Raw genomic sequence first — 57369 nt, 5'->3', positions numbered from 1 at the left:
TGCCGGCCAGAACGTCATTCAGGTGTTCGACCGCGCCGAGGCCTCAATCGAAGAGTTCGACCGTCAAAACGACCGCCTCTTTATTAGTGGCTGGCGCTCGCAGTTCCTGTCGGGCCTGATGATGCCGCTTATGAGCTTGGTGGGCAACATGGGCTACGTGGGCGTGGTCGTGGTGGGTGCACAGCTCGCGCTGACCGGCAATGCCACGCCCGGCGACATCCAGAGCTTTATCCAGTACGTTCGCAACTTTACGCAACCCGTGCAGCAGCTGGGCAACGTGAGCAACACGATGCAGTCTATGGCCGCTGCCACCGAGCGCGTCTTTGAGTTCCTGGCCGCGCCCGAGGAGGAGCAGAAGGCCGACGCGCAGATTCCCGAAAAGCGCCCTGGCCATGTGGAGTTTGACCACGTCAAGTTTGGCTACACGCCCGACAAGACCATCATCCACGACTTTAGCTGCGAGGCACAGCCCGGCCAGACCATCGCCATCGTCGGTCCCACCGGCGCCGGCAAGACCACGCTCATTAAGCTGCTACAGCGCTTCTACGACGTGGACGGCGGCTCGCTGCGCGTCGATGGCGTCGACGTACGCGATTGGGACCGCGCGGCACTGCGCGGCGAGTTTGCCATGGTGCTGCAGGATACGTGGCTGTTTAACGGCACCATCCGCGAGAACATCCGCTACGGACGCCCCGATGCAAGCGATGCCGAGGTCGAGGCCGCTGCACGCGCTGCACGCTGCGACCACTTTATCCATACGCTCGCCGGCGGTTACAACTTTATGATCAACGAGGAAGGCACCAACCTTTCGCAGGGCCAACGCCAGCTCGTGACCATTGCCCGCGCCATTTTGGCCGACCGCCCGGCGCTGATTTTGGACGAGGCGACATCCAACGTCGATACCCGCACCGAGGAGCTTATTCAGCGCGCCACGGATGCGCTGATGCAGGGCCGTACCAGCTTTGTTATCGCACACCGCCTGTCCACGATCCGCAACGCCGACGTGATCTTGGTAATTCGCGACGGCGACATCGTCGAGAAGGGCACGCACGACGAGCTGCTCGCCCAGGGCGGCTTCTACGCCGACCTGTACAACTCGCAGTTCGACGAAGCGGCGTAAATTCTGCCGCAGGGAACGAATAACACCCGAGAACGGGGGCGCAGGACAACCTGCGCTCCCGTTTTTTGTTCTGCGACCCTCAAACCGCCTCCCCTGGGACCAAATCGACGGCCTCTTCCAAGCCGCGTGGCATCATTCCATTCCAGGGCCAGCCAACGTTTGCCCAGATAAAACCTGCCAAAATAAACCTGTCCCTTTTTGGCAGGTTTTGGGGTGACGAGGGCTTGCACTTTAGCGTGCGACAGCGGATAATGCCGAGCATTCGACAATACACACTTTGTCTTATTTGATTGAGGAGGCCCCGTATGGCCATGGAATTCAAGCGCAGGCTGCCGATCCCCATGGAAATCCGCGAGGAAATGCCGCTTTCCGCCGATCTTACCGCCAAAAAACAGGCATTCGACGCCGAGGTCGCTAAGGTCTTTACCGGCGAGGACGCGCGCAAGGTGCTCATCATCGGCCCGTGCTCTGCCGACCGCGAGGACTCGGTGCTTGAGTACATGAGCCGACTGGCCAAGGTCGCCGAAGAGGTCAAGGACAAACTCATCATCATTCCGCGCGTCTATACCAACAAGCCGCGCACCAAGGGCACCGGCTACAAGGGCCTGCTGCACAACCCCGATCCCGAGGCGCCCGATGACCTGCTCGAGGGCGTTAAAGCCATCCGCCATATGCACCTGCGCGTCATCGAGGAGACCGGTTTCTTTACCGCCGATGAGATGCTCTACCCGTCCAACTACCAGTACCTCGTCGACCTGCTGAGCTACGTCGCCGTGGGCGCGCGCTCGGTCGAGAACCAGGAGCATCGTCTGGTGTCGAGCGGCATTTCGGTGCCTGTGGGCATGAAGAACCCCACCGCCGGTTCCACCACCGTCATGCTCAACTCCATCTACGCCGCCCAGGCACATCAAAGCTTCATCTTCCGCAACTGGGAGGTCGAGTGCGACGGCAATCCGCTCGCGCACGCCGTCATGCGTGGCTACATTGGTCTCGACGGTCGTACCTACCCCAATTACCACTACGAGCATCTGGAGCGTCTGGCTGAGCGCTATACCGAGCATGCCGGCTACGCTAACCCGGCAGCGGTCATCGACTGCAACCACGACAACTCGGGCAAGCGCCCGCTGGAGCAGCACCGCATCTGCAAGGAGGTGCTCGACAGCTGCCGCCGCAACGAGTCCATCTCCAAGCTGGTCAAGGGCTTTATGATCGAATCCTACCTGGAGGACGGCAACCAGTCTGTCGACGGCGGCGTCTTTGGCAAGTCCATCACCGACCCGTGCCTGGGCTGGGAAAAGACCGACTACCTCATCCACGAGATCGCAGAGCGGGTGTAGGTTACGGCGTTTTACCAAACGCCGTAACCGGCCGACGCTGCAAACCCGTACACGCGAGCAATCTGCCTTTCAGCTTCGACGGCATGACCAAAAGGTCAATGCCGCCTCGCTTCAAGGCACATTGCTCGCGTGTACGGGTTTTCGCTGACGTTTTTCTACCAGCGTCGTTGCCAAAGCTAGCACTTGGGGACGCTCCTTTTGGGGTGGTCGTTGGGGACGCTCTTGTTTGACTAGTCGTTTAAGAACGTCCCCAACGACTACCCGGGGGAGTTGCCTTCCCTCGCGGCGGTCTTCTAGCAGAAAAACCAAGTGAGTAGGCTTTTTGCAGGAAGCCAAGCACGCCCCAAAACGCCACAGCTCTGACCTGCGGTTTTATTGAGCATTTGTCGCGATGTGCTCGTCAGGTTCAAAAAAGTCTACTCACTTGTATCTGAGACGCACCAGGTTGGAAAAAACCGCCGCGAAAGGGCCCCTGGCCCCTTCGCGGCGGTCATACGCCTCTGATTTTGCGACGATTTTGCCCGCTTGTTACTCGCTGTAGCGGGTGGCTATGGCAGCTCGCACCATTCCGGTGCTCATGAGGTAGGTCACCAGGAAGTAGCCACCGTATGCTGCCAGGAAGATCGCGCAGGTGAGGCCCACAGTGCCGCCGATGCTCATATTTCCGAATATGCTCACCAGCTCGATAATCACCTTAAGTGCCACAAAGGAGTGCGCCAGACCCACTGCCAGCGGGAACAGGAAGAATACCGCCTGCTGCGCCATCACCGAATGGCGAATCTGGCGGTCGTCGCAGCCGATCTGTGCCAGCACACGATAGCTGCGGCTGCCGTCGGCCACGTTGGAGAGTTGCTGGATCGACAGAATCGCCGCGCATGCAACGACCAATACAAAGCCGATGTAGATGGCTAGGTAGCTAATAAGACCGTTCATTTGCGCTGCCTGCGTGTACATCTCGGAGCGTGTGATGAAGGTTCCCCAAAACCCCGGCTCCTTGCCGTCAACGAGCAGATTGTCGAGCAGAGTGTATTTAATGCTCTCGTCTGCCTCGGTCGTATCCATCCCCTGTTTGTAGTTAACGAGCAGGCTACTGGAATACGGCTGCAGATTAAGTTGGGACAACAGTTCGTCGGCAACGACGACGGTACCCGGATTACTGCCCATCGCCGAGTTGGCGATGGCCGCCGTATCTTCGTCCGACTTATCGGTTGCGGGTTTGAGCGTATGCCCGCCCAAGGTAAGGGCATGGCCGCCAGCCATATACTTGGTGTACAGGTCGACCAGCTCGCCGCCCATATCACACGTGAGCAGATATTGGTCGCGGCCAATGCTCACCGGCTCCTCGCCCATCATCTGGCGCAGTTTGTTGTACTGGCTCGCCGGCGTCACAAACAGACCCATCGTATCGGCATTGCTACCCCCGAACGCCTTGGGAAGCTTTTCGCCCATGGTCTTGCACATCTCACTTGGGGTCACCGAAGGATTCGAGCCGCCAACCGGGTAACTCAGATACGAATCGATCTGTACATGCTCACCGGCAACATCGGCGATATCGACCTTCTTGCCGGTCTCGTCGTTGTTGTCCGCCGACTCGCCCTTGCCGTGCCATGCGGGGTACAAATCGACCGTTGTATCGGCCAGCACCATGCGATCGGCTTCATCAGACGGATTGACGTACTCTTTGTAGTAGTCGAGCGTATCGGGCGTGTAATAGACATACGTCTGCGACATATCGGCCGGCGTATAGCGCTCCAGATTCTCGTTCATCACATTGGCAATCGACATACCGCACGTCACCGAGGTGATGGCCAAAAACAGGAGCATCGCGATGACGCCCATCGAAAAGCACACCGTGTTGACCTTGGCCGCAAGCTGGCGCACGATAAACATGTTGAGGCCGCGCCAATACACGCCGCGCAGGCTCTGCAGCAGCTTGATAAGCATGCCCGAGAGTCCCCAAAACAGGGCAAAGGTACCCACGGTAACCATAGCGGTCGTAATGCCAAACTGGTTCATGGCCTCTTGCAGCTTGCTGTCCGTCGCGGTTAGCGGGAACCCATCACGTAGCAGACGGTAATAGGCCACGCCCACAAGCACCACGCCCACGGCAAAGATGGCAATCGCGATCCAGGGGTTGCGTGTCTTGATGCTCTCGTTGCGACGCTCGGCACCCATAAGCTCGATGAGTTTGGTACGACGCACGGCGCGAAGGTTCAGCAGTAGCGTGAGCACAAACATTACGAGCATGCAGGCAAGGGTCAGGTTGAACGCATGCACCGAGAAAAAGAAGTGGAAATTGGCGATCTGTGTCTTAAAGAGCGAGGCCGTAAAGAACGTCATGAGCTGGGAGAGTCCCACACCCAGCACAATGCCGGCGACAAAGGCCACAACCGATACTATCACGGTCTCGAGCGCCATGATCGTGGCGACGCGCCCGCGCCCCATACCGAGCACCTGGTACAGGCCAAACTCCTTCTTGCGGCGTTTCATGATGAAGTTATTGGCATACACCATCAAAAAGGCCATGACACCGGCCAAAAAGTACGTCAGGTAGCCGAGCATGCTGCCCATAACCTGCGCCAAGCCCTCTTCATCGATTCCGGCGATGTCGACCTGCATCGAGATGGTATTAAAGGCATAGAAGACCGTGACGCCCAGGGTGAGCGTCAAAAGGTAGACGAGGTAGTCGCGGCCGGCGCGGCGGACGTTGCCCCAAGCGAGTTTACAGAGCATCGGAGCCCTCACCGCCCATCATGGCAACGACCTCCATAATGCGGTCGAAGAACTCGCGGCGGCCGGTGTCTCCGCGGCGCAGCTCGGTGAAGATCTTGCCGTCGCGAATAAACAGCACACGGCTCGTGTAGCTGGCGGCAAAGCTGTCGTGCGTGACCATGAGCACGGTGGCGCGCAGGCGGCGGTTAAGGGCCTCCAGGCTCTCGAGCAGCAGGCGAGCGCTCTTGGAATCGAGGGCGCCGGTGGGCTCGTCGGCCATGATCATGGTGGGGTCGGTGACGAGCGCGCGAGCCGCGGCAACGCGCTGCTGCTGACCGCCGGACATCTGGTAGGGATACTTGTCGAGCACCTGACTGATGGACAGGCGCGCTGCCACATCCTGCACGCGGGTCGAGATCTCTGCCGAGTTTGTGCGGGCGATGGTGAGCGGCAGGGCGATGTTCTCGCGTGCCGTGAGCGTATCGAGCAGGTTGGAGTCCTGGAAGATAAAACCAAGCTCCTCGCGGCGGAACTGCGAAAGCTTAGCCTGCTTCATGCGCGTCACGTCCTGGCCGTTGATGCGGATCGCGCCGCTTGTGGCACTATCGATGGTCGACACGCAGTTGAGCAACGTCGACTTACCCGAGCCCGAAGCGCCCATGATGCCAACGAATTCGCCGCGGTTGACGGTAAAGCTGACGTCGTTGAGCGCGCGGGTCACGTTGCCCAGCGCTCCGTATACCTTTTCGAGATGCACGACTTCCAGTACCGGGGTCGCCATGTGCGTGGTTTGCATACCGAGTCCTTTCTTGCGATTAGTCTACGGCATCTATAGTCGCAAGAAGCCGAGTCGGCTACCATCGATATCGCTTACGCTTGCCTTACCGTTGCGTAAGGTAGGGGTAGTCTTTTTGGGACGGGGCTTTTTTAGCTACCCTATCCGTAGCCTTCGAAGCATGAGGCCGCATTTGACATAGGGCAGCTAAAAAAGCCCCGTCCCAAAAAGACTACCCAAATGAGCTGCCTTGTCATGTGTCGATGTTGAGAGAGGACTCCTGTTGAAGACTGTTCATGTTGCCGCTGGGATCATTCGCAAGGAAGGATCCGATGAGCTGCTTGCCGTGCAGCGCGGCTACGGCGACATGCAGGGACTTTGGGAGTTCCCCGGTGGCAAGCTCATGCGCGGCGAGACGCCCGAGGACGCCGTACGCCGCGAGCTCATGGAAGAGCTGCAGGTAAAAGTCACCAACCTGCGCGATTTCTATACCGTTGAGTACGACTACCCCGATTTTCATCTCTCCATGGAGTGCTACTACTGCTCGCTCGCCGATGACTCCGATGAGCCCCAGAAGCACGACCGCCAGCTCGATATCCGCTGGATTCCGCGCACCTCGCTTGCCACCGTTGAGTGGATGCCCGCCGACAAAGGGCTTATCGATGCTCTGATTGAGTTGAAGGAAGATCGGCTTGAGGCCAACGGCGCCGCCGATGACGCCACGCCCAACACGGCCGACAAACCCGCCACCAAGCCCAAGCGCGCACCTAAGCGCCGCAGCAAAAAGCGTCCCAAGCCAGGTCTGCTCGACGGCATCGATACCTCGGACCTCTCCGCTGACGAGCGCGAACTGGTGCGCCGTCGCGCCGCTATAAAAAAGTCCATGAAGGGCAACAAGCGCGCCAACACCAAACCCGAGCTGCTCGTTCGCCAGCGCCTGCGGGCAGCGGGCCTTACGGGATACCGTCTGGAATGGAAGGTACCCGGCAAGCCCGACATCGCCTTTCCCGGGCGCAAGATCGCCATTTTCGTCAACGGCTGCTTTTGGCATCGCTGCCCTAAGTGCAATCCGAGCCAGCCCAAGCGCAATGTTGAGTTTTGGGAGGCAAAGTTTCGCCGCAACGTCGAGCGCGACCGAGCCGCCATCGATGCGCTTACCCAAATGGGCTGGACGCCCATCACCGTCTGGGAATGTGAGCTCAAGAAAGACCGCATCGACGCCACCATGGAAAAGGTCATCGAACAGGTACGCGCCGCCGCACCGCAGCGCTAACAGCGATCATTCACACGCTCCGCACGTCCGCGCCACATCCGAGCCGCAAACCTTAGAAAGCCCTTAAGCTCAAAACCTTTCAAGAGTGTTATTCGATACCTTTGACCTGCAGTTTCACTGTTATAACAAACCTGATTAAGCCTTTCTTTAGTGCTTCTTTGCAGCAGCCGCGGCATAATACTGCCAACGAACGGGACCTAGCAGCACACCCCGTGCGCAACCTTTTGGTGGACATCGAGGAGGCCGCATAAGCATGCATTCTTCCAATGACGCAGCACAGCAGCCATCCCTAAAACATGCAGACCTTTTCTCCTTCCCCCCGACACAGAGAAACGGCCTCCTCGACTCCCCCACCACAAAAGCCAAACGCTCAACCGATCAGAATCTCAACTTGCGAATATCCTTCGATAAGCTCCAAGCATCCCTAAACAAGTCATTCCCCAACCAAGCCCGGGCATACTAGTCCCCCATCAACAAAGCGTCCCTAGCGCCCCACCCCTTCATCCCCAACGCCACAAGGGCGATCGAGCAGGGCCGTCCGGAAACGGAAAAGGGCCTATCTCTCAGAACATTCCGCAGGACGGAGGAAGCCCCGTAGCGCGTGCGCGCAGCGGGGCTTCCGACATGTCCGAGGACGTTCTGAGAGATAGGCCCTTTTCCGTTTCCGGACGGCCCGGTGGGATCAGAGTACCCTTGCTGTTACTCTGCTTTGCCCACAGAGTTGAGGTTGGTCATGCGGATCTTAACCAGCTCGGTGATCTCACGCATGCCCTCCTTGGCCGGCTTCTTGGGATCGAAGCAGGCGGGGTTCTCGGCCATGTAGGCCATGAAGCCCTTGGTGTAGGCCTGACGCAGCTCGGTAGCGTAGTTAACCTTGCAGATGCCGTTCTTCACAGCCTCGGCAACCTGCTCATCGGGCACACCGGAAGTGCCGTGCAGAACCAGCGGCACGTCGACGGCGTCGCGGATGGCCTTGACCACGGACTGCTCGATGTGCGGATCGCTCGTGTACACGCCGTGGCTGGTGCCAACGCCAATGGCCAGCGAGGTGCAGCCGGTGCGCTCGACGAACTCCTTGGCCTCGGCAGGATCGGTGTAGGGGCTCTCGCCCTCAACCGCGGGACCGTCGTCCTCCTTGCCGCCAACCTTGCCGAGCTCGGCCTCGACGGGCACGCCCATGGCGCGGCCAGCGTCGGCGACGGACTTGGTCAGGGCAATGTTGTCCTCAAAGGACTCGTGCGAGCCGTCGATCATGACGGAGGTGTAGCCCGTGCGGAAAGCCTGCATGCAGCGGTCATAGCCATCGCCGTGATCGAGGTGCAGAGCGACGGGCACGGAAGCGCGCTCGGCAGCGGCCTTCACCATGCCGTAGAAGTAGTCCAGACCAGCGGTCTTGATGGTGCCCGGGGTGGTCTGCATGATGACGGGGGACTTGGTCTCCTCGGCAGCGGCCAGAACGGCCATAACAAACTCGAGGTTCTCGACGTTGAACGCGCCGACGGCGTAGTGGCCGGCCTGAGCGTCCTTGAGCATCTTTTCGGTGGTAACAAGTGCCATGAGCGTTTGCTCCTCTCCCTCGCCCGCATCTGGACATCGGGCGTAGTTGTTCACAAGGCGTTTTACCTTGCGTTTTACTGCGCTCATTGTATGAAATTCAGCGGCTTTGCACGTGCGAGATATTGAGTCCGTGCAGGCCAATACAGTCGTTTTTGAAAAGTAAACGGAAGGAATCGGAACCGAGTGGGCGTGTTCGATATTGAATTTTGAGCGTTTAGCGTCTTTCTTTTATAGAAAAGATAAGTAATCGAAAGGTGTTTTCTTACTCAAAAAGAAAATGAACGAAAATAGAGTCAACACAATTCCTGCAAATATAGCCGAGAATGGAGCAAACATGGCCCAAGCTACCAACCGTGCTTTTGCTGACGAGCGCCGTACCGCCATTATGGAAATACTCGAGCATAACGCCTCGGTGCAGGTAGCAGAAATCGCCCAGACCTTTGGTGTGTCCTCCGTCACCGCCCGCGCCGACCTGGACGCGCTCGCCGAAGCAGGCAAGCTGCGTCGCACACATGGTGGTGCCGTATCGCTCCACAAACGCCTGACCGTCTCCACGCAAGATCGCCGCATCAATGTCAACGTCGCCGCCAAGCAGGCCATCGCGCAAAGCGCCATCGAGCTCGTTAATGACGGCGACACGCTGCTCGTCGACTCGGGCACCACGGCGCTCGAATTCGTCCGGCTCCTCGATCAGCGCGACGGCATCACCGTTATCACGGCCGACATTACCATCGCCGATTATATTGACGAGAGCATGCCCTCGGTCGATGTCGTCATGCTGGGCGGGGCACTGCGCAAAGGTCATCGCCATCTGTACGGCCCACTTACCATGCAGGCGCTCCAAATGGTCCACGCCGACCTTGCCGTCATGTGTCCTGGCGCTTTTGTTCCCGGCTGCGGCTTTACGACCGACTTTCCGCAGATGGCCGAGACCAAAGCGGCTATGGTCGGTGCCGCCCGTCAAAGCGTCGCCCTCATGGACGCCAGTAAGGTCAACGGACGCGGCATGTACCGTTTTGCTGAGCTTGCCGACGTCGACATCATCGTGATGGACAGCGACCCCGACGCCGCCGTCGCCACCTCAATCGCCGAGGCCGCCGACAGCGCACGTCCAGCCCTCATCATCGCCGGCGCTTAAACAAAAACCACCACAAAGGGCCTGTCCCTTTGTGGTGGTTTTGCCCGTTAAAAGCGAAATATCGCTACTTGGAAAGCTCGTCGGCGAGGGCCTCGATCTGGGCGCGCGATGTGTCGTTGAGCGATCCCAGCACGGTCACCTTGTTCTGCGCCAGGGTGATGTCCTTCATGCCCTCGAGCTCCTTGGTCATAACCTTGGCAGCGGTGGGCGCCCAGGAACCGGCCTCGACGAGCGCCACGGTGCGGTTCTGGTAGGCATGCTCGGCAAGCGTGTGGATAAAGGTGCTCATGAACGGGAAGATCTCGCCCTGATAGGTGATAGAGGCGAGCACCAGGCGGTCATAGCGGAACGCATCCTCAACGGCCTCGGCCATGTCGTCGCGAGCCAGGTCAAAGACGGAAACCTTCTGGCCGCGAGCCTCGAGCGCTGCGGCGAGCTCCTCGACAGCGGCCTTCAGATGGCCGTAGACACTCGCATAGGCAATCGTGATGCCCTCGTCCTCGGGCTGATAGCTCGACCAGGTGTTGTAGGTGTCGAGGTAATAGCCCAGATTCTCGGTAAGGACAGGACCGTGGAGCGGGCAGATGATCTGAATATCCAGATCGGCAGCCTTTTTGAGCACGGCCTGCACAAACTTGCCGAACTTACCGACGATGCCAAAGTAGTAGCGGCGAGCCTCGCAAGCCCAGCCCTCGGGATCCTCGATGTCGTTGGCGCCAAACTTGCCAAAGCCGTCGGCGCTAAAGAGCACCTTGTCGGTGGCCTCATAGGAGAAGAGCACCTCGGGCCAGTGAACATTGGGGGCACCGACAAACGTCAGGCTGTGGCCGCCCAGGTCGAGCACATCGCCCTCTTTGACAACCATTTTGCGCTCGGGGAAGTCGGTGCCAAAGTAGTTGACCATCATGCGGAAAGCACCCATGCTGGCCACAATCTGCGCCTGGGGATAGCGCTCCATAAAGGCGGCGATACCGGCGGAGTGATCAGGCTCCATATGATGGATGACCAGGTAGTCGGGCGTACGGCCATCGAGCGCGGCCTCGAGGTTGCCGAGCCACTCGTCGACAAAACCACCGTCGACCGAATCGGCGACAGCGATTTTATCGCCCAAGATAACGTAGCTGTTGTATGCCATACCGTTCTCGGACACATCGTACTGGCCCTCGAACAAGTCAATGTCGTGGTCGTCGACGCCAATGTAGCGGATATCCTTGGTGATCTCCATCAGACAAAGCCTCCTAGATAGACAAAATAACCTGTCTATAATAGCACTTGGCAGCATTCCAACTGTTATCTGCCGGCATCCTTACCGATTGTTATTGAAATACGATAAATCGTCGTTTACCTGCGCAAACTATGAGCGTGGCATCGCCGTGCTATGTCGAATAATGAGCTGGCCGGGAATACGGATAGCAACGGTTTTGCCCGCCGTACCCGCCTCGGGAACCGCGTGCTCAAACACCTCGCGTCCACGCTGATGTAAATCGAATCGAACGGTCGTGAGCTCGTTATGCGCGACAAAGTCGTCGAGCGAATCGTCGACGCCCACCACGCTTACGTCCTCGGGCACGCGCAGGCCGCTATCACGCAGCGCGGCAATCGCGCCATTTGCCATCTGATCGTTTGCCGCATAAATCGCCGTCATGGTGCGATCGTGCTCGGCCAGGTACCTGCCGGCCTCGTAGCCGCTGTTGGCAGACCAGTCGCCCTCGAGCGGCGCCTGCGGCTTAATGTGCTTATGCTCGAGCGCATCCTGCCAGCCGGCGCGACGAAATTGCTCGTCGACCGAGAACGACGGGCCGCCAATATAGCGAATTTGCTCGTGCCCCAGCTCAAACAGATGATCCATAAGCAAGAGCGAGCAGCCGTAATGGTCGGAGTCGACCGTGGTCACCCGCGGGTGCGCGTACATGGTAACAATAACCGTGCCAATGCCCGGCAGCGGATCAAACGTCTCAAAATCGGGCGCCATACGACTCATGCCGATGATAATGCCGTCCACCGGCAGCGCAGCCATACGACGCGTGGCCTCGGCAAGCGAAAACTCCTCGGTCTTGGACATCTCGACCAGTGTGATGGCGCAATTATGCTCGCGAGCAGCGCTGGCGATGCCGTCGATCATTGAGAGGTTGCCAAACTTGGTGATATCGTTGACGCACAGACCGACCGAATGGTAACGGCCGTCGCGCAGCGAGCGACCGGCATAACTCGGACGAAAACCGAGCTCTTGCATAGCGGCCTGCACGCGCTGGCGCGTCTGCTCGTTAACGTTGGGCAAGCCGTTGGCGACGCGCGAAACCGTCTGCTGCGAAACACCGGCAGCGCGGGCGACGTCGGCCATGGAGACCGGACGCGTACCTGTATCGTTGGACGAGTGCCTTGCCACAGAATCACCTTCACCCTTGCGAGATCTGAATAGCGTGCATGCCGGCCCGGGCAGAAATACACCCCGCGCCGAGGCCCGCTATCGTCGGACGCATGTTAACGTACTCTACTTTTTCTATCTGCATCTCTTCTGCTTTATAAGTCCATACGGCGGTACCGTTCACGGCTGTAATTCTACCGACTACCGGATTCTCAAAAAGTGACAAGCGATCTGTTATGAGTACGTTAACATAGCCCGTAACGTGCGGCATCGTGAACACTTGGTTCATGCTGCTTCAAGTTGTTAACGTACTCATAGCGACGCAAAACTCACCCGTGCGCGCCAAGGAAAGGACTCCCATGACCACCCCCGACGAAAAGACACTCACCATGCTCACCAGACTGTTTGAGGAGGAGTTTGGCCCCATCGGCGACCGCCAGGTGCTCTACGTGCACGCACCCGGCCGTTCTGAGATCAGCGGCAATCACACCGATCACGAGGGCGGCCATGTTATCGCCGGCTCGCTCGATGTCGCCGTTGACGGTATCGCCGTGGCAACCGACTCCAACAAGATCCGCGTCGCCGACGAGGGCTATCCTACCTTTGAGATCACGCTCGACACGCTGGATATTCAGGAGTCCGAGAAGGGCACGTCCGCGAGCCTCGTCCGCGGTATGGCCCACGAAATCGCCGCTCTGGGCGTTGAGCCCCAGGGCTTCGACTTCGCCTTCACCTGCTCCGTTCCCTCGGGCGGCGGTCTTTCGAGCTCCGCTGCTGTCGAGGCGGCGTACGGTCGTGCCATGGAGGCGCTCTGGGGCGCACCCGCCATCGAGCCCGTCGCGCTCGCCCAGATGAGCCAGCGCACCGAGAACAACTATTACGGCAAGCCCTGCGGTCTTATGGACCAGGCCGCCGTGTGCCTGGGCGGCCTTGCCTACATGGACTTTGAGGACCAGGCTCAGCCTAAAACCCAGAAGCTCGAACTCAACTTTGAGGATCACGGCTATGCGCTCGTGCTCGTTAAGGTTGGCGCCGACCATGTGGCAGCTACCGACGACTACGCCGCCGTTCCGCGCGAGATGCAGGACGTCGCCGCCGAGTTTGGCAAGACGCGCCTGTGCGAGGTAAACGTGGCGGATTTTGACGCCAAGCTCCCTGAGCTACGCGCCAAGCTGGGCGACCGTGCCTGCCTGCGCGCCGTTCACTACTGGTACGAGAACGGCCTGGTCGATAAGCGCTGGGCAGCCCTTAGCGCCGGCGACATCGACCAGTTCCTGGTCCTGACGCGCGAGTCCGGTGCCAGCTCCGCCATGTACCTGCAGAATGTCGTCGCCAAACTGGGCTCCGAGCAACCTTCCATGTATGCCTTGGCGCTGGCCGAGCATGTGCTCGACGGCCGCGGCGCCGTCCGCATCCACGGTGGCGGCTTTGGTGGCACCATCCAGGCCTTCGTGCCGCTCGACCTGGTCGGCACCTTCATCACCAAGATGAACGGCTGGCTGGGCGAGGGCTCTGCCCGCCACTACGCAATTTCTGACAAGGGGGCTTACGCAGCATGGCTGTAATGACTGATGTGCGCGAGGCCGCGCAGGGCCTGATTGAGTATGCCATCCATCGATCCATGATCGGACAGGATGACCGCATCTGGGCCTACAACACCATTCTCGAGTGCATCGGCGCCACGGGTCCCGCGCTCGACATGGCTTGGGCGATGCAGAACGAGAAGCTCTCGCTCTTGCACCCCGATACGCTCCCCAATTTTGACCTGGAGGGCACGCTTGCCGCGCTTTCCGAGGACGCCGTTGCCAACGGCGCTGCCGAGGACACGGCGTCGGGCCGCGACCGCATCGCCATGCGCATCATGGGCGCGCTCATGCCGAGGCCTTCGGTTGTAAACGAGGAGTTCAACGGACGCATGGGCGTCAACGAGCCCCGCGCCGCGACCGACTGGTTCTATGGTCTGTGCTGTGACGCCGGTTACGTGCGCCGCGCCGCCATCGCGCGCAATATCAAATGGAGCACCCCCACCAACTGGGGCGACCTGGAAATCACCATTAACCTGTCGAAGCCCGAGAAGGACCCGCGCGACATTGCCGCGGCCGGCGCCGCAAAGAACACGGGCGAGAAGTATCCCGCCTGTCAACTGTGCATCGAGAACGAGGGCTACCCTGGACGCTCCGCCGCAGCCGACGGCGGCGCCCATCCCGCTCGCCAGAACCTGCGCGTTATCCCCATCCAGCTCGACGGCGAGCGCTGGGGCTTCCAGTACAGCCCGTACGCGTACTTTAACGAGCACTGCATCGCTATGAGCGCCGAGCATCGCCCGATGCACGTCGACCGTAAGGGACTGACCTGCCTGCTCGATTTTGTGGACCTGTTCCCGCACTACTTTATTGGCTCCAACGCCGACCTGCCCATCGTGGGCGGCTCGATTCTGTCGCACGACCACTTCCAGGGCGGCGCGCACGAGTTCCCCATGATGCATGCCGCCGAGGTCTCGCAGTTTAACGTGCCCGGCTTTGACCAGGTCAGCGGCACCGTGTTGCAGTGGCCGCTTTCGGTGCTGAGACTGCGCTCGCACGACCGCGCCCAGCTGCTCGACGCCGCCGAGAAGATTATCCTCGCCTGGCGCGAGTGGACCGATGAGTCTGTGGGCGTCATCGCGCACACAGCCGACGGCGTGGCGCATAACACTGTGACGCCCGTCATCCGCCGCGTCGACTCTCGCGGCAATGCCGGCGGCGAGATCTACGAGGCCTACCTGGCGCTTCGCTGCAACATCACAACCGACGAGCATCCGCTGGGCGTATTTCACCCGCATGCCGAGTACCACCATATTAAGAAGGAGAACATCGGCTTGATCGAGGTCATGGGCCTGGCCATTTTGCCGCCGCGCTTGGTTCCCGAGCTCGGCGCTGTCCGCGAGCACTTGCTGGCAGCCAAGGCCGATGTCAGTTACGACCTTGCCGGCGCGCTCGAGGGCGACGACCTTTGCCGCAGCCACGCCGCATGGGCCGAGGACGTCTTTGCCCGCCGCGCCGACGAGCTTACGGCGGATAGCGCCATCGACATCCTGCATGAGGAGGTCGGCATGGTGTTTGGCCACGTGCTCGACAACGCCGGCGTCTTTAAATGGGACGAAGCCGGTCGCGCCGCCCAGCAGCGCTTTATCGACTCGCTGTAGAGAACGGGTCCGAACGTTCAACAGCAGCCCGCACGACATAGCCACCTATACGACAACGGCGCCTGCCGGCAATATCGCCGGCGGGCGCCGCTTTTGGTGCAAGGGCAGCTAATTTGGGACGGGGCTATTTTGACTACTTTGCATCTAGAAGTAGTCAAAATAGCCCCGTCCCAAATTAGCTGCCTCTCATGAGAGTGGAAAATCTCCCACTCTAAGCCCGCTTGCGAGCCCAAAATGGGAGATTATCCACTCTCGTTTTGTTCGGTACGCCGTAACTCTAAAGTTCGGTTACCTCTACGCTGTTGTAGACCTCGTCCCAGCGGTCCATGATCAGGTGGCCGGTCTTGGGATCCATGGCGTTGAGCTTGCCGCAGGTATTGGCGGTCTTGAGCACCGTGACGTCGTCGGCGCCAGCAGCAATGGCATGCGCAAAACCGGCGATGGTCGAGTCACCGGAACCCGTCGCGTTCACAGCCGCAATCGCGGGCGTCTTGGCGCGGAACGCGCGGCCCTCATGGAATCCTACCGAACCGGCAGCGCCCATCGAGACAACGACCCAGGGAATACCAGCAAAGCGGCCATCGGCGGCAAGCGCCTCGCGCAGGGCATCGACATCATCGGTCGTAAAGGACGTACCCAGCAGGCCGTTAATCTCGGTCAGGTTGGGCTTTACGAGCTCGGGCTTAGCGTCGGACTCCAGCGCGGCCTCCAGCGATGCACCCGAGGTGTCGAGTAGCACCTTGGCGCCCGCCTCTTCGGCGATCTTGACGAGCTCGGCATAGTAGCCGGCATCGATGCCGCGCGGCAGCGAGCCCGAAAGCGTCACAACGTCCGCCTTCGCTGCAAGCTCGGCGAACTTGGCCGTAAAGGCCTCGAGCTCGGCCGGGGCGATCTGCGGGCCGCTCTCCAAAAGCTCGGTCTGATTACCCTCGTGCAGAATATTCAGGCAAATGCGCGTCTCGCCGGCAATGGGTACAAAGTCGTTCTTGACGCCGTCGGCATCCATAAGCTCGGCCATATAGGCACCCATGTGACCGCCAAGCAGGCCAGTCGCGAGCACGTCGTCGCCCAGCTGCAGCAGCACACGGCTCACGTTGAGGCCCTTGCCGCCAGCGGTCTTTTCGGGCGTCACCCGGTTAACATCGTCGATGACCAGCTTATCGAGCTGATAGCGCGTATCAATCGACGGGTTCATGGTAACAGTCAGAATCATATTGAACTCCTGTTTCCGGGGCACGACACGCGCGGCCCCAAACATACGATAGCTCGTTAAAGGATCTCGATCTCAAAGCCGCGGGTAACGGTCTCCCCCGGCTTGGCCACCAGGCAGCCACGCTTGTGCTCCAGAATATCGTCCTCGTCGGAGCAGGTGGACAGACCACCCCACGGTTCCACGGCCACAAAGTCGCCCTCGGGCTTGCTCCACACAATCAGGTATGGCATATCGGGGAACGTCAGACGCACGCCCTTGTCCTCGGTTTTCTTGGTAAGCGTAACCACGCGGCTCTCGAGCACGTCAAAGATGGTCTCTGCGAAGTCAAAGAGTTCGTGGGTCAGCGGCAGGTCATGGCCAACCATCGGGTTCTTGCTGCGATGCTCAACATCAATCAGGCCCGTCGAGGGAACGGCAGTACAGAGCTCGGTGGCCTCGCGCTGCTCAAAACGAAGCTCGTAGTCGTCATAGGACTCGCCCTCGTCAAGCGGGCACTTAAAGCCAGGGTGACCGCCCACAAAGAACGGCATGTCCTCGGTGCCCTCATTGGTCACCTCGTACGACACGGCCACCTTCTCCGCATCGATCGTGTAACGAGCAACGATCTTAAACGGATACGGGTACTGCTCGAGCAACTCGGCATGGTCGGCAGAGCTTAGGCTCAGCGCAACCATGTTGTCGCTCTGCTCCTCGAGTTTCCACTCCTGTTTGCGCGCAAAGCCGTGGCGGGCGAGCTTAACCTCGCGGCCGCCCATGGTCATTGCGTGACCGTCGCGAAGGCCGCCGCAGATTGGGAAGCAAATGGGTGCCTGGCCCGACCAGACTGCCGGATCACCCTGCCACAGGTACTCACGGCCGTTGGCCGCAATAGAAGTGAACGACCCGCCCGCCGTGCTCAGTGCCACGCGGATAGAACCGTTATCAAGAACAAACTCCATAGGAGCCTTCCCTTTCTTACGACAGCCCACCAAGTCAATAGGGCTGATAGAAAACCGGCCCGCGCCCCCTCACAGAAACGCGAGCCGTCAATTGAAAAGCTGCAGAATGCCGGGTACCGCCAAGAGCGAAGCACTCAAGCCAAGCAAGCAAACGTGTTATCGGAGCAGCTTACCGAACCAGAAAGCTTCGCAACAACAGCGGTAACCCTGCAGGTACCCCCAACGTCAGCGAGCGGCGCTCAGGTGCCCCAGGTCGCCGCGAAAGAGGAGCGACGCGTACTTCATGTACGCGAGCGACGGTTTGAGCGACGAGATGGGGTGCCTGAGCGCCGCGCAGCGTCGACCCGTTACGCGGTTTGGTAAAACCGCGTAACCCCACTAGTCGTGGTATTCTCCGCGGTCCCACTTCTCGAGGAACTCATCAAAGAAGTGCGGGTCGGCCTGAGCCTCGGCGTCGGCCTTATTGCAAGCATCGATCTTGGCGATCAGGGCATCGTGCTCGGGGGTCTTCTCGTAGGGCTCCTCCAGGAAGGCAAGCATGATATCGGCCATCAGGAACTCACCGGTGATCTTGCCACCAAAGCCCACGATGTTGGCGTTGAGCTCGCGACGGGCATACAGGGCAGAGGTCATGTCGCGAACCAGGGCGCAGCGGGCGCCGGGAACCTTGTTGACGGCGTTGGTGATGCCGATGCCGGTGCCGCACAGGGCCACGCCAAAGTCGGCCTTGCCGCTGGCAACAGCCTCGCCCACGGCCTTGCCGTAGATGGGATAGTGCGTACGGGTGTGGCTGTAGGTGCCGCAGTCGAGCACCTTGTAGCCAGCCTGCTCCAGGCGGTCGGCCAGATAGATCTTCTCGTCCGTAACGATATGGTCGCAACCGATTGCGATGGTCTTCTTCATCAGAACGTCCTTTCGTCTGAATTCACAAGTTGAGGTAGAAGTTCGAGTTCTCGGTGGCTCTCGTTAGGCCATCTTGTTGAGCATGTCGACACGGATCTGGTGACGGCCGCCGGCGTACTGGGCACGCAGGAACTCGCGGGCGATCTTCTTGGCGACCTCGGTTCCCACAACGCCCGGGCCCATGGTGACCATGCGCGAGCCGTTGTGCTCGCGGGTCATGTAGGCGGAACGCTCGTCGGAAATGTTAGCGACGACCATGCCCTTGATCTTGACGGCGGCCATATAGGAGCCGACACCGTACTTATCGAATGCGAAGCCCTGGGAATCCTTGTGCTCCAGCAGGTCCTTGGCAACGGCGGTAGCGGAATCGACAAAGTCCGCGGCAGGGGTCTCGGAATAGTCGACGACCTCGTGACCATCGGCGATGAGCATCTCCTTGATGGACTCCTTCATCGACATACCGTCGGCATCGGAAGCGATTACAACCCTCATGACATCCTCCTTGAGAGATACGCAGGTGCGTTGTTTCTGTTTGGAAGTGTTGAATCTCGTTCAGGTCCGGGCATCTGAATGTGCGATTCTTCACTGTTCATGTTTATTTGAACACATTCGAACAGTAACTGCAACAACTATTTGTTTATCTTTGTTCTTTTTTGAACAAATACCGTTCACGGATGATTGCTGACCGTTTGGACCGGGCGCGGGCGTAGCGACCATGTGTTCAACAAACAAAAGGGCGGCCGAGAACGTGTCTCGGCCGCCCTTCGGCGGTATTCCCCGGTATATACAGCTGTTTTAGCTACTAGGACTGCCCGCCCTTCTTGGCATGCTTGGACGGAGTGCCCAGAAAGCGGCCCGTCAAATAATTCGTCGGCCCGGAAATATCAATCCCCAGCAGTGTGTGCCCCAGCCACAAAAACGCCGCGAGCACCAGCAATGGGATAACGCACGAGGTCACTATCATCACAATGACGCCTTCGATCAGATCGGTCACCTGCTGCACAATCTCATCGGTCATCTGCTTGGCGCCGCTGGTCACCGTCGTGACGAGACCCGAGGCACCGTCGGCAAGCTGTTCAAGCACGTTCTTGGACTCTGCGGACTCAGTCTTTTTCTTGTTTGCTTTGGAGCTATCGCTATCTGCCGCACTCGCAGCGTCAGTCGCCTTTTGCTCGGCCGCCTCGATGCTCACTCGATACGTTTCATCGACCTTCTGCGACACCCATACGCTCGCGGGCACCAACACCATGCTAATGATGGCGACCACCAGCACACGCGTTGCCACGCGACGAATGACCGTGCTCGTGCTCCAGCGTCCGTGAATGCCAAGCGACGCTGCAAAGAGCACCAGCGCAAACGGGATCAGGATGCCCAGGCCAACCGACCACAAAATCGTGAGTAAATATTTCTCTAGGTATAGCACGGCAAGCACGATACCAAGATTACCCGAAAGCTGTGCGAGCTGCTCGGCAACCGGCGTTCCCGTATCGCCCGGCAGCGCAGTGATACCCGCAGATAGGGCGACGCACGAGGTCGTGAGCGCCAATACATTGCCCTTCTTTTGATCGATGACCTCGATGGTAGAGTCCCAAGTCTTGGTATCGGCAAAATGCGGACGAGCCACAAACCCCGACAGCAGCGCCAGTACCACGAGCGCAACGATGAGGCCAATCTGCAGTTTTTTGTTTGCGCACACGACATCGGATAGGCTGGGCTGCAGCTCGGTCACCGTTGTTTGCTCGGTTATCTGGACAGGACGCCCATGAGCCATCTCGCTCGCGTCTCTCTTTTGAATCGATCCGTTGTCCGGCATTTGGATACCTCCTCATTCCGGCCTGTATTGCGGATGGAAGTATACCCACCCAGCGAAAAACCGAACGGCAAGAGGCGCAACAGACTGCTGCATGACCTGCCCGCCATGAAATGGGCCCATCTACTACGTTTAACTGCCCATCCCCGACCATGCCCCGTGGCGTAAAAACAAAACCACAGGTAGAACGCCTGCAGTTTTTCATGAAACGCAGGTGTGTTCGGGGGTATCGGGTTAAACGTAGTAGATGGTCCAGTTTCGTGGCGAGTACTGCTAACTGATCCTCCGGGGACGGGAAAAGCGGGTCATTTTGGTCTATCGACCCCTTTTTCGCCGCAACCGAGATAGATGGGATACAGAAAAGCCCTGCCGCGGATAGCGGCAGGGCTTTTGGAAGGGGACTTGGTTGTGCGGGCTCGTTAGGCGAGCTTGGCCTCGAGCTCGGCAATGCGCTTGTAGGCATCGATGGTAAAGCGGGCCTGCTTCTCCAGGATCATAGTGGTCATGAGAGTGTCCTGAGCGTGAGCCATGATGAAGGTCATCTCCATCTCGCCGCCGCCGGCCTCCTGCGAAAGCAGCTTGGTCTGCGTGTCGTGGGCGCCGATAAGCGCATCGCTGGCATCCTTGTGCAGCTGTTCGGCCTTCTCAAAATCACCCTCGCGAGCAGCATCGAGCGCTGCAAGCAGATCAGTCTGGGCGTCACCCGCGTATGCGACAATCTCGAATCCAACCATCGAGATTTCTTCTTTGGTTGCCATATTGCGTTCCTTTCACATATGAACCAACGGAGAGCACCGCGTCCGGGCATACGCGCTGCGTTGTGTATGACAGAAACAATAACATTCAAACAAAAAAGAACAGCGCAAAACGTAATTTCAAGCTATGAACGGTCAATTTTTGCCCGTGAACGGTTTCCAAACCATTTCGAACAATATCAAACATGATTAACGGAAACCCAAACAGGACCGCGCCCTAACGCAAATCGTGCACCGTATCGCCCTCTACGAGCACGCCGGGGATCAGCATGTGCTCCACGCCAGACGCAACTCCCTCGGCGCCGGCGATCTTGTCGACTGCCCACATGCCGACACGCTTGTTGTCAAAGCGCACGGTGGTCAGGCGACGATCGGGCACGATGTCGCCCAGACTATCATCAACCCCCACCACGCTCACGTCCTCGGGCACACGCCTTCCGCGCGACTCGAGTCCGCGAATGCAGCCGTAGGCCATGGCGTCATTGGAGGCATAGATGGCAGTACAGGTCGGATCGTCCGCCAGAGCCTGGCCTGCGGCATATCCACTCCGCGCCGTCCAGTCGCCACGGATGAGTCGCGGCAGCTCAATACCATGCGCACGCAATGTCTCGCGCCAGCCCTCCTCGCGCTGCATGCCCGAAAGCGAGCGTTCGGGACACGAGATAAAGTGCACGGTCTTGTGCCCCTGCCCCAGCAAGTACTCGACAACCTGGCGCGAACAATCGAACTGATCGTTATCGACCGTCGAGCACAGCGGGTGCTCCAGCATGGTAACGAGCACCGTCTGCATACCAGGCAGCGGCTCAAAGGTGCCAAAGTCCGCCGGCATGCGATTCATGATCACAACCATGCCATCCACCGGCAGTGCGCTCATGCGCGACGATGCGCTCTCGAGAGTATAGGGATGTCCATCTACTTTAGTGAGGGTAATGGCGTAGCCGTGCTTATCGGCGGCGGCGGCAAAGCCCTCCATACGGTCGAGGTTGCCGGTACCGGTAATGTTGAACATGGCGACGCCGACGGTCTTAAACTTGCCGCGGCGCAGCGATCGACCGGCAAAATTGGGGCGATACCCCAGCTCGCGCATGGCGGCACGCACGCGCTCCTTGGTCTCGGGGCGCACGCTGGGTGAATCGTGGACGGTGCGCGAGACCGTCTGTTCTGAGACGCCCGCGAGGAGCGCCACATCCTTAACGGAAACCGATTTTTTAACAGCGGCCATAGGTCGATCTTTCTATGTCAACGATGCCATTGGTGGCACCCTACGCAGTCAAATGAAACATCTTCAAGTATATCTAACGCCTCCCCCACCATACGCTCACCACCCAAAACCTACCGTTCACCGACATTTTTGCTTCCCCGAACGGCTTTTATCGCCCAAATGTTAACGTTGCCATTGTGCAAACACAGAGCCACCGGGCGGCTCAAACGTTTACGCGCAAGAAATCGACGGTCCGCAGGCACAGGGGCCATCGGTTCGCATCTTATTTTGTGTCACAAAATGGCAACGTCAGCATTTTGGCAACCAAACGTCAAAAGCTACCATCGTTGCTAACCCACCGACTCTTAGGAGCTTTGCATGGAGCAACTCATCGCCACCATCGAAAAGGGCCAGCCCTTTTTCAACGCGATCGCCCGCAACAAGTACCTCAAGGCGATCCGCGACGGTTTTATCTCCGTCATCCCCATCATCATCTTCTCGTCCATCTTCTGCCTGGTAGCCTCGGTCCCCAACATCTGGGGTTTCTACTGGCCCGATGACATCAACAACGCCCTGTGGAAGTGCTACAACTACTCCATGGGCATCCTGGCCATCGCCTGCGCCGCTACCACGGCCAAGCATTTCGCCGACGCCCAGAACCGCGATCTGCCCAAGAATAACCAGATCAACTTTATCTCGTGCATGTGCGCGGCCATCATCGGCTTCTTGCTCCTTTCGAGCGACACCATCGCCACGGATGCCGCCAGTGGCTTCAACACCACCTACCTTGGTTCCAAGGGCCTACTGACCGCCTTCATCGCTGCGTTTGTGACCGGCATCATTTACAAGTTCTTTATCAAGCGCAACATCACCGTCAAGATGCCCGAGCAGGTTCCGCCCAACATCTCGCAGACCTTTAAGGACATCATCCCCTTCTCCGTCTGCATCACCGTCTTTTGGGTCTTTGACATCGTCTTCCGCGCTGCCTTTGGCTTCTGCTTTGCCCAGGGCGTCATCCAGGTGTTCCAGCCCCTGTTCACCGCTGCCGACGGCTACATCGGCCTTGCTGTGATTTACGGCGCCATGAGCCTGTTCTGGTTCGTGGGCGTCCACGGCCCCTCGATCGTCGAGCCCGCCATCGCCGCCGCCCTCGTTTCCAACATGACCGACAACCTGGCTGCGTTCCAGGCCGGCCAGCACGCTTCCGCTGTCCTGACCCAGGGTGCCCAGTACTTCGTCGTCTGCATGGGCGGCACCGGCGCCACGCTCGTCCTGGTCTTTATGTTCTGCTTCCTGGCCAAGTCCCAGGAGATGCGCGCTGTCGGTAAGGCCGCCATCGTCCCCGTGTGCTTTGCCGTCAACGAGCCGCTGCTGTTCGCCGCGCCTATCGTGCTCAACCCCGTCTTCTTTGTCCCGTTTGTCTTTGCCCCGATCGCCAACATCTGGATCCTCAAGATCTTTATCGACTTCTTGGGCATGAACGGCTTTATGTACACCCTGCCTTGGACCGTCCCCGGCCCCATCGGCACCATCATGGGCCTGGGCTTCCAGCCGCTCGCCTTTGTGATGCTCGCCCTTATCCTGGTCGTCGACTTCGTTCTGTACTATCCGTTCTTCCGTGCCTATGACGCCCAGAAGTGCGCCGAGGAGGCCGAGATTTCCCAGGAGGAGCTCGCCGCCAAGAACGCCGAGAAGGCCGCCAAGCTCAACGATGCCTTCCAGGGCAAGGCCGATGCCAAGAGCGTTGCCGCCGGCGCTGCTGCCGAGGCCGTGGAAGCCGGCGCTCCCGCCGCTTCCGCAGCACCCGCTGCCGAGGCAACGGCCACCAGCGACCTCAACGGCAAACGCGTGCTCGTGCTCTGCCAGGGTGGCGGTACCTCGGGCCTGCTCGCCAACGCGCTGGCCAAGGCCGCCAAGGAGCGCGGCATCAATCTTGAAACCGCTGCCGAGGCCTATGGCAACCACGTGGACATGCTCCCCGACTTCGATCTGGTCGTCCTGGCCCCGCAAGCCGCAAGCTACCTGGCCGACCTGCAGAAGGACTGCGAGCGCGTGGGCAACAAGTGCGTCGCCTGCCGCGGTAAGCAGTACATTGAGCTTTCCCAGAACGGCGATAAGTCTCTCGCCTTCGTAAGCGAGCAACTCTCGAAGTAAGTAACGCACAGGGCCAGCCGACCATCCAAGACCGGCTGGCCCTTCGATTTAGACGATTGGATCATCATGTCCGTTAACCCTGCTAGCGTCACCAACCCGCCTGCGCAGTTTCCCGAGGACTTTGTCTTTGGCGGCGCCACTGCTGCCTACCAGGTAGAGGGCGAGACCCGCACCCACGGTAAAGGCAAGGTTGCCTGGGACGACTTCCTGGAGGCCCAGGGGCGCTTTTCCCCCGATCCCGCTTCGGACTTCTACAACCAGTACCCCGTCGATCTGGAGCTGTGCGAGGAGTTCGGCATCAACGGCATTCGCCTCTCCATTGCCTGGAGCCGCATCTTCCCCAACGGCACCGGCGAGATCAACCCCGAGGGCGTGCAGTTCTACCACGATCTCTTCGCCGAGTGCCACAAGCACCACGTTGAGCCGTTTGTCACGCTGCATCACTTCGACACGCCGCTTGCCCTCTTTGAGAAGGGCGACTTCCTCAACCGCGAGACCATCGATGCCTTTGTGGACTTTGCCACCTTCTGCTTTAAGGAGTACGCCGACCAGGTGACCTACTGGTTCACCTTTAACGAGATCTGGGCCGATGCCTCCAACACCTACATCGAGGGCACCTTCCCCGGCGGCGTCAAGGCGCATCTGGCCGAGGCTTTCCAGTGCGAGCACAACATGATGCTCGCCCACGCCAAGGCCGTACTGGCCTTCCACAACGGCGGTTTTAAGGGCAAAATCGGCGTCATTCAGTCGTTGGAGTTTAAGTATCCGCTCAACGAGAACGACCCCGCCGACATCAAAGCCGCCAACAACGAGCACGTGTTGCAGAACCAGTTCTTGCTCGACGCCACCTTCCGCGGCGACTACGCGCCCGACACCCTCGAGTGCGCCAACCGTCTGGCTGCCGTCTCGGGCGGCACCATCGAGATCCTGGACGAGGACCTCGAGATTATGCGCGAGGCCGCGCTCTACAACGACTACCTGGGCGTCAACAACTACCAGTGCCGCTTCTTGAAGGCTTACGACGGCGAGAACGACCTGCACCACAACGGTACGGGCGAGAAGGGCACCGGCCGCTGGCGCGTTAAGGGTATTGGCGAGCACGTGAACAAGCCTGGCATCCCCACCACCGACTGGGACTGGATCATCTATCCCGAGGGCCTGTTCGATCTGCTCGTCTACATTAAGCAGCGCTACCCCAACTACAAGCAGATCTTCATTACAGAAAACGGCATGGGCTACAAGGACCCCTACAAGGACGGTTTTGTGGACGACCAGCCGCGCATCGACTACATCGAGCAGCACTTGCGCTGGCTGCTCAAGGCCATGGAGGTGGGCGTCAACGTGGGCGGCTACTTCCTGTGGAGTCTGCAGGATCAGTTCTCCTGGACCAATGGTTACAACAAGCGCTATGGCTTCTTCTACGTTGACTTTGAAACCCAGAAGCGCACGCCCAAGGCAAGCGCCTACTGGTACAAGCACGTGGCGCAGACCCGTCGTCTGGACTAGCAGCTGGCGACCAGCGGAATTGCCCCGCTCACATAACCTGTCCCCATTTCTCAGCCGGGGGTGGCACGTCACACGGCGCGCCGCCCCCGGCCTTTTGTTTTTGTTCGGCTGGGGGGGCCGTTTGTCTCGATCTGTAACATCTAGCCGAGTTTTTGGTCCCTAGCTGTTACAAATCAAGACAAACCGGGAAGACGGGGCCGAATTGTCTAAATCTGTAACACTAAAACCGGTTTTGGACGTCTGGTTGTTACAGATTGAGATAAACGCACAGGACAATCCTCTCAATCTCGATCTGTAACATCTAGCCAAGTATTTCGGTCCTAACTGTTACAGATTGAGATGAACGAGCCAAGCACGTCTACGCCCGCAGGTCCTTCACGCTGGAACGCTCGACCAACACGCCCGAGACGAGCGTACGGCTTCTGGAGCTCGGGGCTTCCAGACCTGCGACGACCTCGTTAAGCGCACGGATGCCCAGCTCGCGGTGGCGAAACTTCACCGACGTCAGAATCGAGTTGGGGATCGTCTTGTAGAGCTCATCGTCGAAGCCGATCACGGACACGTCGTCGGGCACACTGAGCCCTTTGTCACGCAGGGCCATCATCACGCCGTTTGCCATGCAGTCGTTAGCAGCGAGGACCGCCGTGCAATCGGGCTTATCGGCAAGCACAAGGCCCGCGGCATAGCCACTATCCGCATTCCAATCGCCTTGCAGAGGCTCGGGCGGCTCAATGCCACGCGCCTCGAGTGCCGCACGCCAACCTTTCATACGGCACTGGCTCGACAGCGACTCTTTCTTACCAGAGACGAAGTACACGTTTTTATGCCCGTGATTCAAGAAGTATTCGCACGCCATGCGCGCACCACCCTCTTGATCGTCACTAACGGTAGAGCAGGTAGGATGTTCCATCGGCGTGATAATCACCGTCTTGAGGTCTTTCGGCGCCTCAAAGGTATCAAAGTCATCGACCATTTGACGCAGGTTGAAGATCATGCCGTCGACGGGAAGCTGCGACATCCTACGCGCCGCTTCGGCAAGGGTCATCTTCTCCCCCGCCCGCTTTTTGATCATCGTGAGAGCAAAGCCTCGCTCTTCGGCGGCATCGGCGATACCGTCAATCATGTCCACGGCGCCGCCCGACAAGTGGAACAGCACGACGCCGATGCACCCGTAACGGCCCAACTTGAGTGAACGCGCGGCAAAGTTCGCCCGGAACCCAAGCGCCTCCATGGCAGCATGGACCCTATCGCGCGTCGACTCGCGCACGCTATCGGGATCGTTGATCACGCGCGACACCGTCTTGAGAGAAACACCCGCGGCAATCGCCACATCGTTCATCGAGACGTTTTTCTTGTCCATCGTTGCCACTGCTTCTCCACTCGGTTCTCTATCGCTTGTTTTTTGCGTTCTAGCATACACTACCTGCCTGACTGATAAATCAGCCGTTTATCGGACAATATCGACCGTTCACCCGTAAATCCTTGTTGCTCTTCCAAAAATGTCTTACGTTGTCATTAACGAAATGACAACGTTGTCATTTCACAATGCCTTCCTTAAGCAGGAAGGTTTCCGGGCAGTCCTGACCATCCATCGACGACCAGTTCCATCCACATGCATCGCGCATCAAGTAACAAAGGAGCTTTATGGACGCCATCGTAAAGATGCTCGAAAAGCATCAGCCGTTCTTTGAGAAGATCTCGAGAAACATCTACCTCCAGGCCATCAAGGACGGATTCCTTGGGTGCATGCCCATTGTCCTCACCTCTTCGATCTTCCTGTTGATTGCCACCCTTCCCGGCGTAGTTGGCATCACGCTGCCCCAGCCGCTCATCGACTGGTGCAATAAGCTGTACAACTTCACCATGGGCGTCATGGGCATCATGGTCGCCGGCACCACCGCCAAGAACTTTACGGCTTCCATGAACCGTCGCATGCCCGCCGGCAAGGTGCTCAACGACGGTTCCACCATGGTTGCCGCCCAGTGCAGCATGCTTTTGCTCGCCGTTACGCAGTTCACCACCAAGCTCGACGGCTCCGAGCTTTCGGTCTTCGATTGCACCAGCATGGGCACGCGCGGTCTGTTCTCGGCCTATATCGCCGCGTTCATTACCGTGTGGGTCTATAAATTCTGCGTCTCGCGCGATTTGACCATTAAGCTGCCCAAGGAAGTCCCGGGCGCCATCGCTCAGAACTTCCGCGACATCATCCCCTTTGGCGGCGCCGTCATCATCTGCGGCATCATCGATGTCGTCGTGCGCAACCTCATGGGCGTTCCGTTCTCCGAGCTGCTTATCAAACTGCTCTCCCCGCTCTTTACCGCTGCAGAAACCTATCCTGGCCTTATCCTTATCCAGGCAGCCACCGCGTTCTTCTGGTTCATCGGTGTCCATGGTCCTTCGATTGTCCAGCCGGGCATCGACCCCATCCGTCTTGCCAACCAGGCCGAGAACCTGCAGGTTCTGCTGGCCGGTGGTCACCCCGCCCATTCCCTCACCTTCAACATGTCGCTCGTGGGTGAGTTCGGCGGCACCGGCGCCACGTTCATCGTGCCGCTTCTGCTGATTCTCTTCATGAAGTCCAAGCAGCTCAAAGCCGTCGGTAAGGCTTCGATTGTTCCTGTTGCCTTCGCCGTCAACGAACCGCTGCTCTTTGGCGCGCCGATGATCCTTAACCCCTACATGCTCATCCCCTTTGTTGCCGCCGGCTGCGTCAACGTGAGTGTTGCCAAGTTCTTTATCGATAACGTGGGCATGAACGGCTTCTCCTTCGTGGTGCCTTGGGCTACCCCCGCCCCCATCGGCATCTTCATCACCACGAACTTCCAGCTTATCGCCCTGGTATTTGTCGCGATCATCATCTTGCTGGACGCCATCATCTACCTGCCGTTCTTGAAGGCATACGATAAGCTGCTCTGCGACCAGGAGGCCGAACGCGCCGCCGAGCTGGGTCTCGAGTCCGATGGCGCTGCCACCATCGCCGCCAGCACCTCTGCGCCCGCTGTCGAGCAGACCACCGCTTCCGTCGAGCCGACCGCCGCTGCCGCCGACAGCAAGCCTGTCGCCGATCAGCCCGAGCCCGCCTCCGACGCATCCGCTAAGAAGGATGTCGATGGCCTGAAGGTCCTCGTCCTGTGCGCCGGCGCTGGCACCTCTGCCATGCTTGCCAACGCCATCAAGGAAGGTGCCGCGCAGACCGGAGAGAACATCGCTTCCTCCGCGGGCGCCTATGGTCAGCACACTGCCATCATGGATCAGTACGACGTTATCGTGCTTGCCCCGCAGGTTCGTAGCTACTACAACGACATGAAGGCCGACACCGATCGCCTGGGCATTAAGCTTCTCGCCCCGCGCGGTAAGGAATATATCGACCTTACTCGCGACCCCGCTGGCGCCATCAAGTGGCTCCGCGAGAACCTCGACTAGTTCCTCCCTCTGTTGGTGCCCGGATCCCCAGTTCGGGCACCTCTCCCTATTCGTATCCCGCAGAAAGGATGCCTCATGACCAACCCCATGCAGTTCCCCGACGGCTTTGTGTTTGGCGGCGCCACCGCCGCTTACCAGGTTGAGGGCGAGACCCGCACGCACGGCAAGGGCAAAGTGCCCTGGGACGATTTCCTAGCTGCCCAGGGTCGCTTCTCCCCCGATCCTGCAAGCGACTTCTACAACAAATATCCGGTCGATATCGACCTGTGCCAGCGCTTCGGCATCAACGGTATCCGCGTCTCCATCGCTTGGAGCCGCATCTTCCCCAACGGCACTGGCGAGATCAACCCCGAGGGTGTCGCCTTCTACCACGAGCTCTTTGCCACCTGCAATAAAGCCGGCGTTATCCCCTATGTCACGCTCGATCACTTTGATACGCCCGAGGCCTTTTACCAGAACGGCGGCGAAGGCTTCCTGACGCGCACGACGATCGACGCCTTTGTCGAGTACGCCAAGTTCTGCTTTGCCGAGTTCACCGAGGTCAAGCACTGGTTTACCTTTAACGAGATTCCCGCGACCGCCGAGGGCAGCTTTATCGTCGGCAACTGGCCGCACGGCGAGAAGTATCGCCTAGACAAGGCCTTCCAGCTTATGCACAACATGATGGTGGCCCACGCCAAGGCTGTCGTCGCCTTCCATGAGGGCGGCTTTGAGGGCGAGATCGGCATTGTCCAGAACCTAGAGCCCAAGTATCCCCTCGACCCCAACAACGCCGCCGACTGCGAGGCAGCTCGCATGGCCGACGTCATCAACAACCGCTGGGTACTCGACGCCACCTTCCGCGGCCACTATGCAGCCGACACCATGGAAGCCGCAACCAAGCTGGCCCATATCGCCGGCGGCGAGCTCGACGTCCGCGACGAGGACATCGCCGCGCTGACCGCCGCGCTCCCCTACAACGATTGCCTGGGCGTCAACACCTACAAGTGCCAGTTCCTGCGTGCTGCCGAGGGCGAAAACGACATCAACCACAATGGCACCGGCGACAAGGGCTCCTCGCGCTGGTTCCTCAAGGGCGTGGGCGAGTCGTGCGTGCGCGAAGGCGTACCCACCACCGATTGGGACTGGATTATCTATCCCGAGGGCCTGTACGACCTGCTGCTGCGCATTAAGAACGATTACCCCAACTACAAGAAGATCTACATCACCGAGAACGGCATGGGCTATAAGGACGACTTCGAGGATGGCTTTATCGACGACGCCCCTCGTATCGACTACATGCGCCAGCATCTCGCGTGGATCCTCAAGGCGATCGACGGCGGCGTGAACGTCGACGGCTACTTTGTGTGGTCGCTGCAGGACCAGTTCTCCTGGACCAACGGCTACAACAAGCGCTACGGCCTGTTCTACATCGACTTTGAGACCCAGAAGCGCTATCCCAAGGCGAGCGCGTACTGGTACAAGAACGTCGCGGAGACCGGCCTGCTCATGGCCTAACTTTTGCCGCATACCCCCTGTCGGCCGCATACGAATCCCTCCACGGGTTCGTATGCGGCCTCTTTTGTTTTGGCTCGGCCCGAGCAGGTCGTTTATCTCGATTTGTAACATCTAGCCGAATATTTCGGCCCTAGCTGTTACAGATCAAGACAAACAGAACGCCCGAGCAGAAATATCTCAATCTGTAACATCTAACTCGCTTTTAACCGTCTAACTGTTACAGATCAAGACAAAGGTGATGGCTGGATAGACAAAATCTCGATCTGTAACACCTAGTCGAGTTTTTAGGTCCTAGCTGTTACAGATTGAGACAAACGGGATAGGCCGGGCCAAAAATCTCAATCTGTAACATCTGGTTGGTGACTTCACCCCTACCTGTTACAGGTTGAGACAATTTGATGGCGAAGTCCCCATTTGCGCGTCATATCGCGTAGCGCTGACGCGCCGATTCCCCACAATGACAGGGGGGCAAAAGTCCTCACACAGTGCTTGCTAGCAATCCTGCAGCGCTAGCTAGCAAATGACCTGCGTATGCTCCTCGATGGCGGCGCGATCCTCGACCGAGATACCCGGCTCGCACACCACGGCATCCAGGCTGTCCAGACGGCAGAAGGTGTAGAAGTCGCGCTTGCCGATCTTGCTGGAGTCGGCGATCAGATAGCGCGAGTCTGCCTTGCTAAAGGCGAGCTGCTGGATGCGGCCCTCTTCCATGTTAGACGTAGACACGTCGCCGTCCAAAATGCCGTTTGCGCCGATAAAGGCTGCATCGATCCCCAGTGCGCGCAAGGTATCCTCGGCCGTTGGTCCCACAAAAGCGGCGGTGCGGCGACGATACATGCCGCCCACGAGGCACAGGTCGCAGTCTTCGCGCGCCTCGAGCAGGTTAAACACCGAAAGCGAGTTGGTCACAATGCGCAGGCGGCACGCCGGCAGCATCGATGCCATCTGCTCAACCGTGGTGCCCGTACCCAAAAAGATGGTCGAACCTTCCTCGATAAGCTCCACGGCGCGGCGCGCAATCTGCAGCTTTTCCTCGGCATGCTTGGTGCGCTTTTCGCTGTGCGAGTACTCGTGGCGCAACATAGCGTGGGGACGACCCTGCGCACTGCGGGCGCCGCCGTGCACGCGCTCGATCTCGCCCAGGCTCGCAAGCTCCTCAAGATCACGGCGGATCGTCATATCCGAGACGCCCAGCACGTCCGAGATCTCCTTGACCGAGACCGTGCCCTGCTCCTCGAGCAGCTGACGAACCTTATCCTGTCGCTCCGCTTTAATCACGATGAATCCTCGCCGTTCTTTGCGCGCATATCATTCAAACAGTAACGAACAAATTGTATCAGACTCGTGCGCGTCAAAAATGAACGCCCGCACAGCTCCAATCATCACTTTTTTGAGAAAAATACCCCCTGCTTTAGTGGGATGTAGTGATAATCTCACCTGTTCGCGCTACAGTTTGTCGGAAATATCTCGATGTTAGGAACCAAATGATCACTTCTGAGCTTTTCGGCACCGCGCCGTGCGGTACCCCCGTTCATCGTTACACCCTCAACGGGCCCGAGATCTGCGTTCGCATTATGGACTATGGCGCCACCGTGCTGGGTATCGATGTGCCCGACATTCCCGGCAACGTGCACGATGTGGTGCTGGGCTTCGATAAGCTCGAGGGTTACTTTGACAACCCCGCCTGCTTTGGCGCGACCATTGGCCCCGTGGCAAACCGCACTGCGGGTGCAACGATCACCATCGACGGTACGGACTGGCATATGCCCGCCAACGAGGGCGCCAACAACCTGCACAGCGATCTTGAGCACGGCCTGCACAAGCGCGTGTGGGATGTTGAGCTCGACGAGGCCCACAACGCCGTGCGCATGACCACCTCACTTGAGGATGGCGAGTTGGGCCTGCCCGGCAACCGCACCTTTACGGCCGTGTTTACCGTGACGCACACCGGCCGCTTCCGTATCGAATATGGCTGCGAGAGCGACCGCGCCACGTACGTGTCCATGACCAACCACACGTACTTTAACCTTGCCGGCCATAACGCCGGCATGGACTGCGAGCACTTCTTTGTTGCTAACGCTGCCCACTACCTGCCCATCGACGACCAGAACATTCCTACTGGCGAGATTGCTCCGGTCGAGGGAACACCGTTTGATTTTCGCGAGTTACGCCCCGTCGCGCCTGGCATGGAGGCCGACCATCCGCAGATTAAGCAGGCACGCGGCTACGATCACTGCCTGTGCATTGGCGGCTATCAGTACGGCCGTAATCTGCGCCGCGCCCTGCACGTCGAGGAGATGTGGACCGGCCGTGAGCTGGACTACTACACCACCGCCCCGGGCGTGCAGCTCTACACCGGCAACTGGCTAGGCGACGAGCACGCCAAGGACGACGCCAACTACGGCTGGGGCGCCGGCTTTGCCCTCGAGGCCGAGATGTACCCCGACACGCCGCACCGCCCGCTGTTCCCCCAGGGCATTGTGGGCCCGGGTCACCCCTACAGCAATGTGATCGAATACCACTTTATGAGGCACTAAGCTCATAACGCAACATATCGCACAGCAGCGCCCGCCGGCACACCGCCGACGGGCGTTTTTCTACCTAGTTGTAGGCAACCAGGCACATCCCGGCTTGAATGATTAGTGCATTTAACGTGAGAAAAGCTGTCAGAGCACTTGCGCGGATTTGCGATGTCCCGTATCATAGACAGCCGTTGACGCCTCAGCTGCGTCATCACATGGTCGCCAGCGTAGCTCAGTTGGTAGAGCACCGCTCTCGTAAAGCGGGGGTCACCGGTTCGAGCCCGGTCGCTGGCTCCATTGCATTAGTGCAGCTCAGAAGCATAGTTGCTTCTGAGCTTTTTTGTTTTCGTGTCTCTTTCCTCCTTCTCCGAGGAGTGAAAAAGGGGTGAAAATCTTTTTTAACCGTTTTCCATAAATAGCTAGCATCATCCAACGTTCACATTAGATCGAACAACAATCCTGTTGCACATAGCCAAATTCCGCTGAGTATCAGAGAAGAACGTCCGGATTATATGCATCCAGCTTCGCTTCTCCAGTCGCCAGTGACTCCTCCAGCCGGTCAGCATATTCAACAATAGAGCCGTAGAACATGGGAGTAAATCCGAACTTTTCGATAAAGAGGGGTTCCGCTACGCCAACCCTCCTCTTGGCAACCGCGGTCTCATCTTTTTCATAGTACCCAGTGCCAGGAATCCGCTCGCTTGCCTGCGGCAAGCACTTAAGCTGCCTACGCAAGCGTGCCGATCCCTTTGAAAGACCCGTATAGGTGATAACACCAGAGATTACGCCACCGACACCCACAACAACCTTGCCAGCGGCATCCCCCACCGTCTGCTTTGTTATCTTGATACCCATGAAGCTCAAGAGCTTCTTGAGGATCGGATACCAACTGGTCTTGGTTAGAGACTGGCGAGCGACCTTTTTCGCGACCGCCTCTTGGGCGTTTTGGCGATTACGGTTAGCATCGAATTCGCGCTGCCTACACCCATCATCACACCGAGCAACACTGCCATTTCGTAGAGAGTCTCGTCATCAACGTCGTCACATTCTTCAAAAAAGGTCTGCCAGCCATACAGGTATGCCAGTTTCTGCATAATCCTGAATGCGTGCACGTAGTATTGCGTAATATCAGCAGGAATGGTGCCCGCCATCGCAACACCTCCGGGAAGACCTGCTGCAAAGGAAAGGGCAGTTGACTTCTTTGTCTCAAAATCAATTACTTCTCTAGCAATTCTATCGATCAGGCCCACGTCGATTCCGGCAGTGACGGGAGTCGTTTCCACGGCAAACTCGACGACATCTTTATGGATACCCTTCCTCCTCAGCTCCGAGCGGAGGAAATGGGGCCGATCAATTCTCACTCCCTTTAACCGCGCAACTTTCTTCATAAAGTCAATCAAAAATCTCTGGGCCTCTGCCAGCTGCTCATCGCTCTTGTCTTTTAGCTCTGCAAAAGCCGAATCAACGGGAACGGCGACCTCAAGACCCTCGCCCTCGTTTTTCTTTCCAAGCAGCCTGACGTCCATACAGCCTTCCAATCGATCGTCTGCCGGCATATTAACGGCTTCTTGCCGATTGAGTTCCCACAACGTCGTAACAGCTCAATCTTAGATCAACGACTAAACCGTACCTGCTCCCGTCCTAAATTTGGGCTCTTTGATTAGGGGGGGTCCCTTAACCCAAATCAAAGGTCTGGACAGCTTTTTAAACGTACGAGTAATGATTAAAGAGTACTCAGATCGATAATCTGCGGATTAGTCAGCCCATAGATGGCTTCATTATTATCGGAAGAAGCAATTTGGCCGCCAGCCTCACATTCAACTGGCGTTGTTTCGTCGATCAGCTCGTAACCAAGCCAACCCTCAAGAACTGTGCCAGGTTGTATCTGACGCGACTCAGGAAGATCAAGGCCTTCCACCAACATACTCGGATTAAGCCCCTTTCCGTCCTGAAAAGCCAATATCTCATTACCGGAAAACATAACAGTCTGAAGGTCTTCCGACACATTTTTTGCAGTCACATTCAAAATCAACAGTGGCTTACCGTCACTATAGCTTTCTACTCCGCGCTGCGCCCCCGTGATGGTGTACTCAATACCCGATACGGGGATATCGCCGTCCCCGCCGCTGCCATCCTTCTCTTTTCCGGCAGCGTCTGCCTGAGCAGCAGCATAGCCCGCAGCGTAGCCATCATCATAGCTCCCCTTCCCGGAGCATGCGGTGAGGCAAGCGGAAGCAGCTGTGAGCCCCAACGCCAAGAAAGCGCGCCTAGGAATTAAAGCGGTTGTGCTGAGTCCCATAAAGAGCTCCCATCCATTAGCTATTTCTCGTATCCACAGCTATTTTAATTATTCTTCAATCCATTTAGCGTCAATTGCGTCTCAATAACTGCGTCGTTCAGCCTAATTTGACCGCTCCAATGAACCCTGCTCAAATAACAAAAAGCCCCGCCAACCGCAATCCCCAAAGGAACCGCAATCAGCGGGGCCCAAGCGCGCTCCTCAATGGAATCACGCCATCAGACGAACAGCTCAGTCGGGCAGTTCGCTACTCCTCCCAGTAAGCGTCTGCAAGCAGCTTAAAGCAGATCTTCTTGACCGGCTGCGCGCCATCGCCCGGGAACTCGAGCGTGGGCATGTGAGGCTCGCCGGCAACAAACAGCGCAAACTTGTCGTCGGCAAGATCGCCGGCGATCGAGGCGTCGGAATCGACCAGATCGTAGTCGTCCTTCTCGTCAAACTCCTGGACCAGCGTCAGGCTGCCCGTGGCGACCTTAAAGGCCTCGCGACCCTCGACGTCGATCTGCAGGTCGTGATAGCGCTGATGCGTCTCATAGTGAGCCTCGGCCTCGGGACGCGTCGTGGGAGCCATGACGTTCGCAAAGACCTTGTCGCCCAAAATCGGATGGCTGCCGACCTCGAGCTCCGCCGGGTCGTTCTCCTCGAGCCAGTCGATCAGCACGTCGAGGCCCTTGAGCATTCCGCGGTACTCCTCGATATCGCCCAATGCACCGTAAATCATCTAAATCCCCTCTCGGATCGTTTCTTTGGCGGTTACTCGGCAAACGCGTTGCCAAAGCTGTTGCCACCCACATACGTCTCGACCAGGGTAAGGTCGGGATTGAACACGACAGTATCGGCGTCGCGCCCCGGCATAATGCTACCGCACTTGTCGTTGGCTCTAACCACAAGCAAACAACCGATGCCAGAGCCGACGCCCAAGCTCTTACAGCTCGGTCACGACAACGCCGTTGTAGACCTCGTCCCAACGATCCATGACCAGATGACCGGTCATGGGATCCATGGCATTGAGCTTGCCGCAGGTGTTGGCGGTACGCAGCACCGTCTCGTCGTCCGCGCCGGCAGCGATGGCATGCGCGAAACCGGCGATAGTGGAGTCGCCGGAACCCGTAGCGTTAACGGCAGAAATATCGGGGGTCTTGGCACGGAACGCACGGCCGTTGTGGAAGCCCACGGAGCCGGCAGCGCCCATGGACACGACGACCCAGGGGATATCGGAGAAGCGGGCGTCAGAGGCGAGCGCAGCACGGAGCTCGTCCACATCGTCGGTGGTAAAGCTCGTGCCCAACAAGCCGTTGATCTCGGTTAGGTTAGGCTTGACCAGCTCGGGCTTGACCTCGGACTTGAGGGCAGCCTCAAGCGAAGCGCCCGAGGTATCGAGCAGCACCTTGGCGCCGGCGTTCTCGGCAATGCCCGTAATCTTGGCATAGTAGTCCGCCTCGACGCCGCGGGGCAGCGAACCCGAAATAGTGACGACGTCGGCCTTGCTCGCAAGCTCGGTAAACTTGGCGGTAAAGGCATCCAGCTCCTCGGGGGCAATCGTCGGGCCGCTCTCGAGCAGCTCGGTCTGGTTGCCGGCGTGGAGGATGTTGAGGCAAATGCGAGTCTCTCCCTTGATGGGCACAAAGTCGTTGTTAATACCGTTGGCATCCATGAGCTCTACCATATAGGCGCCCATATGGCCACCGAGCAGACCGGTTGCCACAACGTCGTCGCCCAGCTGGCCCAGCACACGGGCCACGTTGAGACCCTTGCCGCCGGCGGTCTTTTCGGGCGTCACACGGTTGACGTCGTCGATAATGAGTTCATCGAGCTGATAGCGCGTATCGACAGACGGGTTCATCGTAACGGTGAGGATCATTTTAGCTCCTTATCTCGCGGGCTCCTTGGGCCTCGCGATACGAGTCGACAAAACGGAATTACAGAATCTCAATCGTGAACGAGCGAACGACGGTCTCCTTGGGCTTGGCGACAAGGCAGCCGCGCTTATGCTCAAGTACGTCGTCCTCATCGGAGCAGGTCGAGAGGCCGCCCCAGGGCTCAACTGCCACAAAATCGCCCTCGGGCTTACTCCACACGATGAGGTACGGGAAACCCTCAAAACTCAAGCGAACGCCCTTGTCCTCGCCCTTCTTGGAAAGCGTGACCTGACGACTCTCGAGCACGTCAAAGATGGTCTCCGCAAAATCGAAGAGCTCATGCGACAGGGGCAGCGTCTTTCCCACCATGGGGTTCTTGGAGCGGTTGGTAACGTCAATCAAGCCAGTCGAGGGTACGGCGGTGCAAAGCTCCGCAGCCTCGTCTTTCTCGAAGCGCAACTCGTAGTCCGTATAGGCCTCGCCCTCGTCGAGCGGGCACCTAAAGCCGGGGTGTCCACCGATAAAGAACGGCATGTCCTCGGTGCCCTCGTTGGTCACCTCATAGGAAACGCGCACGGCAGCGTCCTCGAGCGTATAACGAGCGACAAGCTTAAACGGGTAGGGATAATCTCTCAGCAGCGCGGCGTTATCCTCCGAAGCCAGGCACATAGCCAGCTCGTTTGCGCTTTGGCTCAGCAGCTTCCACTCCTGCTTGCGCGCAAAGCCGTGGCGGGCGAGCTTCACATGATGCCCGGCAAACGTCATGGCGCTGCCATCGCGCAGGCCTCCGCAAATCGGGAAGCAAATCGGTGCCTGGCCAGACCACACGGCGGGATCGCCCTGCCACAGATACTCGCGACCTCCAGCCTCAATCGAGGTAAACGAACCACCAGCCGTGGACACCTTAACAGAAATCGAATCGTTGGAGAGAGCGTATTCCATTGCCCATCCTTTCGAACAACTGCTTTTGCTCGCAAGTATCCGTCTCGGCCCTGACCAAAGGACAAACCCGCACGCTCAACGATGTGTCCGGTATCCCAGCCATGCAACGGGGTACCATACAGACATTGATGCAATTACAGCTGGAAGGCCTTCTTATGCGAACCATCATCCTCTACGCCTCGCGCCATCACGGCAATACGAAAAAGCTCGTGGACGCCATCGTCGAGGCACACCCCGAGATCGATACCCTCGATGTCAAGGCGCTCGGCAAAAACGAGTATCCCAATCTGCACGAATATCATCTGATCGGTGTCGCCACGGGCATCTATTACTCCGAGATCGACAAGGACATGGCACGCGTGCTCACCAACGTGCTGCAGCCGCAGGACAAGGTGTTTGGCCTTATGACCTACGGCGGCAAAAACAAGTGGTATGGCAAGGATATCGACGGCATCTGCCGCATGAGGCAGGCCATCTTTATGGGTGTCTACGGCTGCCCCGGCTTTGACACGTGGGGGCCGTTCAAACTCACCGGCGGTGTCCAAAAGGGACACCCGACCGCTGAGGAAATTAAGGGCGCCGTCGACTTCTTCGACAAGATCGAAGACGAGTATGGCGACATCATCGTCGAAGAGTACGCCAAGCGCGAGAAGCGCCTAGCATACGAGAAGGAGCATCCTGCAGGAGGCCTGGTGGCCGGCGTTAAGCGCACGGTAAAGAAGATCGCTAACAAGCTGTAACTGTGAAGGTACTTTTGAGCGTTTAACCCATGCGGCGGGTCCGAGCAGATTCGGACCCGCCGTCTTTTTCTATCGTTACTCGGTAAAGGCGTTACCGACGCTCTGACCGCCAACATACGTCTCGACGAGGGTGAGCTCATGGTCGAACACGACAAAGTCGGCGTCGCGACCCGGCATGATGCTGCCGCACTTATCCTCGATGTGCACGGAGCGTGCCGGTACCTCGGTTGCCATGCGAATGGCGATATCGGCACTGGCGATGCCCCAGTCGACGATGTTCTTGACGCCCTGGGCAAGCGTGAGCACCGAGCCGGCAATGCTCTTGCCGTCGGCGAGCCAGCACAGGTTGTCCTTCATGATGACGTCCATGCCGCCACTGGTGTAGCTGCCCTCGGGCATGCCGCCGCAACCCAGGCAGTCGGTGATGAGCACCGTATGCTGCCAGCCCTTTGCCTGCAGCAGCGCCTTGATAGCGCCAGGGTTTACGTGCTTGCCGTCACAGATGATCTCGGCGTAGGTCTCGGGCGTGGACATGGCAGCACCCACAACACCGGGCTCACGGTGATGCAGTCCGCGCTGGCCGTTATAGGTATGCGTAAAGCAGCTGGCACCGGCGTTGATGGCGGCGATGCACTCATCGTAGGTGGCGTCGGAGTGACCGATGCTGGTCACCACACCCTTGGCGTTCAGAGCAGCCGCATAAGCAGCGGCACCGTCGTGCTCGGCCGCCATGGCGCTCTTAACGATGCGACCACCCGCAGCCTCCTGCCACTGATCGAAGACCTCCTCGGAGGGATCGATAAGATAAGCGGGGTTCTGCGCGCCCACGTGCTTCATGGTAAAGAAAGGACCCTCCAGGTAGATGCCCTGAATGCGAGCACCGCAGAAGTCGGGGCCACGGCCCTCGTCCGCCTGAGCGATGGCGGCGCAGGCGTCCTTGATCTGCTCGACGCCATCGGTGAACGTCGTGGGCAGCCAGCTGGTGGTACCGCGACGGGCGAGCTCGGTCGAGCTGATATCGATGCCCTCGGGATCGTTATCGGTAGTCGAATGGTTATAGAAGCCATGGATGTGGGTGTCGACCATGCCCGGCGCGATCCACGATCCCGTGTAGTCCTTGATCTCGCAGGAGGGCTCGTCGGCCTGCCAAGCGCCAAAGACGCCGTCCTCGACCATAAGATAGCCGCCCAGTTGCGGGCCTGCCGGCAAGAAGAACTTGTCAGCCTTAATTGCGTACGTGCTCATATGTACTCCTCACTTCTAAAGCAGTTGACTGTGGTGATGTTTATACCCAGCTCACGTAAAACAAAAAGCGCCCGCCCGCCGTTACGAGCGGACGGGCGCCCTTACAGGGGGACGCGATTAAGCGGTGAAGGGGTGAATCGTCACGCCCTTGACCACGCGGTTGACCGTGCCGGTGGGGCTCGGCGTGTCGGGCGTGTTGCCCACGCGCACGGAGTTAAGCAGGCTGATAGCCTGGGCAAACATCACGAACGGCAGAGCAAGGTAGCCCTCGGGAAGTGCCTCGTAGCCCTTAAAGGTGAAGGACTCACCCTCGTAGACAGTAGCGCCATCCTGCTGAACGGCAACGGTGTGCTGAGCAATATCGTCGCCACCGATCTCATTGAGGATGTCGATGTCGTACTGACGGGTGTAGGCGTCGTTGTTGACGAACACGAACACGAGGGTCTTGTCGTCGACGAAGGACTTGGGTCCGTGACGATAGCCCATGGAAGTGTCGTAAGAAGTGGCGACCAGGCCGTGAGCGAGCTCGAGGATCTTGAGCTGGCTCTCCTGGGCAAGGCCACCGAAGGAGCCAGAACCCAAGTAGGTCACGCGGTTGAAGTCTCCAGCGAGGTAATCGGCGATCTCGGGCTCACGGGAGATGACCTCCTCGCCCATCTTGGCGATGGTCTCGACCCACTCGGCCTTCTGCTCGTCAGAGGCAGTGTCGAAAATAAGGGTGGCGAGCAGGGTCATGCAGGAATAAGAACCGGTCATGGCGAAGCCCTTGTCGTTGGCGCGCGGAATGAGCAGCGTCAGCGCGTTGGGATCATCGGCAGACTCGACGGCGAGCTTGCCCTCGGGAGCGCAGGTGATGTTGAGGAATTTGACGTTGTGGACAAGCTCCTTGGCAACGGCAACGGCGGCAAGGCTCTCGGGGCTGTTGCCAGAGCGGGCAAAGGAAACCACGAGCGTGGGATCCTCGGCACGCAGGAAGTCGCGCGGGGCGCTCACGATGTCGGTCGTGGCAATGGGCTTAAAGTCGTAGAGATCAGTGTTGCCAGCGTGACGCAGGTACGGGGCGCAGGTATCGCCAACGTAGTCAGACGTACCGGCACCGGTGAAGACAACGGACAGACGGCCCTCGCCCATAGCGCGAGCCTCGGCCAGAAAGGCCTCGATGGCCTCCTTGTTCTCACGATAGATGTTGAGCGTATCACGCCAAAGCTCGGGCTGCTGAGCAATCTCGGCCGTGGTGATCTGGGCGCCGAGCTCGGTGAGCTCCTCGACACTCTTCTCGAACATTTCTAATACCTCTCTCTAGAAGTAATCCTCTGACGTGCAATTATACACTTCGGTTGGTTATCTGGTAGTAACCAGTTAAATGCAAGGAATCACCATATGGAAACGATGCGAACACTAGTTGCCACGCTGGTGGTAAACCTTGTATTTAAACTGATCGGCACGAGCAACCGAGAGCGTATACTCCACAACCTCGTTTGACTCGTTATACGTAGTCCTGACCAAATCGAGCACAGGCGACCCCTCGACAATTGCCAAAAGGTGGGCATCGGTGGGACGGGCTATGCTCGCATAGAACTCCTCTTCGGCCACGCGAATCTTTTGCTGAAAGTCCTGCTCAATCACATCGTAAAGCGGCTTACTCTCCAGCAGTGGTCGCTTTAGGGACAGAAATTGACGAACCGGCAGATAGCTGCGTTCGACCATCATGGGCATGTTGTCGGCAGAACGAAGGCGCTTGAGCTTAAAAATGCGATCACCGATATGCAATCCCATATGCTCGGCTAGATTCTTATCGGCCTCCATCTCGCAAAACTCGAGAATCGTGGTCTCGGGGTCGCGACCCATCGCGCGCATCTGTTCGGTAAAGCTGTAGGACTGCATAAGATTGGTTGCCTTTGCCGAACGGTCGGTCACAAAGGTACCGCGACCGTGCTGCCGAACCACCAGTCCTAAACGCTCCAGTTCCTGCAGAGCCAGGCGTACCGTGGTGCGCGAGAGACCATAGCGCTCCGAAAGTTCGCGCTCGGAAGGAATCATGTCACCGGCGCGATATTCATGGTCAATCTTTTCGGTCAGAATATCGACCAGCTGATCGTACAGCGGTTGCTTACGCGCCCCGATCGCCATCCTATCCTCCCATTTTCTCAAACTCGGCTACTACCTTGGGTGGTTAACATTATCTGTCTGCCACATCCGAATCATCAAGAAAACAAAAGCCGCGCGCTCTTTCGAGCACGCGGCTTTTAACATACACATGGCTTAAGGGGTCGGGGTGTGAGCCGCGTAGGGACACACCCCTCAAGCTAGAGCCTTACCAGATGCTCGGCCAGAGACCAAGCGGGCCAGCGCCCAGGATGCCCAGGACGAAGAGCAGCAGAATGCCCTTGGTCGGGGTCCAGCTGTGCTTAGCGAACATGTAGTAAAGCAGCAGCGTAAGCATAAGCGGGACGAGCTTCGGGACGATGGTGTTGAGGGTGTCGGCAACAGAGAAGTTGACCGGATCCTCGGTAACGGTGCCGTAGGTCACGGACTCCATGCCGTTGCCCAGATCGGTGACGCCGCACTCGACAGCGTTGCCGTCGGCATCGGAAGCGGTGAGGGCGTTGCCGTCCTTATCGGTCATGGCGATGGTACCGGCCTCAGCGGTCTCGGTATCGATGCCCTCCATACCGGTGAAGTTCTCGGCCTCCTTCTCGGAGACGATCACGGTAGTAGCGGAGAGGCCACGGGTGGTGCCGTTGGGAATCTGGAGGTTGATCTGGGTGCCACCCATGGTGACGACCAGGCAACCGACGACGAAGACGCCCATGATGGAAGCGGCGCGCGTGAAGGCCTGCATGTTGGCGGTCAGAGCGTCAATAGCGCTGGTGCCAAGCTTGTAGGACCAGTTCATGAGCCAGAAGCGCAGTGCGAACTGGACGGCGTTGAAGATCACCAGGAAGATGATCGGCGCAGCGGCGTTGCCGTTGATGGCCATGTTGGAGGTGATGCCAGCCGTGATAGGCACGAGCGTCAGCCAGAACAGGGCGTCACCGATACCACCGAGCGGGCCCATTGCGGCGACGCGGACGGCGCGAATCGTGGGGATGTCAACCTTGTTCTGCTCGAGCGAAAGCACGATGCCCATAACAAAGGTGACGAGGAACGGGTGAGTGTTGAAGAACTCCAGGTTGTGGCTCATGGAAGCCGCGAGGTCGTTCTTGTTGGTGTGGATCTTCTCCAGACCGGGGATGATGGAGTAGAGCCAGCCAGCGGCCTGCATACGCTCGTAGTTGAACGAGGCCTGCAGGAAGCAGGAGCGCCAAGCCATCTTGTTGAGGGTCTTCTGGTCGAGCTGCGGAGCAGGAGTGAGATCCTCGTAGTGCTCCGGGATCACATACTCATTAGATGCCATCTTCGAAGTCACCTCCGTCAGAAACAGCTGCACCCTTCAGCTCGGTCTGCTGCTGGAAGTCCCAGAAAGCGATGCCGAAGCCGATGAGAGCGAGGATGAGCAGGGCAGGAGTTGCCAGAGAATCGTTGGCAACGGTGATGATCGCGAGGCCAAAGCCCATGAGGAAGAAGCCCCACATATCGCGGTTCATCATAACCTTGAGCAGGACGGCGAAGCCGACGAAGCGCATCATGCCGCCTGCAGCGGAGAGACCGGTCTGCAGCCAAGCCGGGATGGCGGAAGCGATGGTCTGACCGATGGTAGCGCCAGCGATGAAGAACAGGGTGACGACGATAGCGAAGATCAGGCCGAGCAGAGCCATGGCGAAGTAGTTCAGACGCTCGATACCCTTGGTGTCAGCGTTGTGAGCCATGTTGTCCGCGGAGGACATGAGCGGCGACATGAGCGTGAAGACCAAGGTAACGCCGAGCTGACCAAGCAGAGCGAACGGAATGGCAAGGCCGACTGCCGCGTTGGGCTCGAGGCCCGTGGCGATTGCGAGAATGGCTGCCATGATGCCGCCGATGACGGCGTTAGGCGGCTGAGCGCCTCCGATCGGCATGTTGCCGATCGTCATGAGCTGATAGGTACCACCCACGAGAAGACCGGTGTTGAGGTCGCCAAGGATAAGACCGATGACGGCGCCGGTGACGATGGGCTGATAGAGAGACTCGAGGAAGTTGAACTGGTCGATTGCCGCGACGAACGTGACGATGAAGACCAGAGCGACCTGGATGATCGAGTATTCCATCTTGCTCCTCCTTTCAAAATGCATGTACGCACTTTTGATATCACGTACAGAACGTCAGGGTTTCACTCCTGACAATGTGGATCACGAGGATTACGAGAAGAGCTTGCTCGTGTCCTCAACAGGCGTGCTCGGAACGCGCCTGATCTCCAGCTCCACCCCCAATTCCTGCAGCTCTTTAAACGCAGCGACATCCTCGTCGTTAACTGCGACGGAGGTGGCGACTTGGCGCTTTCCTTCCGACATGTGCATGTTGCCGATGTTTACCTTCTTTATAGGCACACCGCCCTTGACGAGCGTAAGCACGTCTTCCGGTGTTTCGGCCACGATGAAGATCTTCTGGCGCGGGCTCGCCTTGCCGATGACGTCGATGGTCTTCTGCAGGGAGAAGAAACGCGTAGCGACGCCGGCGGGAGCGGCCATCTTCATGAGGTTCTGGCGCATGGTATTGGTTGACACGTCGTCGTTGGCGACGAGGATGAGGTTGGAGCCCAGAGTGGAGTTCCACTGGGTGGCAACCTGACCATGAATCAGTCGGTTATCGATGCGGGTAAGAAGAATGTTGGGTTCTGCCATGTTGATCAGCTTCCTTTCGCTATTTGCTGACGACAGTTACTTGATCTCCTGAATCGCGTAACGCGAAACATCTACGACGGCTCCGGATCGGACTTTGATCTGGACCTTCTCGCCTTCGATGCCCTTGACGGTTCCGTAGATACCGCCGGCGAAAAGAACCTCCTGACCCGGCTTGAGCTCGGTGTGCAGCTCCTTGAAGTACTTCTGCTTCTTCTTCATGTTGATTTGCGACCAGATGGTGTAAATCAAGCCCATGATGACAAGCAGGCCTAAAAGAGCGACCGAGGAGCTCAGGACGTTGGCTCCGAAATCGGCCATTAGATGCCGTCCTCGTCGCCGAAGATATCCTCTTCGTCGGAGCCGGCAACGGATGCGACCGTCTGGGCGGTGATGCCCGTCTGGCCAACGGTCACTGCCTGCTCGCCAAGCTCGGCGAGCGTGGCATTGCCGCGGAGGAACAGAAGCTCAATAACCATGGGGAGGTTGGTGCCAGTCAGAACCTCGACGTTGTCGACATCCTGGGCAATCATCATCGACTGGTTAAACGGGGTGCCGCCAAGCAGGTCGGTAAAGACGAGCACGCCATCGCACTCCTCGCGCATGGCGGTAATAGCGGCGCGGAGATCCTCACCGTAGGAAGCAGCCTGGTCGCCCTCAAAAGGAACGACGGTAAAAGCAGGCTGGTCGCCGGCAACCATAGCGATAGCGCTTGCAAGGCCGGGTGCGAACTGTCCATGACCGGTAAGAATAAAGCCAACCATTCAAATTTCCCTTCCGAAGGTGTGTACGATCTGAGTCCGATGATTTTCGGAAGCCAGCGGGCGCTTGCCCTTAAAGCTTCTTGGTAAGCGTTCCTTGAAGACCAGTGGTCTATCAACTGGTAGTAACCACGTGACGTGTTGTTGTCACTATATCACCCCAGAAGAGGTCTCTTTCGTTGATTCATACAGTAAAACGTTTTTGCACCGCTCACGGTGATATTTCGACCGTTTACCGGTCGTTAACACTTCTACCTGCGGTTTTGAAACCGTTTCGAAATGCTTCGGCAAAAGATCGGATCTTTTTCCGTGTCTAAACAACGCAGGGCGGCTAAAAATGGCGTGTAGAAAAATTGCAGGTCATTGTGAAGATATGTGAATTGGTCTTTTTAACTTAATACCAGTCTGAACCAGTTTTGAGATTATCGGCGAACGGTCGTTTTCGACCGTTCGCCGGTTACTTGCAATCGTTTGCAGTTGTTTTCCCAGATGAATTAGGGAGACCCGATGAAGCACGTGCGCGATCATTCAATCTGCCCTTTCCGTCTCAATAGATAGCCCTCCAACGCAAAAAGCCCCCTAGAACGATTTCCGTTCTAGGGGGCTTCATCAGATATTTCGGCTTCGTACTCGAAGGCTCAGGTAATCTTTACGCAAACAGGCCGTAGATGCTGATATTGGCCTTGGCATAGAGGCCGTTGGCGTACTCGGTCCACTTGGAGCTGGCGCTCGAAGCCTGCGAAGAGTACTGCTGGTAGGCGGTGTAATAGGCGGTCATGGCCTGCTTATAGGTAGCGCTATCGGCCGTAAAGGCATCGTCGGCAAAAGCCTTAGCGTAGGTGCTGTCCTTGTCCTTCCAGGTACCCTTCTTGCTATCCCACTCGTCACCGGCAAGGTTGATGATGTAGTCGGCGTAGTCCTTGCTCGCGGTGTCCTCGTTGCCGTCAGAAGGCTCGGTCGGAGCGATCGGCATACTTGCGGAGCTATCGCCCACCTTCTTCTTGTAGAGCTTCTGCAACGTCGCGGACTGACGGACGATCTGCTTGGCCTGGTCCTTGGACACGCCATACTGCGTGGCCATGGTCTTGTAGTCCGAAGTGCCGATGGAATCCTCGGCGTACTTCTTCATCTCCTTAGAAGAGACGGTGATGCCCTCGTCCTCGGCGGCGTCGAGCAGAATCTGGTTGCGCACGTAGGACAGGATGACATCGGCAGAGGGAGCGGTGTAGTTGCCATCGCTATCCTTGACGGTATCAAGGCTGTACTGGCTCTCGATGGCCTCGCGCGCGGTGATGTCGCTCTTCTTGCCGTTGTAGCTGTAGCTTGCCACGGTCGAATCGAGCTGGTCCTCGGTGAGGGTCGCCGAGCCGACGCCCTTGCCGCCAAAACCACCGTTGCCGATAAAGAAGCCGACCACAGCAGCGATCACGATGGCGACCACAAAGGCGGCAATCATCGTCTTCTTGTGCTTGGATGCGCTGTCGTCCACGTCGGAGTCATCGTCCTCGTCCTGCTCCTCAGGCATGAGGTTCTCGTCGGCGGCATCCGCGGCAATCTGAGCCTCCAGGCGGGCGTCCTCCTCCTCGGCGGTCGTGCCGGCAGCAATGTGCTCGGCAGACGTACCTGCGACCAGATCGATCTTCTCGTCCTCGTCACCGTCGGGGCCTTCGCCGCGCTCGATGATCTGGATGCCGTCGATCTCGTCCTTTTCGTCCTTCTTTTGAATCAGACCCATATCAGTTACTCCTTGTTAAGAAACATAGTCCTCAATAGAATACGCCCGACAGAGCGCCGGGCGTATTCATTCTCAGGTTATCCGCAAACGTATAAGTACCGCTTAGGCGTTTGAAGCCGTATCCCCTTAGGCAAGATGCGCGATAACGGCATCGGCAAAGGCCTGCGTGCCCACGGCGCCCTCAATGGAGCCGGTCTGGGCACGACGCACGTCACCGGTAACCTGCTCGCCCTCGTCGAGCGTGGCAGATACGGCGGCGCGAATACGATTGGCAGCATCGTTCTCGCCCAGATGATCGAGCATCATAGCCGCAGACAGAATCTCGGCCGTGGGGTTAGCGATATCCTGACCAGCGATATCGGGCGCGGAGCCATGCGTGGCCTCAAAGATGGCACAGTCGGCTCCGATATTGGAGCCGGGGGCCATGCCAAGGCCGCCTACAAGACCGGCGCACAAGTCGCTGACGATATCGCCATACAAATTGGGCAGGACCAGAACATCGAAGTCGTTGGGGTTCTGAACCAGACCCATGCAGGTGGCGTCGACGATCTTGTCGTTGAACTCGATATCGGGATAGTTGGCAGCCACCTCGCGAGCCACGCGCAGGAACAGGCCGTCAGTCGCCTTCATGATGTTGGCCTTATGCACGGCCGTCACCTTTTTGCGGCCGCAGCGGCGAGCATACTCAAAGGCGTACTCCACAATACGGCGGCTCTTGGCGATGGAGATGGGCTTGATCGAGATGGAGGAATCCGCGGCGAAGGTTTTCTGACCCGAGCGCTCGACAAGCTGTGAAAGCTCCTCGACCTCGGCAGCGCCCTCGTCGAACTCAATACCAGCGTAGAGGTCCTCGGTGTTCTCGCGCACGATAACCAGGTCGACATCGCGGAAGCGCGAGCCATCGCCCGGTTGCGACAGGCAGGGGCGCACGCAGGCGTACAGATCGAAGTACTTACGCAGGGCAACGTTGACGCTGCGGAACCCCGTACCGACCGGCGTGGTGATGGGGCCCTTGATGGCAACTTTGGTCTGGGCGACGGCATCGAGCACATGCTGGGGCAGTGGCGTGCCAAACTCGTCCATGACGCCGGCACCGGCCTCCTGGACGTTCCAATTGATCTGGACACCGGCGGCCTCGACCACGCGGCACATGGCCTGCGTAATCTCGGGACCGATACCGTCACCGGGAATCAGGACTACATCGTGCGCCATAATCTGTTACTCCTCGTCTTCGGCGTCGTCAGATTTTTTAACGCTAGCACGCTTCTTCTTTTTGGAGAGATCCAGGCCAAAACGTTTAACAAGCATTTCGCAAATCTCGCTCGAACGGGCCTTGAGATAGCTGCCCTTGCCGTTCTCGGCATCGAACTTAAGGCGCAGCGCAAGCTTCTCGGCGATCTCGGCATCGATCTCGCCTTTGCCAAACTCGTACAGGCAGCCGAGCATATCGCGATACTCGAGGTCACCGTGGTAGCACTGGATGGCCTCGTCCAGGATGGGCCAAGCCTCGCGCGAACGCTCGACGCTCGTGGCACCCCACACGCACAGCAGGCGGAAGGCGGCATAGCGCAGCGTGGAGGAAATCTCGTCAAACAGTGCGGTCTCGGCGCCCTCAAAGGCATCGCCCAGCTGGTCGGGGCAGGTGGTGGCGAGCGCCGCCAGGGCATCGAGGGCCTCCCAGCGAGTCTGAGCCTCGGGCCGGTCGAGCGCCTCGATCAGCGCGGGCACGCAGGGCACGACGCGCTGCGGATCGCGCTCGGCAAGCAGGTGCAGCACGCGGGCGGCAAACTGGCGGATACGGCGCGTGGGGCAGCCGAGCTCCTGGACCAAGCGGTCGACGGTGTTCTCGTTCTCCTCTGCCAGCTGAAGCTGTGCCAGCTCCTCGTCGGTGAGCTGTTCGTCTTTGTTTTCTGCCATAGTTACCTCTTCTTACTATTTCTTAGTGTGCCTGCCAGCACCCTTGCTGTCATCGGTGACCGAGATGAGCTGTCGGTCAGCCGCGCCATTGCGACGCGCGCGGCGGCGCTCCTCGGCGTCTCCTGCGTCGGCGGCGGCGCGATGAGCCTGGTTGACGTTAAAGACCTCATCGTGCTTGCGCCACGGACCAACGGACTCGCCAAAGCTCATCTTAAGGCCGGCGATAAAGCCGCCAAGCCAGCCGATCGGCGCAAACTGCACCAGCGGGAACAGCGAGAACACCCAGGTCAGCAGGACGACTGCCGCCGCTCCTGCAAAGTTGGCAATCCAGTAGTCGCGCTTGGTGACGACGCGCTTTTCGCACGCCCACTGGCCGCACAAAAAGCCAATGTAGATCGCAAAGAGAAAGAGCACTAGTGCGAGCACCACGAACGTCCAGCTCATGGGCGCTACTCCTCGTGATGGTGGCCGCAGCAGCACTCGTGGCCGTCGTCATGGCCGTGGCCGCCGCAGCACTCGTGGTCCTCGCCATGGTGGTGGCCACAACCGCACTCGTGGTCGTCGCCATGCTCGCCGCAACCACAGCCTTCCTCATGAGCACCATGCTCCTCGGGACGATACTGCGACCAGTCCAGACCGGCGGCAATGGCGTCGGCCTCCTCCTTATAGAGGACATTGATGGCCTGGGTACCCAGCTTGGCACCACCGATGGCGTCGAGCATGTCATAGAGCGTAAAGGCCACGTCGGCGCCGGGCAGCGCAAGCTCGCGGTCGTCGGCATAGGCGAGCGCCAAGCGCAGGTCCTTGATGAAGTGCTCCACCATAAAACCGGGCTTGTAGTCGCCGTCGAGCGCCTTGGGCGCCAAGCTCTCCATGGCACCGGACTTGCCGGTGCCGCCCAGGATCATCTGACGGGTCTTCTCCATATCAAGGCCGCTCAGCTCGGCAAACGCCAGCGCATCGGCCATGCCGACCATGCAGGCGCCCAGCGACACCTGGTTGGCGAGCTTGGCAGCCTGGCCCTTGCCGGCGCCATCGAAGCAGCAGATGGTTGCCGCAAAGGTGGAAAGGATATCGCGGACCGGGGCAATGTCGTTCTCGGTAGCGCCCACGATAGCCGTAAGCGTGCCGGCGATAGCACCCGACTCGCCGCCGGTGACGGGGCAGTCAAACGCCATGCGGCCGGAAACCTGGGCGGCCTCGGCAATGTCGCGCGCCAGCTCGGGCGAGCTCGTGGTGAGGTCGATTAGGACCGCACCGGGCTTAGTGCACGCGAGCAGACCGTCGCCCGCCAGGTAGAGCTCCTCGACCTCGGAGGGATAGCCCACCATGGTAAAGACGACGTCGGCGTTCGCCGCGGCATCTGCCGGCGTATCGGCCCAGACGGCACCGCGCTCAACAAGCGCTGCAGCCTTGGACTTGGTGCGGTTGTTGACCGTGACGGGATAGCCAGCGTCCAGAATGTGGCCGGCGATAGGGGCACCCATGATTCCGGTGCCGATAAATGCGACAGAGAGCTTGTTTGCCATGAAACCTTTCCTTTTGGGTTGGGTGTTATTACCAGGTTGAATACTCGTTGCCAGCGTTTGGGCTGTGAGTCGAGGGCGATTACGGACGCAGCGCTTGCCTACTGGCCGCGCACGCGGCGGGCGATGCGGTCGGAAAGCGACGCCTTGTCGGTGCGGTTCTTGCCCCAAAACGCGCAGGCCACCATGCCGGGGCCCACGTGCGAGCCGATGGTGGGGCCCACGGAGCTGCGAATGATCGTAACGTCGGCGCAGCCCTCCTCCTTGCGGATGGCGGCTTCGAGCCAGTCACCGTCCTTTTCGGCATCGGCCGTCATGATGGCGATGGGCATGGTGCGATCGGGCACGTAGTTCTCGCGGAACGACTTGAGAATGGACTTGAGCGCCTTCTTGCGGCCGCGGTTGACGCCGATCAGCGACAGCGAGCCGGCAAGGTCGTAGGAGAGCTCGGGCTTGACGTCGAGCTTTGCCGTGAGCTGCGCCGCCGCGGGCGGAATGCGGCCGCCGGCAGCCAGCGCATCGAAGCTCTCGAGCGTAAAGTAGCCGTGCACGTAGGTCTTGGCCTCGTTTGCCCAATCGACCAGCTGCTTGGCAGTCAGTCCCGCCGAACGCTGGCGCACGGCCTCAAGCGCCAGGAGCTCGCCGGTCGCGCAGGGCAGAGCGTTGTCGACCACGTAGAGCTCAAAGTTGGGATACTCGGCGCGCACGGCATCTGCCGCCTGGCACGCGGAGTTGTAGCTCGACGACAGCGCCGAGGTAAAGCACAGGTAAACCGTGGGTGTGCCCTCTTTGGCGCACTCGGTAAAGAACTCGATATAGCGACCGAGCGACACAGCCGAGGTGGACACGCGGGCACCGGCGCGCATGCGGTCGTAGAACTCCTTAGGGCTCATGCTCGACCAGATGTCGTCCGTGCGCTCCTCGCCATCGATAATGAAAGGGAAGCCCAAGATATCGACATCGAGGTTCGCGGCGACCTCGGGGTTAAAGTCGCAGCAGGTATCGACGACGATACGGCAACGGTCCGAATGACCGGCGGATGCGGCCTTGTCCATCAAAGCGACTCCTTACGTAAAAAAGGCGGCCACCCGCATGGGATGGCCGCCAACCGTTAACTCATGCAAGTTAACGTATTTTACTCGTCAAGTGTTTCGATGCGGGGCTTGATGATGCCATATCCACCATTCTTACGGTGATACACCACATTGATGAGGCCAGTCGTCGCGTTCTCGAACACGTAGAAGTCGTGGCCGAGCAGATCGGTCTGCACCAGCGCCTGCTCCTCAGTCATCGGGGTGACATCGATGACCTTCTCGCGGACGAGCAGGTCGTCGTCCTCCTCGGGCAGCAGCAGGTCGGCCAGATCCTCGACGCGCTCGACCGGTGCGACATCCGCGGCGCTGGCACCGCCCTGGCGGTTGTCCACAACCTTGGTCTTGAACTTGCGCAGCTGGCGGGTGACCTTATCGGCGGAGAGATCGATGGCGGCATACATATCCGCGCCGTGCTCGGCGACGCGAATCACAGAGCCGCGGGCACGAACCGTGACCTCGACGATTGCCGGGTTGGGGTTCGAGGGGTTCTTCTCATAACGAAGCACGACGTCGACTGTCATGGGCTCGATATCGAAAACCTTGAGCGCCTCGCCGATCTTCTCGTCCACATGCGCACGCAGAGCATCGGTTACCGTCGTCTTGCGTCCAGAAACCTTGATATCCATACGTGGCTCCAATCTGCCTCGGGGACTTACTGTACTGGCTATGTACCCATTGCCGTGCATTTAATCACCCGAATTCCCAAAGGCCCGAATAACGACTGCTTGATACCGCATACCGAAGTCTCGCACTTTTCCGCGGCAAAGTGCGCTATATGAGGGCGTCGGCGGAGTTGGTTTTTCTCCTGGAAATTGCCCTTGAGCTGCTGGTTTTATCAAAATTGAAAAGCCGGGCTCCCCTATGGGGGAGACCCGGCCATGCGTGTTGAAACCGTGAAGAAGCGCCTTGTTCAATGTATGGCAGGCGCCACCCCTACCAATAACTAGCTATTGAGCTTGTTGATGTCATCGTCGGTGATGGCGCCCTCCTGGCTAGACGAGGGGCTGTCGCCGTTGTTATCGGAGGTGTCGCCATCGGAGGACTCGGTCTCGTTGGACGTGGATTCGGATGCCTGCACATTGGCCCCCGAAACAGTCTTGGCGGTAAGGTCATAGGGCATTTGGCCGTACCAGACGCAGTGGACCGCCTCGAGCGTGCCGTCGACCGTGATGTCGTCGAGGGCATCGCTCACAGCACGGCACAGCTCATCGTTAGAGCTAAGGCCTGCGACGCCAAGCGTGGAGGGTGTCTCGAGCGTGCCGACACAGGAGATCTGGCTCATCAGGCGCGCGAGGTAACCACCGGCCGTGGAATCACAGATCACGTAATCAACCTCGCCCGACTCGAGTGCCTCGAAGCACTCGTTGATGTTGGAGAAGGTCTTTTGGTTGGCCGTGATGCCCTGCTTGGCGAGCGCTTCCTGCGAGGCCGAGAAGGTCTGAACGCCCAGGGTAGCGGTGTTAAGCATTTCGGTGGAAACGCTCAACGACTCGCCGTCACTGCTCTTGCCGAATACGGCGGGGGCGTCGTACAGACAGGTGCCAAGCGAGCTGATATCGCCGTCCGTAGAGCTGACGTCGCCAATGAAGATATCGGCCTTTTTATCGCTGAGCGCGGAATCGGCCGAGGACGCATCGACAAAGGCGACCTTGAGACCCATGCGGCATGCGAGGGCACGAGCGGCATCGACCGCATAGCCCGTGAGGTTTCCGTCGGCATCCTGCATGGCTTGCGGGGCATCGGAAGTATCGAGGGCGACCGTCAGGGTTCCCGGCGTGACCAGGGCATCGTCCGATACCGTGGGGGTAACGGTCTCGCGCTCGATCTGGTCGATCGTGGGCGTCGTGAACGTGGACAGTGGATTGAACGCGCATCCACTCAGGCCCAAAACGGCAATGACCGCCGCGGTCCCAGCACCCAACCGAGTCGCATGCATCAAGCTGCCCCTCACCATGTCCGCTACCCTACCTTCTGTGTCGTATACGATCCGTGCCCTGCACGGAATATCGGGTTGTTCCCACCAGCTGACCTGGTATTTGACCCCACACTTGCGCACCGGGGCGTTTGCTCGGGAGGCCGCAGCCACCTTCACGACTGGCCCGCTCGCCCGCGAGGCGGTATTGCCCCAAAGAAAGTAGAACGGACGGTGCGGCTTACATCTAGGACGCGCCATGATCGCGCCGCGCGCACGCGGTCGCTTACGTGGATCCCTTTGACCGCGTCTGTCTTGGACTTGGATGGGCGCATTGCCCGTCCGCAACCACAGCCTGGCGGGAACGTAGCGCATTATAGCTAAGTTCAAGCTAAAGTTTAAGGTTAGGTCGTCATTCGCACCGCGAGTACAGATTTCGCAGGTCGAGGCGGGCAGCACACGGCGCTCTTCATCGGGATGGAAGTCCCTCCAACTGATGTGACCCATATGCCGGCGCTCGGCGCGCATCATGCGTAGCGCCGAGGCGCCGGTAAGGATCACAGAGGCTGCCAGTTGCTCGCCTGCCGGCTCGACGCGCCGCGCAATCTTCACTGCCACAAAACCACCCCTACCAAACGCGTGCGATAGCGAGGCCATCGACGGCTTTGGCGCCGGCGCGCTTAAGCTCCGCCGAGGCCGCTGCCATTGTCGCGCCCGTGGTAATGACATCGTCGATGAGCAGCAGACGACAGCCACGTACATCCTCGACCGTCTCGTACATGTCCCGGGCATGTTCCCGGCGCTCGGCGCGACCGAGTTCGCGCTGGTCGCCATGACCGTATTTGACCAAGGCGTCCAGCAATGGCACACCCGAAAGATCGCAAAACGAGCGCGCGATTGCTTCCATGTGATCAAAACCACGCCGCCGAAACGCCGCCGCAGTCGCGGGCACAAATACCACCGCGTCGACACCGGACAGCACGCCGCCGTAACGGTCGGGGGCTGCTGCCTGGGCATGCAAGGCGGTGTCGTAGAGCAGCTCTGCCAGATACGGTGCCAGACGGCGCTCGCCCGCATCCTTGTATGCCTTGATGATGCGCGGCAACGGATGTGCATAGACAGCGCACACCAGGCAGCGATCGAGGGCCTTAGCCACCGTCGAAGACGCGCCCTCGACCGAGCACTCGGTACACAGCAGGTCTCCAAACGGAGCGCCGCACCTCGTGCAGCTGTGGCGCGGATCGACAAGCGTGAGCGACGCCAGGCACTCCCGACAAATAAGCGCACCGGCACGCTCGCAACCGGCGCATCGCGTGGGCGAAAGAACCTCGAGTGCCTCATGCGCCGCGCGCTCGGCAAACGGTAGCAATTCATCCGCAAACGGCAAGATGTCGGCACTCCGTAAGCGGCTCAAACCATTCAGATAGTTATTTATGACAAAACCCTCCCTACGCTTGGGCGAAGGGAGGGTTGTCGATTCAGTGCCATGATACCCCGTTGCACTTGGGGTCAGACAAGTCGAATCCGCTTGAGGGCGCTATTCGCCGGCAGGCGGTTGCGGTGCGGACGAGGTGTGGGTCGAGCCTTCGCCACCATCCTGGCGCGGCTTGCGGGAACGGCGACGGCGGCGGCGCTTCTGACTCTGGTCGGCCGAACCCTCGCCACTGCGATCCTCACGCGGCTCGCGCTCGTCGCGAGCACCGCCGCGCGAAGCCTTGGCGGCAGCTCCTCCGCCATCGCCGGGGCGACGGCGCGTGACCTTGACTTCACCATCCGAAACCTGATCGGCCACAGAAGGAACCGAGGGTTTCTGCTGCGTGCCCGAGGAATGGCGACGGCGCGGACGCGGCGCGCGCTCCTCCTCGCCACGTGGCCTGCCAGCCTTGTCGGCAGGCGCGTCGGAGGCCGAGGCACCCTTGGGAGCGGCACCGGCCTCGCGAGCGGCTGCGGCGCGGAAGGCGTCCTCGCGCTCCTCGCTCGACAGGTGGCGGCGACGACGGCGCGTGGGGTTCATGCCGCCGCCGCGGTTTTGCTGCTGGGGCTGCTGAGCCTCGCGCTCGCGAGAGGCGTTCTTGCCCGCGGTCTCGCCGTTGTCGACGGACGCCGTGCGCTTGCGGCGACGACGGCCGCCGGCCGCCTCCTCGGCCTCGGAAGCCTCGGCCTTGCCGCGGCCCTTTCCGCGGCCACGACCCTCGCCCTGGGCCTGACCGGCACAAGCATCGGATTCGGCATCGCGACGACGGCGCTTGGGCATCGACGTGCCGGCCAGACGGTCGGCACTCGACAGGCCATCGCCCACGTCGACGCCGTTCTCGCGATCGAGCTCCATGAGCGCCAGGCGCATCTCGGGCGACTCGATGCGCTCGAGCACATCGCGCGTCACGCAGTCGGGGCGGCAGCTGCAGCCCTGCTCGGCGGCCTTCTTTTTGCAGCCCTCCGAGCACGTCATATCGGCCAGGTTGACCTTAAAGACTTTACCGTTCTCCAGGCGCAGCACCAGCTGCTCACGCGGCGTGTCATATTCCTGGATACGCGCCTTGCCGAGCGGCGTATCGATGAGCGTCTTCTTTTTGGGCGCGCGGCTCTTAAAGTCCTTGTACGCCTCGAACTCATAGCGCAGGCAGCACATCAGGCGGCCGCACACGCCGCTGATCTTAGACGAATTGAGCGGCAGGTCCTGCTCTTTTGCCATGCGAATCGAGACGGGCTCAAACTGTCCGCCAAAGCGCGTGCAGCAGAGCTCCTGTCCGCATTGGGCATAGCCGCCCACCAAGCGAGTCTCGTCACGCACGCCAATCTGGCGCATGTCAACGCGAATGTGCAGCGTCGAGGACAGGTCCTTGACGAGCTGACGAAAATCGACGCGCTCCTCGGCCGCAAAGTAGAACACGGCTTTCTCGCCGCCAAACAGGTATTCGACACCCACCGGCTTCATCTCGAGGTCGAGATCTTTGACCAGACGGCGGAAATCGACCATGGCCTCATCGCCCTGGATGGCCAGGTCGTCGGCAAGCTGCAGGTCGATATCGCTCGCCACACGCAGCACGGGCTTGAGCGGCTGACCGATCTCGTCTTGCGGCACCTCGAAGGGATCGGCCGTGACCAGGCCGATCTCGGTTCCGCGCTCGGTGGAGCAAATGGCATAATCGGCCTCGAGGATATCCAGATCCTGCGGGTCAAACCACAGGTCGCGCGAGGC

General features: G+C 59.1%; 50 protein-coding genes and 1 tRNA gene (2 of these 51 running past the window's edge). 13 read left to right on the top strand and 38 right to left on the bottom strand.

Going from position 1 to position 57369, the window contains the following annotated elements:
* Both ACTQ0H_RS00545 and ACTQ0H_RS00540 read left to right on the top strand, forming a co-directional pair.
* A protein-coding gene (locus tag ACTQ0H_RS00545; RefSeq protein ID WP_154514936.1) for an ABC transporter ATP-binding protein crosses the window boundary here: on the top strand, positions 1 to 1120 show its 3' portion. The gene continues 737 nt to the left of window position 1, outside the view; the window shows 1120 of its 1857 coding nt (coding positions 738-1857); its start codon lies off the left edge, out of view; its stop codon occupies positions 1118 to 1120.
* A gap of 305 nt (positions 1121 to 1425) precedes the next feature.
* Positions 1426 to 2457 (top strand): 3-deoxy-7-phosphoheptulonate synthase, encoded by a 1032-nt coding sequence (locus tag ACTQ0H_RS00540; RefSeq protein ID WP_427748347.1) that lies wholly within the window; start codon positions 1426 to 1428, stop codon positions 2455 to 2457.
* Between the two features lie 528 nt (positions 2458 to 2985).
* Here ACTQ0H_RS00540 and ACTQ0H_RS00535 read toward each other — a convergent pair.
* Together ACTQ0H_RS00535 and ACTQ0H_RS00530 are read right to left on the bottom strand one after the other, a co-directional pair.
* On the bottom strand, positions 2986 to 5190 hold the full coding sequence (locus ACTQ0H_RS00535; RefSeq protein ID WP_441547678.1) for an FtsX-like permease family protein: 2205 nt from the start codon (positions 5188 to 5190) through the stop codon (positions 2986 to 2988).
* The gene (locus tag ACTQ0H_RS00530; RefSeq protein WP_441063008.1) at positions 5180 to 5965 is read right to left on the bottom strand and encodes an ABC transporter ATP-binding protein; all 786 of its coding nucleotides are present in this window, start codon (positions 5963 to 5965) and stop codon (positions 5180 to 5182) included. Before ACTQ0H_RS00530 ends, ACTQ0H_RS00535 begins: the two co-directional genes overlap by 11 nt.
* Positions 5966 to 6227: 262 nt before the next feature.
* Here ACTQ0H_RS00530 and vsr point away from each other — a divergent pair, with 262 nt between their 5' ends.
* Complete coding sequence (vsr, locus tag ACTQ0H_RS00525; protein WP_441537814.1) at positions 6228 to 7217, top strand: DNA mismatch endonuclease Vsr; 990 nt, start codon at positions 6228 to 6230, stop codon at positions 7215 to 7217.
* A gap of 699 nt (positions 7218 to 7916) precedes the next feature.
* Here vsr and ACTQ0H_RS00520 read toward each other — a convergent pair.
* The gene (locus ACTQ0H_RS00520; protein ID WP_022095149.1) at positions 7917 to 8774 is read right to left on the bottom strand and encodes a class II fructose-bisphosphate aldolase; all 858 of its coding nucleotides are present in this window, start codon (positions 8772 to 8774) and stop codon (positions 7917 to 7919) included.
* 334 nt (positions 8775 to 9108) lie between these two features.
* Here ACTQ0H_RS00520 and ACTQ0H_RS00515 point away from each other — a divergent pair, with 334 nt between their 5' ends.
* Positions 9109 to 9912, top strand: a complete 804-nt coding sequence (locus tag ACTQ0H_RS00515) for a DeoR/GlpR family DNA-binding transcription regulator (protein ID WP_441547677.1) — start codon at positions 9109 to 9111, stop codon at positions 9910 to 9912.
* A gap of 64 nt (positions 9913 to 9976) precedes the next feature.
* Here ACTQ0H_RS00515 and ACTQ0H_RS00510 read toward each other — a convergent pair whose 3' ends face one another.
* A complete protein-coding gene (locus ACTQ0H_RS00510) occupies positions 9977 to 11137 on the bottom strand; it encodes an FprA family A-type flavoprotein (RefSeq protein WP_441063005.1) in 1161 nt (386 codons plus the stop codon).
* A 129-nt stretch (positions 11138 to 11266) separates the two neighbouring features.
* Entirely contained in the window at positions 11267 to 12253 is a 987-nt protein-coding gene (locus ACTQ0H_RS00505; protein WP_154515200.1) for a LacI family DNA-binding transcriptional regulator, read from the bottom strand.
* Between the two features lie 383 nt (positions 12254 to 12636).
* Here ACTQ0H_RS00505 and ACTQ0H_RS00500 point away from each other — a divergent pair, with 383 nt between their 5' ends.
* The gene (locus ACTQ0H_RS00500; RefSeq protein ID WP_441063004.1) at positions 12637 to 13842 is read left to right on the top strand and encodes a galactokinase; all 1206 of its coding nucleotides are present in this window, start codon (positions 12637 to 12639) and stop codon (positions 13840 to 13842) included.
* Positions 13833 to 15461 (top strand): UDP-glucose--hexose-1-phosphate uridylyltransferase, encoded by a 1629-nt coding sequence (locus ACTQ0H_RS00495; RefSeq protein ID WP_441063003.1) that lies wholly within the window; start codon positions 13833 to 13835, stop codon positions 15459 to 15461. The genes ACTQ0H_RS00500 and ACTQ0H_RS00495 overlap by 10 nt, the downstream gene beginning before the upstream one ends.
* Positions 15462 to 15738: 277 nt before the next feature.
* On the opposite strand, the gene ACTQ0H_RS00490 is transcribed toward ACTQ0H_RS00495, so the two are convergent.
* The 7 genes from ACTQ0H_RS00490 to ACTQ0H_RS00460 form a co-directional block, all read right to left on the bottom strand.
* Positions 15739 to 16674, bottom strand: a complete 936-nt coding sequence (locus tag ACTQ0H_RS00490; RefSeq protein WP_441063002.1) for a hexose kinase — start codon at positions 16672 to 16674, stop codon at positions 15739 to 15741.
* 56 nt (positions 16675 to 16730) lie between these two features.
* Positions 16731 to 17612: an aldose 1-epimerase family protein gene (locus ACTQ0H_RS00485; protein ID WP_441063001.1), complete on the bottom strand. Its 882-nt coding sequence runs from the start codon at positions 17610 to 17612 to the stop codon at positions 16731 to 16733.
* A 378-nt stretch (positions 17613 to 17990) separates the two neighbouring features.
* The gene (gene lacB / locus ACTQ0H_RS00480) at positions 17991 to 18515 is read right to left on the bottom strand and encodes a galactose-6-phosphate isomerase subunit LacB (RefSeq protein WP_006234831.1); all 525 of its coding nucleotides are present in this window, start codon (positions 18513 to 18515) and stop codon (positions 17991 to 17993) included.
* Positions 18516 to 18578: 63 nt separating this feature from the next.
* A complete protein-coding gene (gene lacA / locus ACTQ0H_RS00475; protein ID WP_006234830.1) occupies positions 18579 to 19007 on the bottom strand; it encodes a galactose-6-phosphate isomerase subunit LacA in 429 nt (142 codons plus the stop codon).
* 310 nt (positions 19008 to 19317) lie between these two features.
* The gene (locus ACTQ0H_RS00470) at positions 19318 to 20328 is read right to left on the bottom strand and encodes a hypothetical protein (RefSeq protein WP_427728581.1); all 1011 of its coding nucleotides are present in this window, start codon (positions 20326 to 20328) and stop codon (positions 19318 to 19320) included.
* A 416-nt stretch (positions 20329 to 20744) separates the two neighbouring features.
* Positions 20745 to 21083, bottom strand: coding sequence for a PTS lactose/cellobiose transporter subunit IIA (locus ACTQ0H_RS00465; protein ID WP_055252615.1), 339 nt, complete (start codon positions 21081 to 21083; stop codon positions 20745 to 20747).
* A gap of 214 nt (positions 21084 to 21297) precedes the next feature.
* The gene (locus tag ACTQ0H_RS00460; RefSeq protein WP_427718989.1) at positions 21298 to 22302 is read right to left on the bottom strand and encodes a LacI family DNA-binding transcriptional regulator; all 1005 of its coding nucleotides are present in this window, start codon (positions 22300 to 22302) and stop codon (positions 21298 to 21300) included.
* A 357-nt stretch (positions 22303 to 22659) separates the two neighbouring features.
* Between ACTQ0H_RS00460 and ACTQ0H_RS00455 the strand changes: the two genes are divergently transcribed.
* Both ACTQ0H_RS00455 and lacG (ACTQ0H_RS00450) read left to right on the top strand, forming a co-directional pair.
* The gene (locus ACTQ0H_RS00455; protein ID WP_427718986.1) at positions 22660 to 24435 is read left to right on the top strand and encodes a PTS lactose transporter subunit IIBC; all 1776 of its coding nucleotides are present in this window, start codon (positions 22660 to 22662) and stop codon (positions 24433 to 24435) included.
* A 66-nt stretch (positions 24436 to 24501) separates the two neighbouring features.
* Complete coding sequence (lacG, locus tag ACTQ0H_RS00450; protein WP_154514977.1) at positions 24502 to 25941, top strand: 6-phospho-beta-galactosidase; 1440 nt, start codon at positions 24502 to 24504, stop codon at positions 25939 to 25941.
* A gap of 358 nt (positions 25942 to 26299) precedes the next feature.
* Here lacG (ACTQ0H_RS00450) and ACTQ0H_RS00445 read toward each other — a convergent pair whose 3' ends face one another.
* Positions 26300 to 27301, bottom strand: coding sequence for a LacI family DNA-binding transcriptional regulator (locus ACTQ0H_RS00445; protein WP_441062999.1), 1002 nt, complete (start codon positions 27299 to 27301; stop codon positions 26300 to 26302).
* A gap of 284 nt (positions 27302 to 27585) precedes the next feature.
* Here ACTQ0H_RS00445 and ACTQ0H_RS00440 point away from each other — a divergent pair, with 284 nt between their 5' ends.
* On the top strand, positions 27586 to 29364 hold the full coding sequence (locus tag ACTQ0H_RS00440) for a PTS lactose transporter subunit IIBC (protein ID WP_441062998.1): 1779 nt from the start codon (positions 27586 to 27588) through the stop codon (positions 29362 to 29364).
* Between the two features lie 75 nt (positions 29365 to 29439).
* Positions 29440 to 30861 carry a 6-phospho-beta-galactosidase gene (gene lacG, locus ACTQ0H_RS00435; protein ID WP_260699522.1) on the top strand — a complete coding sequence of 474 codons (1422 nt, stop codon included), beginning with the start codon at positions 29440 to 29442 and terminating at the stop codon, positions 30859 to 30861.
* A 513-nt stretch (positions 30862 to 31374) separates the two neighbouring features.
* On the opposite strand, the gene ACTQ0H_RS00430 is transcribed toward lacG (ACTQ0H_RS00435), so the two are convergent.
* Positions 31375 to 32139 carry a DeoR/GlpR family DNA-binding transcription regulator gene (locus ACTQ0H_RS00430; protein WP_441547676.1) on the bottom strand — a complete coding sequence of 255 codons (765 nt, stop codon included), beginning with the start codon at positions 32137 to 32139 and terminating at the stop codon, positions 31375 to 31377.
* Positions 32140 to 32345: 206 nt separating this feature from the next.
* Between ACTQ0H_RS00430 and ACTQ0H_RS00425 the strand changes: the two genes are divergently transcribed.
* Together ACTQ0H_RS00425 and ACTQ0H_RS00420 are read left to right on the top strand one after the other, a co-directional pair.
* The gene (locus ACTQ0H_RS00425) at positions 32346 to 33398 is read left to right on the top strand and encodes an aldose epimerase family protein (RefSeq protein WP_441083277.1); all 1053 of its coding nucleotides are present in this window, start codon (positions 32346 to 32348) and stop codon (positions 33396 to 33398) included.
* 206 nt (positions 33399 to 33604) lie between these two features.
* Positions 33605 to 33680 (top strand) — tRNA-Thr (locus tag ACTQ0H_RS00420).
* 192 nt (positions 33681 to 33872) lie between these two features.
* On the opposite strand, the gene ACTQ0H_RS00415 is transcribed toward ACTQ0H_RS00420, so the two are convergent.
* The 6 genes from ACTQ0H_RS00415 to ACTQ0H_RS00390 all read right to left on the bottom strand — a co-directional run bounded on the left by ACTQ0H_RS00415 (position 33873) and on the right by ACTQ0H_RS00390 (position 38483).
* On the bottom strand, positions 33873 to 34238 hold the full coding sequence (locus tag ACTQ0H_RS00415; RefSeq protein ID WP_441083278.1) for a hypothetical protein: 366 nt from the start codon (positions 34236 to 34238) through the stop codon (positions 33873 to 33875).
* Between the two features lie 44 nt (positions 34239 to 34282).
* Entirely contained in the window at positions 34283 to 34909 is a 627-nt protein-coding gene (locus ACTQ0H_RS00410) for a hypothetical protein (RefSeq protein WP_441547675.1), read from the bottom strand.
* 197 nt (positions 34910 to 35106) lie between these two features.
* Positions 35107 to 35682 (bottom strand): DUF5067 domain-containing protein, encoded by a 576-nt coding sequence (locus tag ACTQ0H_RS00405; protein WP_441083280.1) that lies wholly within the window; start codon positions 35680 to 35682, stop codon positions 35107 to 35109.
* 247 nt (positions 35683 to 35929) lie between these two features.
* Positions 35930 to 36403 (bottom strand): YhcH/YjgK/YiaL family protein, encoded by a 474-nt coding sequence (locus ACTQ0H_RS00400; RefSeq protein ID WP_117778978.1) that lies wholly within the window; start codon positions 36401 to 36403, stop codon positions 35930 to 35932.
* Positions 36404 to 36607: 204 nt separating this feature from the next.
* Positions 36608 to 37543 (bottom strand): hexose kinase, encoded by a 936-nt coding sequence (locus ACTQ0H_RS00395; RefSeq protein WP_441547674.1) that lies wholly within the window; start codon positions 37541 to 37543, stop codon positions 36608 to 36610.
* A gap of 58 nt (positions 37544 to 37601) precedes the next feature.
* Positions 37602 to 38483, bottom strand: coding sequence for an aldose 1-epimerase family protein (locus tag ACTQ0H_RS00390; RefSeq protein ID WP_441547673.1), 882 nt, complete (start codon positions 38481 to 38483; stop codon positions 37602 to 37604).
* A 155-nt stretch (positions 38484 to 38638) separates the two neighbouring features.
* On the opposite strand from ACTQ0H_RS00390, the gene ACTQ0H_RS00385 reads away from it, so the two are divergent.
* Positions 38639 to 39223, top strand: coding sequence for a flavodoxin domain-containing protein (locus ACTQ0H_RS00385; RefSeq protein ID WP_229770598.1), 585 nt, complete (start codon positions 38639 to 38641; stop codon positions 39221 to 39223).
* 75 nt (positions 39224 to 39298) lie between these two features.
* Here ACTQ0H_RS00385 and nagA read toward each other — a convergent pair whose 3' ends face one another.
* From nagA to ACTQ0H_RS00295, 18 genes are all read right to left on the bottom strand, one after another.
* Positions 39299 to 40468 carry an N-acetylglucosamine-6-phosphate deacetylase gene (gene nagA, locus ACTQ0H_RS00380; RefSeq protein WP_154514990.1) on the bottom strand — a complete coding sequence of 390 codons (1170 nt, stop codon included), beginning with the start codon at positions 40466 to 40468 and terminating at the stop codon, positions 39299 to 39301.
* A 117-nt stretch (positions 40469 to 40585) separates the two neighbouring features.
* A complete protein-coding gene (gene agaS / locus ACTQ0H_RS00375; RefSeq protein WP_441048695.1) occupies positions 40586 to 41752 on the bottom strand; it encodes an SIS domain-containing protein in 1167 nt (388 codons plus the stop codon).
* A 114-nt stretch (positions 41753 to 41866) separates the two neighbouring features.
* Positions 41867 to 42598, bottom strand: a complete 732-nt coding sequence (locus ACTQ0H_RS00370) for a GntR family transcriptional regulator (RefSeq protein WP_441547672.1) — start codon at positions 42596 to 42598, stop codon at positions 41867 to 41869.
* Positions 42599 to 42782: 184 nt separating this feature from the next.
* Entirely contained in the window at positions 42783 to 43865 is a 1083-nt protein-coding gene (locus tag ACTQ0H_RS00365; protein WP_138374505.1) for a PTS system mannose/fructose/sorbose family transporter subunit IID, read from the bottom strand.
* Positions 43855 to 44655 carry a PTS mannose/fructose/sorbose/N-acetylgalactosamine transporter subunit IIC gene (locus tag ACTQ0H_RS00360; protein ID WP_154514996.1) on the bottom strand — a complete coding sequence of 267 codons (801 nt, stop codon included), beginning with the start codon at positions 44653 to 44655 and terminating at the stop codon, positions 43855 to 43857. Before ACTQ0H_RS00360 ends, ACTQ0H_RS00365 begins: the two co-directional genes overlap by 11 nt.
* 90 nt (positions 44656 to 44745) lie before the next feature.
* Complete coding sequence (gene agaV, locus ACTQ0H_RS00355) at positions 44746 to 45228, bottom strand: PTS N-acetylgalactosamine transporter subunit IIB (protein WP_154514998.1); 483 nt, start codon at positions 45226 to 45228, stop codon at positions 44746 to 44748.
* Between the two features lie 36 nt (positions 45229 to 45264).
* Positions 45265 to 45546, bottom strand: coding sequence for a preprotein translocase subunit YajC (yajC, locus tag ACTQ0H_RS00350; RefSeq protein WP_022094612.1), 282 nt, complete (start codon positions 45544 to 45546; stop codon positions 45265 to 45267).
* A complete protein-coding gene (locus ACTQ0H_RS00345; protein ID WP_117743271.1) occupies positions 45546 to 45989 on the bottom strand; it encodes a PTS fructose transporter subunit IIA in 444 nt (147 codons plus the stop codon). The genes yajC and ACTQ0H_RS00345 overlap by 1 nt, the downstream gene beginning before the upstream one ends.
* A 646-nt stretch (positions 45990 to 46635) precedes the next feature.
* Entirely contained in the window at positions 46636 to 47721 is a 1086-nt protein-coding gene (locus ACTQ0H_RS00340) for a hypothetical protein (protein WP_441547671.1), read from the bottom strand.
* Positions 47722 to 47847: 126 nt separating this feature from the next.
* The gene (locus ACTQ0H_RS00335) at positions 47848 to 48933 is read right to left on the bottom strand and encodes an isocitrate/isopropylmalate dehydrogenase family protein (RefSeq protein WP_441547670.1); all 1086 of its coding nucleotides are present in this window, start codon (positions 48931 to 48933) and stop codon (positions 47848 to 47850) included.
* 6 nt (positions 48934 to 48939) lie between these two features.
* Positions 48940 to 49638, bottom strand: a complete 699-nt coding sequence (locus tag ACTQ0H_RS00330) for a hypothetical protein (protein WP_427718960.1) — start codon at positions 49636 to 49638, stop codon at positions 48940 to 48942.
* A gap of 15 nt (positions 49639 to 49653) precedes the next feature.
* A complete protein-coding gene (locus ACTQ0H_RS00325) occupies positions 49654 to 50082 on the bottom strand; it encodes a hypothetical protein (RefSeq protein WP_427728604.1) in 429 nt (142 codons plus the stop codon).
* 5 nt (positions 50083 to 50087) lie between these two features.
* Positions 50088 to 51167 (bottom strand): NAD(P)-binding domain-containing protein, encoded by a 1080-nt coding sequence (locus ACTQ0H_RS00320; RefSeq protein WP_427718955.1) that lies wholly within the window; start codon positions 51165 to 51167, stop codon positions 50088 to 50090.
* 98 nt (positions 51168 to 51265) lie between these two features.
* The gene (locus ACTQ0H_RS00315) at positions 51266 to 52219 is read right to left on the bottom strand and encodes a DegV family protein (RefSeq protein ID WP_427718953.1); all 954 of its coding nucleotides are present in this window, start codon (positions 52217 to 52219) and stop codon (positions 51266 to 51268) included.
* An 80-nt stretch (positions 52220 to 52299) separates the two neighbouring features.
* Positions 52300 to 52884: a ribosome hibernation-promoting factor, HPF/YfiA family gene (hpf, locus tag ACTQ0H_RS00310; RefSeq protein WP_055285508.1), complete on the bottom strand. Its 585-nt coding sequence runs from the start codon at positions 52882 to 52884 to the stop codon at positions 52300 to 52302.
* 317 nt (positions 52885 to 53201) lie between these two features.
* Positions 53202 to 54194, bottom strand: coding sequence for a substrate-binding periplasmic protein (locus ACTQ0H_RS00305; RefSeq protein ID WP_441063022.1), 993 nt, complete (start codon positions 54192 to 54194; stop codon positions 53202 to 53204).
* 604 nt (positions 54195 to 54798) lie between these two features.
* Entirely contained in the window at positions 54799 to 55557 is a 759-nt protein-coding gene (locus ACTQ0H_RS00300; protein ID WP_441062981.1) for a ComF family protein, read from the bottom strand.
* A 150-nt stretch (positions 55558 to 55707) separates the two neighbouring features.
* Positions 55708 to 57369 carry the 3' portion of a PSP1 domain-containing protein gene (locus ACTQ0H_RS00295; protein ID WP_441062980.1) on the bottom strand. It continues 33 nt past the right edge of the window, so the window shows 1662 of its 1695 coding nt (coding positions 34-1695); the start codon falls outside the window, past its right edge; its stop codon occupies positions 55708 to 55710.

It is taken from the genome of Collinsella sp. LCP21S3_A3, from assembly GCF_052118905.1.
GTDB lineage: Bacteria > Actinomycetota > Coriobacteriia > Coriobacteriales > Coriobacteriaceae > Collinsella.
Note: the sequence above shows the minus strand (reverse complement) of the source record. Positions and strands in the feature narration are given on the sequence as shown.

Excerpts from the sequence above, each read along its gene's own strand:
- ACTQ0H_RS00395 (WP_441547674.1), bottom strand. The coding sequence starts at position 37,543 with ATGATCCTCACCGTTACGATGAACCCGTCTGTCGATACGCGCTATCAG.
- ACTQ0H_RS00505 (WP_154515200.1), bottom strand. The coding sequence starts at position 12,253 with ATGGCCGACGTCGCCCGCGCTGCCGGTGTTTCGCAGCAGACGGTTTCG.
- ACTQ0H_RS00465 (WP_055252615.1), bottom strand. The coding sequence starts at position 21,083 with ATGGCAACCAAAGAAGAAATCTCGATGGTTGGATTCGAGATTGTCGCA.
- ACTQ0H_RS00455 (WP_427718986.1), top strand. The coding sequence starts at position 22,660 with ATGGAGCAACTCATCGCCACCATCGAAAAGGGCCAGCCCTTTTTCAAC.
- ACTQ0H_RS00490 (WP_441063002.1), bottom strand. The coding sequence starts at position 16,674 with ATGATTCTGACTGTTACCATGAACCCGTCGATTGATACGCGCTATCAG.
- ACTQ0H_RS00470 (WP_427728581.1), bottom strand. The coding sequence starts at position 20,328 with ATGCCGGACAACGGATCGATTCAAAAGAGAGACGCGAGCGAGATGGCT.
- ACTQ0H_RS00460 (WP_427718989.1), bottom strand. The coding sequence starts at position 22,302 with ATGGCCGCTGTTAAAAAATCGGTTTCCGTTAAGGATGTGGCGCTCCTC.
- lacA (WP_006234830.1), bottom strand. The coding sequence starts at position 19,007 with ATGAGGGTTGTAATCGCTTCCGATGCCGACGGTATGTCGATGAAGGAG.
- ACTQ0H_RS00330 (WP_427718960.1), bottom strand. The coding sequence starts at position 49,638 with ATGGCAGAAAACAAAGACGAACAGCTCACCGACGAGGAGCTGGCACAG.
- ACTQ0H_RS00370 (WP_441547672.1), bottom strand. The coding sequence starts at position 42,598 with ATGGCGATCGGGGCGCGTAAGCAACCGCTGTACGATCAGCTGGTCGAT.
- nagA (WP_154514990.1), bottom strand. The coding sequence starts at position 40,468 with ATGAGCACGTACGCAATTAAGGCTGACAAGTTCTTCTTGCCGGCAGGC.
- ACTQ0H_RS00345 (WP_117743271.1), bottom strand. The coding sequence starts at position 45,989 with ATGGTTGGCTTTATTCTTACCGGTCATGGACAGTTCGCACCCGGCCTT.
- ACTQ0H_RS00390 (WP_441547673.1), bottom strand. The coding sequence starts at position 38,483 with ATGGAATACGCTCTCTCCAACGATTCGATTTCTGTTAAGGTGTCCACG.
- ACTQ0H_RS00515 (WP_441547677.1), top strand. The coding sequence starts at position 9,109 with ATGGCCCAAGCTACCAACCGTGCTTTTGCTGACGAGCGCCGTACCGCC.
- yajC (WP_022094612.1), bottom strand. The coding sequence starts at position 45,546 with ATGGCCGATTTCGGAGCCAACGTCCTGAGCTCCTCGGTCGCTCTTTTA.
- ACTQ0H_RS00335 (WP_441547670.1), bottom strand. The coding sequence starts at position 48,933 with ATGGCGCACGATGTAGTCCTGATTCCCGGTGACGGTATCGGTCCCGAG.
- ACTQ0H_RS00325 (WP_427728604.1), bottom strand. The coding sequence starts at position 50,082 with ATGAGCTGGACGTTCGTGGTGCTCGCACTAGTGCTCTTTCTCTTTGCG.
- hpf (WP_055285508.1), bottom strand. The coding sequence starts at position 52,884 with ATGGATATCAAGGTTTCTGGACGCAAGACGACGGTAACCGATGCTCTG.
- ACTQ0H_RS00520 (WP_022095149.1), bottom strand. The coding sequence starts at position 8,774 with ATGGCACTTGTTACCACCGAAAAGATGCTCAAGGACGCTCAGGCCGGC.
- ACTQ0H_RS00495 (WP_441063003.1), top strand. The coding sequence starts at position 13,833 with ATGGCTGTAATGACTGATGTGCGCGAGGCCGCGCAGGGCCTGATTGAG.
- ACTQ0H_RS00500 (WP_441063004.1), top strand. The coding sequence starts at position 12,637 with ATGACCACCCCCGACGAAAAGACACTCACCATGCTCACCAGACTGTTT.
- ACTQ0H_RS00400 (WP_117778978.1), bottom strand. The coding sequence starts at position 36,403 with ATGATTTACGGTGCATTGGGCGATATCGAGGAGTACCGCGGAATGCTC.
- ACTQ0H_RS00385 (WP_229770598.1), top strand. The coding sequence starts at position 38,639 with ATGCGAACCATCATCCTCTACGCCTCGCGCCATCACGGCAATACGAAA.
- ACTQ0H_RS00360 (WP_154514996.1), bottom strand. The coding sequence starts at position 44,655 with ATGGAATACTCGATCATCCAGGTCGCTCTGGTCTTCATCGTCACGTTC.
- ACTQ0H_RS00410 (WP_441547675.1), bottom strand. The coding sequence starts at position 34,909 with ATGGACGTCAGGCTGCTTGGAAAGAAAAACGAGGGCGAGGGTCTTGAG.
- ACTQ0H_RS00445 (WP_441062999.1), bottom strand. The coding sequence starts at position 27,301 with ATGGACAAGAAAAACGTCTCGATGAACGATGTGGCGATTGCCGCGGGT.
- ACTQ0H_RS00305 (WP_441063022.1), bottom strand. The coding sequence starts at position 54,194 with ATGCATGCGACTCGGTTGGGTGCTGGGACCGCGGCGGTCATTGCCGTT.
- ACTQ0H_RS00540 (WP_427748347.1), top strand. The coding sequence starts at position 1,426 with ATGGCCATGGAATTCAAGCGCAGGCTGCCGATCCCCATGGAAATCCGC.
- agaS (WP_441048695.1), bottom strand. The coding sequence starts at position 41,752 with ATGTTCGAGAAGAGTGTCGAGGAGCTCACCGAGCTCGGCGCCCAGATC.
- ACTQ0H_RS00535 (WP_441547678.1), bottom strand. The coding sequence starts at position 5,190 with ATGCTCTGTAAACTCGCTTGGGGCAACGTCCGCCGCGCCGGCCGCGAC.
- ACTQ0H_RS00320 (WP_427718955.1), bottom strand. The coding sequence starts at position 51,167 with ATGGCAAACAAGCTCTCTGTCGCATTTATCGGCACCGGAATCATGGGT.
- lacG (WP_260699522.1), top strand. The coding sequence starts at position 29,440 with ATGACCAACCCCATGCAGTTCCCCGACGGCTTTGTGTTTGGCGGCGCC.
- ACTQ0H_RS00485 (WP_441063001.1), bottom strand. The coding sequence starts at position 17,612 with ATGGAGTTTGTTCTTGATAACGGTTCTATCCGCGTGGCACTGAGCACG.
- lacB (WP_006234831.1), bottom strand. The coding sequence starts at position 18,515 with ATGAAGAAGACCATCGCAATCGGTTGCGACCATATCGTTACGGACGAG.
- agaV (WP_154514998.1), bottom strand. The coding sequence starts at position 45,228 with ATGGCAGAACCCAACATTCTTCTTACCCGCATCGATAACCGACTGATT.
- ACTQ0H_RS00365 (WP_138374505.1), bottom strand. The coding sequence starts at position 43,865 with ATGGCATCTAATGAGTATGTGATCCCGGAGCACTACGAGGATCTCACT.
- ACTQ0H_RS00415 (WP_441083278.1), bottom strand. The coding sequence starts at position 34,238 with ATGGGTATCAAGATAACAAAGCAGACGGTGGGGGATGCCGCTGGCAAG.
- ACTQ0H_RS00405 (WP_441083280.1), bottom strand. The coding sequence starts at position 35,682 with ATGGGACTCAGCACAACCGCTTTAATTCCTAGGCGCGCTTTCTTGGCG.
- ACTQ0H_RS00315 (WP_427718953.1), bottom strand. The coding sequence starts at position 52,219 with ATGGACAAGGCCGCATCCGCCGGTCATTCGGACCGTTGCCGTATCGTC.
- ACTQ0H_RS00530 (WP_441063008.1), bottom strand. The coding sequence starts at position 5,965 with ATGCAAACCACGCACATGGCGACCCCGGTACTGGAAGTCGTGCATCTC.
- ACTQ0H_RS00510 (WP_441063005.1), bottom strand. The coding sequence starts at position 11,137 with ATGGAGATCACCAAGGATATCCGCTACATTGGCGTCGACGACCACGAC.
- ACTQ0H_RS00340 (WP_441547671.1), bottom strand. The coding sequence starts at position 47,721 with ATGGGTCTGATTCAAAAGAAGGACGAAAAGGACGAGATCGACGGCATC.
- ACTQ0H_RS00440 (WP_441062998.1), top strand. The coding sequence starts at position 27,586 with ATGGACGCCATCGTAAAGATGCTCGAAAAGCATCAGCCGTTCTTTGAG.
- ACTQ0H_RS00425 (WP_441083277.1), top strand. The coding sequence starts at position 32,346 with ATGATCACTTCTGAGCTTTTCGGCACCGCGCCGTGCGGTACCCCCGTT.
- lacG (WP_154514977.1), top strand. The coding sequence starts at position 24,502 with ATGTCCGTTAACCCTGCTAGCGTCACCAACCCGCCTGCGCAGTTTCCC.